At 60.1% G+C, this 57,671-nt stretch carries 46 protein-coding genes (2 of these 46 only partly in view); 23 read left to right on the top strand and 23 right to left on the bottom strand.

Features of this window, described 5'->3' with window-relative positions; genetic code table 11:
• From ACSQ87_RS17630 to ACSQ87_RS17620, 3 genes are all read left to right on the top strand, one after another.
• On the top strand, positions 1 to 515 hold the 3' end of the coding sequence (locus ACSQ87_RS17630; RefSeq protein ID WP_436273939.1) for an efflux transporter outer membrane subunit. 967 nt of this gene lie to the left of the window's left edge; only the last 515 of its 1,482 coding nucleotides appear in the window; its start codon lies off the left edge, out of view; it ends in the stop codon at positions 513 to 515.
• A 325-nt stretch (positions 516 to 840) separates the two neighbouring features.
• Positions 841 to 2,922 carry a bifunctional diguanylate cyclase/phosphodiesterase gene (locus tag ACSQ87_RS17625; RefSeq protein WP_223430355.1) on the top strand — a complete coding sequence of 694 codons (2,082 nt, stop codon included), beginning with the start codon at positions 841 to 843 and terminating at the stop codon, positions 2,920 to 2,922.
• A gap of 93 nt (positions 2,923 to 3,015) precedes the next feature.
• Complete coding sequence (locus tag ACSQ87_RS17620; RefSeq protein WP_150657905.1) at positions 3,016 to 3,762, top strand: SDR family oxidoreductase; 747 nt, start codon at positions 3,016 to 3,018, stop codon at positions 3,760 to 3,762.
• A gap of 36 nt (positions 3,763 to 3,798) precedes the next feature.
• Here ACSQ87_RS17620 and mapR read toward each other — a convergent pair whose 3' ends face one another.
• The 3 genes from mapR to ACSQ87_RS17605 form a co-directional block, all read right to left on the bottom strand.
• Positions 3,799 to 5,208 (bottom strand): GntR family transcriptional regulator MpaR, encoded by a 1,410-nt coding sequence (gene mapR / locus ACSQ87_RS17615; protein WP_436273938.1) that lies wholly within the window; start codon positions 5,206 to 5,208, stop codon positions 3,799 to 3,801.
• 184 nt (positions 5,209 to 5,392) lie between these two features.
• Complete coding sequence (gene ccoG, locus ACSQ87_RS17610; RefSeq protein WP_436273937.1) at positions 5,393 to 6,838, bottom strand: cytochrome c oxidase accessory protein CcoG; 1,446 nt, start codon at positions 6,836 to 6,838, stop codon at positions 5,393 to 5,395.
• Between the two features lie 195 nt (positions 6,839 to 7,033).
• Positions 7,034 to 7,267: a DUF3203 family protein gene (locus ACSQ87_RS17605; protein ID WP_149627920.1), complete on the bottom strand. Its 234-nt coding sequence runs from the start codon at positions 7,265 to 7,267 to the stop codon at positions 7,034 to 7,036.
• Between the two features lie 122 nt (positions 7,268 to 7,389).
• Here ACSQ87_RS17605 and ACSQ87_RS17600 point away from each other — a divergent pair, with 122 nt between their 5' ends.
• The gene (locus ACSQ87_RS17600) at positions 7,390 to 7,887 is read left to right on the top strand and encodes an MgtC/SapB family protein (protein ID WP_223430357.1); all 498 of its coding nucleotides are present in this window, start codon (positions 7,390 to 7,392) and stop codon (positions 7,885 to 7,887) included.
• Here the strand turns inward: ACSQ87_RS17600 and ACSQ87_RS17595 are convergent.
• Positions 7,838 to 8,047 carry a hypothetical protein gene (locus tag ACSQ87_RS17595; protein WP_436273936.1) on the bottom strand — a complete coding sequence of 70 codons (210 nt, stop codon included), beginning with the start codon at positions 8,045 to 8,047 and terminating at the stop codon, positions 7,838 to 7,840. The genes ACSQ87_RS17600 and ACSQ87_RS17595 overlap by 50 nt on opposite strands.
• A gap of 230 nt (positions 8,048 to 8,277) precedes the next feature.
• On the opposite strand from ACSQ87_RS17595, the gene ACSQ87_RS17590 reads away from it, so the two are divergent.
• From ACSQ87_RS17590 to glgB, 3 genes are all read left to right on the top strand, one after another.
• Complete coding sequence (locus tag ACSQ87_RS17590) at positions 8,278 to 10,275, top strand: alpha-1,4-glucan--maltose-1-phosphate maltosyltransferase (RefSeq protein ID WP_436273935.1); 1,998 nt, start codon at positions 8,278 to 8,280, stop codon at positions 10,273 to 10,275.
• A 182-nt stretch (positions 10,276 to 10,457) separates the two neighbouring features.
• Positions 10,458 to 13,799 (top strand): maltose alpha-D-glucosyltransferase, encoded by a 3,342-nt coding sequence (gene treS, locus ACSQ87_RS17585; RefSeq protein ID WP_436273934.1) that lies wholly within the window; start codon positions 10,458 to 10,460, stop codon positions 13,797 to 13,799.
• Between the two features lie 2 nt (positions 13,800 to 13,801).
• Entirely contained in the window at positions 13,802 to 16,033 is a 2,232-nt protein-coding gene (gene glgB / locus ACSQ87_RS17580; RefSeq protein ID WP_436273933.1) for a 1,4-alpha-glucan branching protein GlgB, read from the top strand.
• Between the two features lie 150 nt (positions 16,034 to 16,183).
• On the opposite strand, the gene ACSQ87_RS17575 is transcribed toward glgB, so the two are convergent.
• From ACSQ87_RS17575 to glgA, 9 genes are all read right to left on the bottom strand, one after another.
• On the bottom strand, positions 16,184 to 17,251 hold the full coding sequence (locus ACSQ87_RS17575) for an autotransporter domain-containing protein (RefSeq protein ID WP_223430362.1): 1,068 nt from the start codon (positions 17,249 to 17,251) through the stop codon (positions 16,184 to 16,186).
• A 427-nt stretch (positions 17,252 to 17,678) separates the two neighbouring features.
• Entirely contained in the window at positions 17,679 to 18,479 is an 801-nt protein-coding gene (locus ACSQ87_RS17570; RefSeq protein ID WP_436273932.1) for an endonuclease/exonuclease/phosphatase family protein, read from the bottom strand.
• A gap of 280 nt (positions 18,480 to 18,759) precedes the next feature.
• Positions 18,760 to 19,518 carry a PIG-L deacetylase family protein gene (locus tag ACSQ87_RS17565; RefSeq protein ID WP_223430364.1) on the bottom strand — a complete coding sequence of 253 codons (759 nt, stop codon included), beginning with the start codon at positions 19,516 to 19,518 and terminating at the stop codon, positions 18,760 to 18,762.
• Between the two features lie 145 nt (positions 19,519 to 19,663).
• Complete coding sequence (glgX, locus tag ACSQ87_RS17560; protein ID WP_223430365.1) at positions 19,664 to 21,823, bottom strand: glycogen debranching protein GlgX; 2,160 nt, start codon at positions 21,821 to 21,823, stop codon at positions 19,664 to 19,666.
• A 114-nt stretch (positions 21,824 to 21,937) separates the two neighbouring features.
• Positions 21,938 to 22,252, bottom strand: a complete 315-nt coding sequence (locus ACSQ87_RS17555) for a DUF2934 domain-containing protein (RefSeq protein WP_223430366.1) — start codon at positions 22,250 to 22,252, stop codon at positions 21,938 to 21,940.
• A 21-nt stretch (positions 22,253 to 22,273) separates the two neighbouring features.
• Positions 22,274 to 25,060, bottom strand: a complete 2,787-nt coding sequence (locus ACSQ87_RS17550) for a malto-oligosyltrehalose synthase (RefSeq protein WP_436273931.1) — start codon at positions 25,058 to 25,060, stop codon at positions 22,274 to 22,276.
• Positions 25,057 to 27,135, bottom strand: a complete 2,079-nt coding sequence (malQ, locus tag ACSQ87_RS17545) for a 4-alpha-glucanotransferase (RefSeq protein ID WP_436273930.1) — start codon at positions 27,133 to 27,135, stop codon at positions 25,057 to 25,059. The genes ACSQ87_RS17550 and malQ overlap by 4 nt, the downstream gene beginning before the upstream one ends.
• Positions 27,132 to 28,931 (bottom strand): malto-oligosyltrehalose trehalohydrolase, encoded by a 1,800-nt coding sequence (gene treZ, locus ACSQ87_RS17540; RefSeq protein WP_436273929.1) that lies wholly within the window; start codon positions 28,929 to 28,931, stop codon positions 27,132 to 27,134. Before treZ ends, malQ begins: the two co-directional genes overlap by 4 nt.
• A 13-nt stretch (positions 28,932 to 28,944) precedes the next feature.
• Positions 28,945 to 30,531, bottom strand: a complete 1,587-nt coding sequence (gene glgA / locus ACSQ87_RS17535; protein WP_436273928.1) for a glycogen synthase GlgA — start codon at positions 30,529 to 30,531, stop codon at positions 28,945 to 28,947.
• A 561-nt stretch (positions 30,532 to 31,092) separates the two neighbouring features.
• On the opposite strand from glgA, the gene ACSQ87_RS17530 reads away from it, so the two are divergent.
• Together ACSQ87_RS17530 and nudC are read left to right on the top strand one after the other, a co-directional pair.
• Positions 31,093 to 31,905 carry a crotonase/enoyl-CoA hydratase family protein gene (locus ACSQ87_RS17530; protein ID WP_056745926.1) on the top strand — a complete coding sequence of 271 codons (813 nt, stop codon included), beginning with the start codon at positions 31,093 to 31,095 and terminating at the stop codon, positions 31,903 to 31,905.
• 6 nt (positions 31,906 to 31,911) lie between these two features.
• A complete protein-coding gene (gene nudC / locus ACSQ87_RS17525) occupies positions 31,912 to 32,742 on the top strand; it encodes an NAD(+) diphosphatase (protein ID WP_436273927.1) in 831 nt (276 codons plus the stop codon).
• Here nudC and ACSQ87_RS17520 read toward each other — a convergent pair.
• The gene (locus ACSQ87_RS17520) at positions 32,710 to 33,489 is read right to left on the bottom strand and encodes a TSUP family transporter (protein ID WP_436273926.1); all 780 of its coding nucleotides are present in this window, start codon (positions 33,487 to 33,489) and stop codon (positions 32,710 to 32,712) included. The two genes, nudC and ACSQ87_RS17520, sit on opposite strands and share 33 nt — an antisense overlap.
• 191 nt (positions 33,490 to 33,680) lie before the next feature.
• Positions 33,681 to 34,919 (bottom strand): acyl-CoA dehydrogenase family protein, encoded by a 1,239-nt coding sequence (locus ACSQ87_RS17515; RefSeq protein WP_436273925.1) that lies wholly within the window; start codon positions 34,917 to 34,919, stop codon positions 33,681 to 33,683.
• 348 nt (positions 34,920 to 35,267) lie between these two features.
• Between ACSQ87_RS17515 and sfnG the strand changes: the two genes are divergently transcribed.
• Positions 35,268 to 36,362 (top strand): dimethylsulfone monooxygenase SfnG, encoded by a 1,095-nt coding sequence (gene sfnG, locus ACSQ87_RS17510; protein WP_436273924.1) that lies wholly within the window; start codon positions 35,268 to 35,270, stop codon positions 36,360 to 36,362.
• 120 nt (positions 36,363 to 36,482) lie between these two features.
• Here the strand turns inward: sfnG and ACSQ87_RS17505 are convergent, their stop codons facing one another.
• Together ACSQ87_RS17505 and ACSQ87_RS17500 are read right to left on the bottom strand one after the other, a co-directional pair.
• Positions 36,483 to 36,959 (bottom strand): DUF1348 family protein, encoded by a 477-nt coding sequence (locus ACSQ87_RS17505; protein ID WP_010460010.1) that lies wholly within the window; start codon positions 36,957 to 36,959, stop codon positions 36,483 to 36,485.
• 56 nt (positions 36,960 to 37,015) lie between these two features.
• Positions 37,016 to 37,579 carry a TetR/AcrR family transcriptional regulator gene (locus tag ACSQ87_RS17500; protein ID WP_008152706.1) on the bottom strand — a complete coding sequence of 188 codons (564 nt, stop codon included), beginning with the start codon at positions 37,577 to 37,579 and terminating at the stop codon, positions 37,016 to 37,018.
• 217 nt (positions 37,580 to 37,796) lie between these two features.
• On the opposite strand from ACSQ87_RS17500, the gene pssA reads away from it, so the two are divergent.
• Entirely contained in the window at positions 37,797 to 39,140 is a 1,344-nt protein-coding gene (pssA, locus tag ACSQ87_RS17495; RefSeq protein ID WP_436273923.1) for a CDP-diacylglycerol--serine O-phosphatidyltransferase, read from the top strand.
• Between the two features lie 141 nt (positions 39,141 to 39,281).
• Here pssA and efeO (ACSQ87_RS17490) read toward each other — a convergent pair whose 3' ends face one another.
• The 4 genes from efeO (ACSQ87_RS17490) to efeU are packed head-to-tail and all read right to left on the bottom strand — an operon-like array spanning position 39,282 to position 43,506.
• Positions 39,282 to 40,106 carry an iron uptake system protein EfeO gene (efeO, locus tag ACSQ87_RS17490; RefSeq protein WP_436273922.1) on the bottom strand — a complete coding sequence of 275 codons (825 nt, stop codon included), beginning with the start codon at positions 40,104 to 40,106 and terminating at the stop codon, positions 39,282 to 39,284.
• Between the two features lie 25 nt (positions 40,107 to 40,131).
• On the bottom strand, positions 40,132 to 41,442 hold the full coding sequence (gene efeB / locus ACSQ87_RS17485; RefSeq protein ID WP_223430377.1) for an iron uptake transporter deferrochelatase/peroxidase subunit: 1,311 nt from the start codon (positions 41,440 to 41,442) through the stop codon (positions 40,132 to 40,134).
• A gap of 16 nt (positions 41,443 to 41,458) precedes the next feature.
• Positions 41,459 to 42,658, bottom strand: coding sequence for an iron uptake system protein EfeO (gene efeO, locus ACSQ87_RS17480; protein ID WP_436273921.1), 1,200 nt, complete (start codon positions 42,656 to 42,658; stop codon positions 41,459 to 41,461).
• A gap of 8 nt (positions 42,659 to 42,666) precedes the next feature.
• Positions 42,667 to 43,506 carry an iron uptake transporter permease EfeU gene (efeU, locus tag ACSQ87_RS17475; protein ID WP_436273920.1) on the bottom strand — a complete coding sequence of 280 codons (840 nt, stop codon included), beginning with the start codon at positions 43,504 to 43,506 and terminating at the stop codon, positions 42,667 to 42,669.
• 267 nt (positions 43,507 to 43,773) lie between these two features.
• Between efeU and ACSQ87_RS17470 the strand changes: the two genes are divergently transcribed.
• From ACSQ87_RS17470 to ACSQ87_RS17445, 6 genes are all read left to right on the top strand, one after another.
• Entirely contained in the window at positions 43,774 to 44,790 is a 1,017-nt protein-coding gene (locus ACSQ87_RS17470) for an AraC family transcriptional regulator (RefSeq protein WP_436273919.1), read from the top strand.
• Between the two features lie 248 nt (positions 44,791 to 45,038).
• Positions 45,039 to 46,703: an AMP-binding protein gene (locus tag ACSQ87_RS17465; RefSeq protein ID WP_436273918.1), complete on the top strand. Its 1,665-nt coding sequence runs from the start codon at positions 45,039 to 45,041 to the stop codon at positions 46,701 to 46,703.
• 16 nt (positions 46,704 to 46,719) lie between these two features.
• Positions 46,720 to 47,481: an SDR family NAD(P)-dependent oxidoreductase gene (locus ACSQ87_RS17460; protein ID WP_134421544.1), complete on the top strand. Its 762-nt coding sequence runs from the start codon at positions 46,720 to 46,722 to the stop codon at positions 47,479 to 47,481.
• Between the two features lie 12 nt (positions 47,482 to 47,493).
• Positions 47,494 to 48,687, top strand: coding sequence for an acetyl-CoA C-acyltransferase (locus ACSQ87_RS17455; RefSeq protein ID WP_436273917.1), 1,194 nt, complete (start codon positions 47,494 to 47,496; stop codon positions 48,685 to 48,687).
• A 168-nt stretch (positions 48,688 to 48,855) separates the two neighbouring features.
• Positions 48,856 to 49,983, top strand: a complete 1,128-nt coding sequence (locus ACSQ87_RS17450) for an acyl-CoA dehydrogenase (RefSeq protein WP_046046988.1) — start codon at positions 48,856 to 48,858, stop codon at positions 49,981 to 49,983.
• Positions 49,984 to 49,997: 14 nt separating this feature from the next.
• A complete protein-coding gene (locus ACSQ87_RS17445; RefSeq protein WP_223430383.1) occupies positions 49,998 to 50,771 on the top strand; it encodes an enoyl-CoA hydratase in 774 nt (257 codons plus the stop codon).
• A 218-nt stretch (positions 50,772 to 50,989) separates the two neighbouring features.
• Here ACSQ87_RS17445 and ACSQ87_RS17440 read toward each other — a convergent pair whose 3' ends face one another.
• Positions 50,990 to 52,141, bottom strand: a complete 1,152-nt coding sequence (locus tag ACSQ87_RS17440; protein ID WP_436273916.1) for an acyl-CoA dehydrogenase family protein — start codon at positions 52,139 to 52,141, stop codon at positions 50,990 to 50,992.
• Between the two features lie 3 nt (positions 52,142 to 52,144).
• A complete protein-coding gene (locus tag ACSQ87_RS17435; RefSeq protein ID WP_436273915.1) occupies positions 52,145 to 53,251 on the bottom strand; it encodes an enoyl-CoA hydratase/isomerase family protein in 1,107 nt (368 codons plus the stop codon).
• 541 nt (positions 53,252 to 53,792) lie between these two features.
• On the opposite strand from ACSQ87_RS17435, the gene ACSQ87_RS17430 reads away from it, so the two are divergent.
• From ACSQ87_RS17430 to ctlX, 6 genes are all read left to right on the top strand, one after another.
• Positions 53,793 to 54,575: a transporter substrate-binding domain-containing protein gene (locus ACSQ87_RS17430; protein ID WP_436273914.1), complete on the top strand. Its 783-nt coding sequence runs from the start codon at positions 53,793 to 53,795 to the stop codon at positions 54,573 to 54,575.
• 76 nt (positions 54,576 to 54,651) lie between these two features.
• Positions 54,652 to 55,377, top strand: a complete 726-nt coding sequence (locus tag ACSQ87_RS17425) for an ABC transporter permease (RefSeq protein ID WP_033054762.1) — start codon at positions 54,652 to 54,654, stop codon at positions 55,375 to 55,377.
• Positions 55,374 to 56,084, top strand: a complete 711-nt coding sequence (locus ACSQ87_RS17420) for an ABC transporter permease (RefSeq protein ID WP_436273913.1) — start codon at positions 55,374 to 55,376, stop codon at positions 56,082 to 56,084. The genes ACSQ87_RS17425 and ACSQ87_RS17420 overlap by 4 nt, the downstream gene beginning before the upstream one ends.
• A 56-nt stretch (positions 56,085 to 56,140) precedes the next feature.
• Positions 56,141 to 56,902 carry an ABC transporter ATP-binding protein gene (locus tag ACSQ87_RS17415; protein ID WP_008155281.1) on the top strand — a complete coding sequence of 254 codons (762 nt, stop codon included), beginning with the start codon at positions 56,141 to 56,143 and terminating at the stop codon, positions 56,900 to 56,902.
• A gap of 12 nt (positions 56,903 to 56,914) precedes the next feature.
• Complete coding sequence (locus ACSQ87_RS17410; RefSeq protein WP_007974731.1) at positions 56,915 to 57,394, top strand: Lrp/AsnC family transcriptional regulator; 480 nt, start codon at positions 56,915 to 56,917, stop codon at positions 57,392 to 57,394.
• Between the two features lie 182 nt (positions 57,395 to 57,576).
• A protein-coding gene (gene ctlX, locus ACSQ87_RS17405) for a citrulline utilization hydrolase CtlX (RefSeq protein ID WP_436273912.1) crosses the window boundary here: on the top strand, positions 57,577 to 57,671 show its 5' portion. Its footprint extends 844 nt past the window's final position; the window shows 95 of its 939 coding nt (coding positions 1–95); it begins with the start codon at positions 57,577 to 57,579; its stop codon lies beyond the right edge, outside the window.

Below are 57,671 nucleotides of genomic sequence, written 5' to 3'. Positions count from 1 at the left end.
GTGTGGCCAAAGCGGCCTTTTACCCGGACTTCACCCTGAGTCTGAACGGTGGCTATAGCAGCAGCACCTATGCCAACTGGATCAGCGTGCCGAACCGCTTCTGGTCGGTCGGACCGCAATTGGCCATGACTTTGTTCGACGGCGGCCAGCGCTCCGCGGAAGTTGACCGCAGCGAAGCAGCCTACGACGAAACCGTGGCCAAGTACCGCCAGACCGTGCTCGATGGCTTCCGTGAAGTGGAAAACTACCTGGTGCAGCTCAAGGTCCTGGAAGACGAAGCGGGCGTGCGCCAGGAAGCCCTGGACGCGGCGCGAGAGTCCTTGCGCCTGACCCAGAACCAGTACAAGGCCGGAGTAATCGCTTATCTGGGCGTAGTGGTCGTTCAGGCCACAGCGTTGAACAATGAACGCAGCGTGCTGAGCCTGTTGCAGAGCCGGTTGATTGCCAGTGTGCAGTTGATCGCGGCGCTGGGCGGTGGCTGGGATGGGGCGTTGCAAGTGAGCGAAAAAGAGTAGGCGCCCATTCTCTGACGGCAACTCGATACTCCGTAGCAGCTGTCGAGCCTGCGAGGCTGCGTTCGGCTGCGTAGCAGTCGTAAAACCTGTACGCATGGTCTTCTTGAAACACCGCACTGTCTGATTTCGCGACTGCTGCGCAGCCGAACGCAGCCTCGCAGGCTCGGCAGCGCTGCTACGGGTGGTAGCGGCCGTTGCGAGGTGTCAAACAAGCGTTTCATCGACTTGATGGCCCTTTGCTTATTTTGTCAGTGCGTTCTTTTGCGCAATCAGTACAATCGCCCGATTTGCCCCCCGAGCACGGAGGGCTGTCACGAGTAGTCTCATGCTTATCGGTAGCTATTCCCCCACGCTGGTTGTCATCTCGCTTTTTGTGGCGATTCTCGCCTCCTATACCGCGCTCGACCTGACCGAACGCATCGCCACGGCCAAGGGCCGGGCCGTGCATTTATGGACGGCGGGCGGCGCCTTTGCCATGGGGGTTGGCGTGTGGTCGATGCATTTTATCGGCATGCTCGCGTTCAATTTGCCCATCGACCTCGGTTACGACGTCGGTATCACATTGCTGTCACTGTTGATTGGCATCCTGTCCTGCGGCTTTGCCCTGTGGCTGGTCAGCCAGCCAAAATTGCCAGCCTGGCAATTGGCATTCGGCGCACTGGTCATGGGTTCCGGGATCAGCGCGATGCACTACACCGGCATGGCCGCCATGCGCATGCAGCCGGGTATCGATTACGATCCGACGCTGTTCGGCGCATCGCTGCTGATCGCCGTAGTCGCCTCGGGCGCCGCGTTATGGATCGCGTTCCGCCTGCGCCAGCACACACCTTATGTTGGGCTGATCCGTGGCGGTGCGGCGGTGATCATGGGCTTCGCGATCGTCGGCATGCACTACACCGGCATGGCGGCGGCGCGTTTCCCGGATGGCAGCTTCTGTGGCGCGGCCGTCAGCGGCCTGAACGGCAAGGGCCTGGACAATCTGGTGCTGATCACCACCCTGGCGGTGTTGAGCCTTGCCTTGTTGACCTCGATCCTCGATGCGCGCCTTGAGGCCCGCACCGCAGCGCTTGCCCACTCATTGACCGAGGCCAACCGCGAACTGACTCAACTGGCCCTGCATGACACCCTGACCGGCCTGCCGAATCGCGTGTTGCTGGCTGACCGCATCGATCAGGCAATGTCCATGGTGCAGGAACAGGGCGGTTGTTTCGCGCTGATGTTCATCGATCTGGACGGTTTCAAACCAGTCAACGATGCCTTCGGTCACCATATGGGCGATCTGTTGTTGCGTGAGGTCGGCTTGCGCTTGCGTGAGGATTTGCGCAGCCACGACACCCTGGCACGAATCGGCGGTGATGAGTTCGTATTGCTGGTGCAACTCGGCGAGCAGAATGACGCATTGAACCTGGCGGCCCGTCAGGTCGGGCTGATCGGGCGTTCGTTCCGGGTCGGCGAACATGAGTTGCAGATTTCCGCCAGCGTCGGCATCGCGATATATCCGGGCAACGGTGAAACCGCCGAGGAATTGCTGATGAACGCTGACGCGGCGATGTACCACGCCAAGGGCGCCGGTAAAAACGGCTACAGCTTCTTCGATGCCTCGATGAACAGCAACGCGCGCAAACAGCTGCAGTTATTGCAGGACTTGCGCATCGCCATTGATCAGCAGCAATTCAGTCTTTATTACCAACCCAAGTTCGATGCCAACAATGGCCGGCCGGTCGGTGCCGAGGCGTTGTTGCGCTGGGTGCATCCGACCCAGGGCATGTTGCTGCCGGACAAATTCATCGAACTGGCGGAAAAGACCGGGCTGATCATTCCGATTGGCGAATGGGTGCTCAATGAAGCCTGCCGTCAGATGCGCGAGTGGTACGTGCTCGGGTACACCGACTGGCGCATCGCGGTGAACCTTTCAGCCCTGCAGTTCTGCCACGCGGGACTGGTCCAGAGCGTCGCCACAGCCTTGGCCACTCACCATTTGCCGGCCAACAGCCTGACCCTCGAGATCACGGAAACCACCGCCATGAGCGATGCCGATGCGAGCATGACGGTGCTTCAGGAGCTTTCGACAATGGGTGTCGACCTGTCGATCGACGACTTTGGCACCGGCTATTCGAGCTTGATGTACCTCAAGCGCCTGCCGGCCAACGAACTGAAGATCGACCGGGGTTTTGTCCGCGATCTGGAGCGTGACAGCGATGACGCCGCCATCGTTTCCGCCATCGTCGCCCTCGGCCAGGCACTGGGGTTGCGGATCGTCGCCGAAGGGGTGGAGACCGACTCGCAGCAAGACTTCCTGACGCAACTCGGTTGTGATTCGCTGCAGGGCTATCTGCTCGGGCACCCGCTGCCGGCCGAACGCTTCATGGTGGATATTCTGCGTGCAGAGCAATTGGCGGTGAGTTGAGAACAATGTGATTGATGTGAGCCCATGCAAAAGCCAGCGATGACGGTTATTCTTGGCCCCGACTGCTAACGCTTGGAATGGGGGAAATTTCGCATGGACAAAGTCATTGTCATCACTGGCGGCAGCCGCGGTATCGGCGCCGCCACAGCCGTGTTGGCCGCCGAACAAGGCTATCGGATCTGCATCAACTACCTGGCCGACGAATCGGCTGCGCAACGTGTCCTGGAGCAAGTCCGCGCCCTCGGCGCCCAAGCCATCGCGGTGCGCGCTGACGTCAGCATCGAAGATGAAGTGATCGCGCTGTTCCACCGCGTGGACACTGAGTTGGGCCGGGTCACGGCACTGGTGAATAATGCCGGCACCGTCGGGCACAAGTCGCGGATCGATGAAATGTCTGAATTCCGTATTCTCAAAATCCTCAGAACCAACGTCCTGGCGCCGATCCTCTGCGCCAAACACGCGATCCTGCGCATGTCGCCCAAGCATGGCGGGCAGGGTGGCAGCATCGTTAACGTGTCCTCGGTGGCCTCACGCTTGGGCGCGCCCGGCGAGTACGTCGACTACGCCGCCTCCAAAGGTGCGCTGGATACGTTCACCATCGGCCTGTCCAAGGAAGTGGCCGGCGAAGGCATCCGCGTCAACGCCGTGCGCCCCGGTTACATTTATACCGATTTCCACGCATTGAGCGGCGACCCGGATCGGGTCAGTAAGCTAGAGTCGGCGATTCCGATGGCTCGGGGCGGGCGGCCGGATGAAGTAGCTGAGGCGATTGTGTGGTTGCTGTCGGACAAGGCTTCTTATGCGACCGGGACATTCGTTGACCTCGGCGGCGGGCGTTAACACTGATCGTTCCCACGCGAGCGTGGGAACGATCATTCAGAACGACCGCACAATCCGGCCCAACGTCTCCATCGCCTTCTCGGTAGTCTCATCCCAGGGGCTGCCGTAATTCAGTCGAATGCAATTCCTGAAGCGCTGGGTCGGTGAAAAGATCGGTCCAGGCGCAATGCTGATCCCTTGCGCCAACGCCATCTGAAACAACTTCAGTGAATCCATCTGCGGTGGCAGTTCCAGCCACAGGAAGTAACCGCCGGCCGGTTGGCTGACGCGAGTCTGCGCCGGGAAGTAGCGCGCGATAGCGGCGAGCATGGCGCTTTGCTGTTCTTCCAGGGCGTACCGCAGTTTTCGCAAGTGCCGGTCATAGCCGCCGTGTTGCAGGTAATCGGCAATGGCCGCCTGAGCCGGCATCGACGCGCACAGCGACGTCATGAGTTTCAGCCGTTCGATCTTCTGCGCATAGCGCCCGGCGGCGACCCAACCGATGCGGTAGCCGGGAGCCAGGCTTTTGGCGAACGAGCCGCAATGCATCACCAGCCCTTCGGTATCAAAAGCCTTGGCCGGTTTCGGCGCCTGTTGGCCGTAATACAGCTCTGCGTAGACATCGTCCTCGATCAACGGCACCTGATGGCTGCGCAATAGCTCAACCAGTTCCTGTTTCTTCGCCTCGGGCATCGTCGCGCCCATCGGGTTCTGGAAACTGGTCATGCACCAGACAGCCTTGATCGGGTGCCGTGCCAGGGTTTGCGCGAGTACGCCAAGGTCGATGCCATCGCGCGGATGCACAGGGATTTCCACGGCTTTGAGCTTCAGCCGCTCCAGGATTTGCAGGCAGGCGTAGAACGCCGGGGCTTCGATGGCCACCAGATCGCCGGGCTCGGTGACCGCTTGCAGGCACAGGTTCAACGCTTCCAGCGCGCCGTTGGTGATCAGCAGTTCTTCCATGGGCAGCATCAGCCCGCCGACCATGTAGCGCAGGGCGATTTGTCGACGCAGTTGCGGGTTGCCCGGCGACATGTCGGTGACGACCATGCGCGGGTCCATCTCGCGGGCGGCGCTGGCCAGAGAGCGGGACAGGCGCTGCAGCGGGAACAAGGTCGGGCTGGGGAAGGCCGAGCCGAAGGGCACGGTGTTCGGGTCCTTGATCGAATCGAGAACCGAGAACACCAATTCGCTGACATCGACTTCGGTGGACTCGTTGACCTGACTGCTGATCACCGGCTCCGAGAACGGGCTCGGCGCGTGTGCGTTGACGAAGTAGCCAGAACGCGGGCGAGCGCGGATCAGGCCGCGGCGTTCGAGCAGGTAGTAGGCCTGGAACACCGTGGACGGACTGACCCCGTAGGTCTGACTGGCATAGCGCACGGAAGGGACGCGCTGGCCGGGGCCGAGGACACCGGAGCGGATCAGTTCAGCGATGTCGTCGGCGAATTTTTCGTAGCGTTTCATCGGGTGCCCGGTTTGAAGTTATTCAGTGGGTGCGCTGTTGTGGCGAGGGAGCTTGTCGGATCGCCGCACCGTCCCGCTCGGCTGCGTAGCAGTCGTAAATTTTTAGGGGCGCTTCGCACCCCAGCGGGAGCAAGCTCCCTCGCCACAGAGGACCGCATCTGACAAAGGACTGCATCTTAAAGGCTCAACGGTTCATCGGCGCAACAAACCGGCTCTTCGCCACGCTATAAATCTGCGGCTCATCGCTGTCGACAATCTTGAAGCTGATCGTCTGCGAACTGCTGCTTGGCCGTTCCGTGGTCATCGCCACCGACACCGGCACATCCACAATCTCACCGGGTGCCAGACTCAGTTCGGTCTTGCCTTGCAACTGGAAGCCTTCGCCATCGACCAGGGTCAGACGATAGTCCTGACGTTGCTGGGTCTTGTTGATGACTTTCAGGCTGTAGATGTTTTCGATCTGCCCCTGACTGTTCTCGCGGAACAGGCCACGGTCCTTGCTCACGTCCAGCGACACCATTGGCCGCTCAACCAGCGCCAGGGCAAGCGCACTGATCATCACCAGCAACACCGCGGTGTAGCCGATCAAACGCGGCCGCAGCAAATGAGTCTTGCCACCCTGCAATTGATGCTCCGAGGTGTAGCTGATCAGCCCGCGGGCGTAGCCCATTTTGTCCATGATCGAATCACAGGCGTCGATACACGCGGCGCAACCGATGCATTCCATCTGCAAGCCGTCGCGGATGTCGATGCCGGTCGGGCAGACCTGCACGCACACCTGGCAGTCGATGCAATCACCGAGGCCGACGTCAGCCGGTGCCACGTCACGTTTGCGCGGGCCACGGTTTTCGCCACGGGCCACGTCGTAGGAGATGGTCAGGGTGTCTTTGTCGAACATGACGCTCTGGAACCTTGCATACGGACACATGTGCATGCACACCGCTTCACGCAGCCAACCGGCGTTGATGTAAGTCGCGCCGGTAAAGAACAGTACCCAGAACAGGCTGACGCCGCCCATCTGCAAGGTCAGCAGTTCTTCGGCCAGCGGCCGGATCGGGGTGAAATAGCCGACAAAGGTCAGGCCGGTCAACAAACTGATGGCCAGCCACAAGGTGTGCTTGGCCGAGCGGCGGATCAGTTTGTTCAGGCCCCAGGGTGCGGCTTGCAGCTTGATCCGCTGGTTGCGTTCGCCTTCGGTGAGCTTCTCGCACCACATGAAGATCCAGGTCCAGGAACTCTGTGGGCAGGTGTAACCGCACCAGACTCGCCCGGCGAACACGGTGATCGCGAACAGGCCGAACGCAGCAATGATCAGCAGCGCCGACAGCAGGATGAAATCCTGCGGCCAGAAGGTTGCGCCGAAGATGTGGAATTTGCTTTCGGAAAGGTCCCAGAGCACCGCCTGGCGGCCGCCCCAGTTCAACCACACCGTGCCGAAGAACAGCAAAAACAGAAACCCCGCGCCGCTCATGCGCAGGGTGCGGAATAAACCGGTGAAGCTGCGGGTGTGGATCAGGTTGTCGCTGGACTTGGCCTTCATCTTTGGACGCGAAGGCTCATAGCTCTGCACTGAAGGGTTCTGTACTAAAGGGGCGGTTTCTACGGTTCGGACGGGGATTCTATCGCTCATGGTCTTTCGCTCATCAGCCTCCATCAGGCCTGAGCACTATGAGCGGCGATCTGTTTGCATAACAGACTCACCTAATGCAATAAAAAGCGGATCAGATTGGCCTTGATCTGCTGCCTGCGACAAGTTGATGCACCCGCAGCAGCGGGACGCAGACGCCTATATCAAGCGTCTGCGGGTGTTGTTGATACGGGTCAGTCAAATCACCGAATCACTGTCGGTGGCCTTCAAATGCTTACGCCCGTCGACTGCGCCTGCTACGGTCAATGCGTCGGCTTCTGCTTCGGTAATGTAGAAGCGCTGGCCATCGAGCTCCACCGCCGACATGGCTTTTTCCGAGTCGGTAATGATGGTGACGTCGGGACACAAACGAATTTCTTCGCCGTTCTCGGTAATGAAGAAGCAGGTCTGGTTTTCGATGCGCACAGTCATGGAGGTGTCCTTTTTTCTGCGGGTTCTAAAGTGTTAGGGCGCAGCCGAGGATCATCGTTCTGTGCAACCGATTAATGGTCGGCGCTGTCCACCCTGAAACGACCCTTAACAAGGACAACACCATGAACGCCTGGTGGCATGAGGTTTGGGTGACCCTGCAAGCGGAGTTCGCCGACATTGGCGACGCTTCACAACTGACGCGCATTACCGTGCGTTTGCTGATGGCAGCAGTGTTGGGCGGGATTCTCGGCTTCGAACGCGAGCACAAGGGCAAGGCCGCCGGGGTGCGCACCCACATGCTGGTAGCCCTCGGCGCCGCGCTGTTCGTGCTGGTGCCGCAAATGTCCGGCTCACAGGCCGATGCCATGAGCCGGGTGGTGCAGGGTGTGATCGCGGGGATCGGCTTTCTTGGCGCGGGGACTATTCTGAAAAACAACGAGGGCGACGAGGGGCACGTCAAAGGCCTGACCACCGCTGCCGGGTTGTGGATGACCGCCGCCATTGGCGTCTCGGCCGGGTTGGGGCGAGAAGCGACGGCGGTACTCAGTACGTTGCTGGCGTTGGCGATTCTCAGTGTGATGCCCAAGATCGTGAAAATGCTTGAACGCGATCCGCCGTAGGTGTGACAACCACCGGCGGCATGGTACTCGGCGGGTCTTCGCGCGGTGGCGGGGTAGTTCCGGGCGGGTCTTGCTCAGGCACAGGTTCAGGCTCGGTCGGCGGAATGGTCGGGCTGTCGATGTTTGGATCAGGTGTTTCGGCAGGGATCGGAATGCTCATAACTTCAGCCTCCAGTGGCACATGGCGTAAGTCGTGCTTAAGTGTGTTGACCACTGTGTAAAGGAATTGACTCCGCCGAAGGCCCAGGCAATTTCTCGTGAACTTTTACCGGCGCCTGTCGCTCGGAACCTAAGTGAGTTCATTCCGGGGCGGACGATCCTGCGGGATGGCTATCCTGTTACAAGCCACAGACACAAGAGCGTCCATGGGGCGTAAAGGAGAGATGCTCGATGACTGCTGAAAAACCCACAGAGCTGAACTACAACCCTCATATGCCGCTGTCGCAGGCTTTACTGCTACCGCGCATCGCCATCGAAAACACCATGCCGACCCTCGATGGCGGGCAGTTCGCCGTCAAAGCCGTGGTGAGTCAGGACGTGGTGGTGACCAGCAAAGTGTTTGCCGACGGTCACGACAAATTGGCCGTGCGAGTGCGCTGGCACGCCGAGGGTGAGGAAACCTGGCAAAGCGAAGTCATGGCCGACCTGGGCAATAACGGTTGGCAGGGTCAGTTCCGGGTCGCGCGCCAGGGCCGTTATGTGTTTTGCATCGAAGCCTGGATCGATCAGTTCGCCAGCTTCTGTTATGACCTGGAGAAAAAACACGCAGCCAGAGTGCCGATCAGCCTGGAACTGCAGGAAGGGCGGACTCAAGTCCAGCAAGCCGCCGAACGCACGGAAGGACAGCTAAGCGAGCAACTGGCGGCGCTGCACCATGAATTGTCGGGTCTGCTCGAAATCGAGCAGGTCGAGCTGTTTCTGCACCAGCGTAGCGCCGAGCTGATGACGCAAGCCGATCATCGTGCCTATTTGAGCATCAGCCCCGAATACCCACTCGACGTCGAACGGGACCTGGCGCAGTTCGCCAGTTGGTATGAATTGTTTCCGCGTTCGATCACTGACGATCCGGCCCGTCATGGCACCTTCAAGGATGTGCATTCGCGACTGCCGATGATCCAGGACATGGGCTTCGATGTGCTGTACTTCCCACCGATCCACCCGATCGGCCGCAGTTACCGCAAGGGCCCGAACAACTCCCTGACCGCCGGGCCGGACGATCCGGGCAGTCCGTATGCCATCGGCAGCGAAGAGGGCGGGCATGAAGCCATTCATGCGGAGCTGGGCACGCGCGAAGACTTCCGTCGACTTGTCGCGGCCGCCGCTGACCATGGACTGGAAATCGCCCTCGACTTCGCGATTCAGTGTTCCCAGGACCACCCGTGGCTGCAGCAGCATCCGGGCTGGTTCAACTGGCGGCCGGACGGCACGATCAAATACGCCGAGAACCCGCCGAAGAAATACCAGGACATCGTCAACGTCGATTTCTATGCCACCGATGCGATTCCGAGTCTGTGGGTCGAGTTGCGCGACGTCGTGGTGGGTTGGGTCGAGGAGGGCGTGAAGCTGTTTCGCGTCGACAACCCTCACACCAAACCGCTGCCGTTCTGGCAGTGGCTGATCGCTGATGTGCGGGCGCTGTACCCCGAGGTGATCTTCCTGGCCGAAGCGTTCACCACCCCGGCGATGATGGCGCGGTTGGGCAAGGTCGGTTACTCCCAGAGCTACACCTACTTCACCTGGCGCAACAACAAGTCCGAGCTGGCCACTTACTTCACCGAACTCAACGAATCGCCGTGGAGCGAATGCTTCCGGCCGAACTTCTTCGTTAACACGCCCGACATCAACCCGGCGTTTTTGCATGAGTCGGGGCGTGCCGGATTTCTGATCCGCGCCGCGCTGGCGACCATGGGCTCCGGTCTGTGGGGCATGTATTCAGGCTTCGAACTGTGCGAAGCGGCACCGGTGCCGGGCAAGGAGGAATACCTCAATTCCGAGAAATACGAAATCCGCCCACGGGACTTCAACGCGCCGGGCAACATCATTGCCGAGATCGCCCAGCTCAACCGCATCCGCCGGCAGAACCCGGCGCTGCAGACGCATCTGGGTCTGAAGGTCTACAACGCCTGGAACGACAACATTCTGTATTTCGGCAAACGCAGCGCCGATGGCAGCAATTTCATTCTGGTGGCGGTGAGCCTTGATCCGCATAACGTCCAGGAAGCGAATTTCGAACTGCCGCTGTGGGAAATGGGCTTGCCCGACGACGCCAGCACCCAGGGCGAAGACTTGATGAGCGGTCATCGCTGGACCTGGCACGGCAAATACCAATTCATGCGGATCGACCCGGCGCATCAACCGTTCGGGATCTGGCGGATCACAACCTCTTGAAGACACCGCGCTTCCCTGTGGCGAGGGAGCTTGCTCCCGCTGAGGCGCGTAGCGGCCCTGTTTCTTCAGGTACACCTGATTCACAGGTTTTGCGACTGCTTCGCAGCCGAGCGGGAGCAAGCTCCCTCGCCACAGGTAGGCGTTCGGCTCAAGGGCTTCACTGAATTCAACAGGAGTTTCAAATGGCGAAGAAACCCAAGGCAGCCACCTTTATCAAGGACCCGCTCTGGTACAAGGATGCAGTGATCTACCAGGTTCACGTTAAGTCTTTTTTCGACTCCAACAATGACGGGATCGGCGACTTTCCCGGTCTTATCGCCAAACTCGATTACATTGCCGATCTGGGCGTCAACACCATCTGGCTATTGCCGTTCTATCCCTCGCCACGGCGCGATGACGGCTACGACATTGCCGAATACCGTGGCGTGCATTCCGACTACGGCACCATGGCCGACGCCAAGCGGTTCATCTCTGAAGCCCACAAACGTGGCCTGCGGGTGATTACTGAACTGGTCATCAACCACACCTCTGACCAGCACGCCTGGTTCCAGCGTGCGCGCAAGGCCAAGCCCGGTTCGGCGGCGCGGGACTTTTACGTCTGGTCTGATGACGATCAAAAATACGACGGCACCCGCATCATCTTTCTCGACACCGAAAAATCCAACTGGACCTGGGACCCGGTGGCCGGCCAATACTTCTGGCATCGCTTCTATTCCCATCAGCCAGACCTGAATTTCGATACCCCGCAAGTCATGAAAGCCGTGCTGTCGGTGATGCGCTACTGGCTGGACATGGGTATCGACGGTCTGCGTCTGGACGCGATTCCGTACCTGATCGAACGCGACGGCACCAACAACGAAAACCTGCCCGAGACCCACGACGTCCTCAAGCAGATCCGTGCCGAAATCGACGCCAATTATCCGGACCGCATGCTGCTGGCCGAGGCCAACCAATGGCCGGAAGACACCCAGCTGTACTTCGGTGACACCGATGCCAAAGGCCTGAACGGCGACGAATGCCACATGGCGTTCCACTTCCCGCTGATGCCGCGCATGTACATGGCGCTGGCCCAGGAAGACCGTTTCCCGATCACCGACATTCTGCGTCAGACCCCGGAGATCCCGGCCAACTGTCAGTGGGCGATTTTCCTGCGCAACCACGATGAGCTGACCCTGGAAATGGTCACCGACAAGGAACGCGATTACCTGTGGAATTACTACGCGGCCGACCGTCGGGCGCGGATAAACCTGGGGATTCGCCGCCGCTTGGCGCCGTTAATGGAGCGCGATCGTCGTCGCGTGGAACTGCTCAACAGTTTGCTGCTGTCGATGCCCGGCACGCCGACCCTGTATTACGGCGATGAAATCGGCATGGGCGACAACATCTACCTCGGAGACCGTGACGGTGTGCGCACGCCGATGCAGTGGTCGATTGACCGTAACGGCGGTTTCTCCCGCGCCGACCCTGCCAGCCTGGTGCTGCCGCCGATCATGGACCCGCAATACGGTTACCTGTCGGTCAACGTTGAAACCCAGGCCGGCGACCCACATTCGCTGCTGAACTGGACCCGGCGCATGCTCGCCGTGCGTAAGCAATCCAAGGCCTTCGGTCGCGGCACGCTGAAAATGCTCTCGCCGACTAACCGGCGGATTCTGGCCTACACCCGGGAATTCACCGGGCCGGACGGCAAGCACGAAATCATCTTGTGCGTGGCCAACGTGTCCCGTAGCGCGCAAGCAGCGGAACTGGACCTGTCGGCCTACGTCGGCATGGTGCCGGTGGAGATGCTCGGCGGTAACGCCTTCCCGCCTATTGGTCAGTTGAATTTCCTGCTGACCCTGGCGCCTTACGGCTTCTATTGGTTCGTCCTGGCGGCGGAAAACCAGATGCCGAGCTGGCACGTGGAACCGGCGCAAAGCCTGCCGGACTTCACCACGCTGGTGCTGAAAAAACGCATGGAAGAACTGCTCGAAGCGCCCTCCCGCGGCACGCTGGAGCAGGGGATCTTGCCGAGCTGGCTACAGAATCGCCGCTGGTTCGCCGGCAAGGACGGGGCCATCGAACAGGTCAACATCGCTTACGGCGTGCGCTTTGGCGATCCGCTGCACCCCGTGCTGTTGAGTGAAATCGACGTCACCAGTGGCGGCCAGACCAGTCGCTATCAGTTGCCGTTCGGTTTTATCTCTGAAGATCAGGTCGGTGCCGCGTTGCCTCAGCAACTGGCCTTGTCTCGGGTCCGGCGCGTGCGTCAGGTCGGCTTGATCACCGATGCCTTCAGCCTCGACACCTTTGTGCATGCGGTATTGCAGGGCATGCAAAGTAATACCGTATTGCCATCCAGTGCGGGCGATATCTGCTTTGAGCCGACATGGGAACTGGCGAAACTCGGGCTGACCGGGGAATCGGAAGTGCGTTACCTGTCCGCCGAACAGTCCAACAGTTCGGTGGTGATCGGCAACAGCCTGGTGCTCAAACTGATCCGCAAGGTCGCGTCTGGCGTGCACCCGGAACTGGAAATGAGCGCGTTCCTGACTCACGCCGGTTTCCGCAATATCTCGCCGCTGCTGGGTTCGGTGGTTCGCCGTGATCCGGCGGGTGAGGAAAGTCTGTTGATGATTGCCCAAGGCTATTTGAGCAATCAGGGCGACGCCTGGGAATGGACCCAGAACAACCTCGAACGGGCACTGCGCGACGAGCTGGCCGATGCCATGTCCGAGCAGGAGCAACACTACAACGCCTTGGGCGAACTGAGAGACTTCGCCGGCATGCTCGGTCAGCGTCTGGGCGAAATGCATCAGGTGCTGGCGGCGCCCAGCGACAACCCGGACTTCACCCCGAAGATCACCACCCAGAAAGATGCCCTGGCCTGCGCCAAGGACGTGGCGGCGCAATTGGAATACGCGCTGAAGTTGCTCAAACAGCATCAAAGCGAATTGAACCCGGCAGACAAAGCCTTGGTCACTCGTTTACTGGACAACAAAAAAGCCATCCTCAGTCATGTTCAGGAGCTGGGTAAAAAAGCCGTTGGTGGTCTGCGCATTCGCGTCCACGGCGACTTGCACCTGGGCCAGGTGCTGGTGATCAAGGGCGACGCCTACTTGATCGACTTCGAAGGCGAGCCGGCGCGGCCTCTGCACGAACGACGGGGCAAACACAGCCCGTACAAAGATGTCAGTGGCGTATTGCGTTCTTTTGACTACGCTGCGGCGATGGCGATTTACGTACACAACGTCGATAACACGGCCGATGCCCGAGCCGCTCGTCAACGTGTCGCTGATCGCTATTTAAATGAAGCAAGACAAGCATTTGTCGACGCTTATCGGCTGGCGGCAGCTAGTCTTGCTCATGCATGGCAAGATCCGGAAGGCGAGGACGCCGCATTGGCGTTGTTCGGCCTGGAGAAGGCAGCGTATGAAGTAGCCTATGAGGCAGAAAATCGCCCCACATGGTTGCCCGTGCCGTTGCACGGTTTGTATGGGTTATTGAGTGGGCTTAAACCCTTTTCCGATCTTGGTGGAGAGTAGTCATGAGTTTCTCGAACAAGGAACAGGGTCACGCTAAAGAAGCGTTGCTGCCCAGATCGCGGGACATGGACGCATTGGTACGCGCCGAACATCACGACCCCTTTGCAATTCTTGGCCCCCACGGCGATGGTCATGGTGGGCAATTCATTCGGGCCTATTTGCCGGACGCCTTGAGCGTGCAGGTACTGGCCAAGGACTCCGGGGAGGAACTCGGCAACCTTGAGGCCACCCAGACACCGGGCCTGTTCGTCGGGCACTTCGATCGGGCGCAGCCTTATCTGCTGCGGACCCGGTGGGCCGGCGGCGAACAGGTTTCCGAAGACCCTTACAGCTTTGGTCCGTTGCTCGGCGAGATGGACTTGTACCTGTTCGCCGAAGGCAATCACCGCGATCTCAGCGCTTGCCTGGGCGCGCAGCTGAAAACGGTCGACGGTGTCGATGGCGTGCGTTTCGCCGTGTGGGCACCGAACGCCAAAAGGGTGTCGGTGGTGGGTGACTTCAACAACTGGGACGGTCGCCGGCACCCGATGCGCCTGCGTCATCCGACCGGTGTATGGGAAATCTTCGTCCCGCGCATGCAAGCGGGGGAAACGTACAAGTACGAAATCCTCGGCACCCACGGCATTCTGCCGCTCAAGGCCGACCCGATGGCGCTGGCCACCTCGCTGCCGCCGGATACCGCGTCAAAAGTCGCTTCGCCGCTGAACATCGATTGGCAGGATCAGGAGTGGATGCAATCGCGGGGCGACCGTCATCGGGTGAGTGCGCCGCTGTCGATCTACGAATTGCATGCCGGGTCCTGGCAATGTGAGTTGGACGATTTGGGAGAAGTTGCGCGCCTGTACACCTGGCATGAGTTGGCCGAGCGGCTGATTCCTTACGTGAAGGATCTGGGTTTTACCCACATCGAGCTGATGCCGATCATGGAACACCCGTTCGGTGGCTCCTGGGGCTATCAGCTGCTGTCGCAATTCGCCCCGAGCGCCCGCTACGGGTCGCCGGATGACTTCGCCGCGTTCGTCAATGCCTGCCACCAGGCTGATATCGGCGTGATCCTCGATTGGGTGCCGGCACATTTCCCGACCGATATTCACGGCCTGGCGCAATTCGATGGCACCGCGCTGTACGAATACGGCAACCCGCAGGAAGGCTTCCATCAGGACTGGGACACGCTGATCTACAACCTGGGTCGCACCGAAGTGCATGGCTACATGCTGGCCTCGGCGCTGCACTGGCTCAAACATTTCCACGTCGACGGCCTGCGGGTCGATGCCGTGGCTTCGATGCTGTATCGCGATTACTCGCGCAAGGCCGGCGAATGGGTGCCAAACCGTCACGGTGGTCGGGAAAACCTCGAAGCCATCGACTTCCTGCGCCATCTCAACGACGTGATCGATCTCGAAGCCCCCGGCGCGCTGGTGATTGCCGAAGAGTCCACCGCATGGCCGGGTGTCAGTCAGGGCACGCAACAGGGCGGGCTGGGCTTCGACTACAAGTGGAACATGGGCTGGATGCACGATTCGCTGCATTACATCCAGCAGGACCCGGTGTACCGCGCTCATCATCACAACGAACTGAGTTTCGGCCTGGTGTATGCCTGGTCCGAGCGCTTTATCCTGCCGATCTCCCACGATGAAGTGGTACACGGCAAGCACTCGCTGATCGACAAGATGCCCGGCGATCGCTGGCAGAAATTCGCCAACCTGCGCGCCTATCTCAGTTTCATGTGGGCACATCCGGGCAAGAAGCTGTTGTTCATGGGCTGCGAGTTTGGTCAGTGGCGTGAGTGGAACCACGATCAGCAACTCGACTGGTACTTGCTGCAGTACTCGGAACACAAAGGTGTGCAGAAACTCGTCGGCGATCTCAATCGGCTGTATCGCGAAGAGCCGGCGCTGCATGATCAGGACGACGCGCCGCAAGGCTTCCAGTGGTTGATTGGTGATGATGCAATCAACAGCGTCTACGCCTTCATGCGCTGGAGCAGGGAGGGTCGGCCGGTGTTGGTGGTGGCTAACTTCACGCCGGTGCCGCGTGAGGGTTATCGCATCGGCGTACCGTTTGAAGGGCGCTGGACCGAGGTGATCAACAGCGATGCGGCCACTTACGCCGGTTCGAACTATGGCAACAGCGGCGGGGCATTTTCCGAGGAAGAGCCGAGCCATGGCCAGGCACTCTCGTTGGTATTGAACCTGCCGCCGCTGGCGGTGTTGATGCTGCGTCCGGAGGGTTGATCTAACACCGAGTCGCTCCTTTCGCGAGCAAGTCGAATCGTCGCACCGCCGCTCCCACATTTGGATTGATGTCGTACACAAAACCAATGTGGGAGCGGGCTTGCTCGCGAAGGGGCCAGCCCGAACAATCAATTTCTTGAACTGAAACACTCACCACCGCATCCGCACACCCAAACTCCCAATCAACCCGTTCAAATCATTTTCATCCACACTGCTGCTGTAGTCGGCGCTGACGTAAAAACTCACGGCGGGTGTCACTCTGGCAACCAAGCCCAAACCCACTTCGACGGTCGATGAATAGCGGCTGCTGCTGATCTTCTCGACCTGATCGAGGTTCACGGTATCGCTGGTGTACACCGTGTGCCACACGTTGGTTCGCACATAGGGTTCGACCCCCATGCCGTTGATGTCGTAACTACCTTTCAACCGTGCACCGACCCGGCCGCTCCAGGACGTCAGATCGCTGGACGAGGCATTGCCTGAGCCTGCATACGGGGTGTCCAGGGTAATGCGTTGATTGATTAATTGCGCCTGGGGTTCAACTACCCAGTTATCGCTCAGACCAATGGGAAAACCACCTTCTACCGACAGCGTCACCGCGCTGCCCTCGGTCACTTGTCGGGCGCCCTGGTCATTGCGGCTAAAGCCGTTGACCCGGCCGCCGCTGGCCGTCAAGTCCACGTGCCAGCCCTGGGGCCCGGTCAGGCTCCAGTAAGCGCCGAGGCTCTGGCCTTCGAGGTTGAGGGTGTCGTGGCTGGGGTCAGCAAGGGCGCGACCGGTCAGCAGCCCGTTGCTGTCGCCTTGTAACTGAGTCATTCCGCCGACCAGTCCGACCCGCTGGGTATGACCGCTACCGCTTTGCAGAGTCAGGATCGCCGGACCTTTGAATTCGCTACTGCCAGGGATAGCAAACCCCTGAGCCAGAACATCGGTTTGCGCCTGCCGCGAAGCCTGTCCATACATCTGATCCCAAGCCGAAGGCGCAGCGTCCTCGATGGTCAGGTGTGAACTTCGTGTATCCGAGGCAGTGCTGAAGTGGCCGGGGGTGGTGAAAGTGACGGCGGGTAAGGTCATGAGCGGAACATCCTGACGGTACCAAGGCGTGGTTGCATCCTCTGCCGGCCCTGCCTGTACCTCCATGGACGAGCACAGAAGGAGTGAACTCGAGACAGCACAAAAAGTGACTTTGATCTCTTGTGGGGTGAATGAAGTTTTCATGGAGGTCTACCTTGCAATCGCATGCCGAATCTCGCTCTGGCGTCTCTCCTACCCCGAATGAGGGGCGACCGAATGTAGTGGGGCAAGCCGCTGGCCGCCCGATTTTGCGGGTGTCTTGGGGTTTGCCCCTGGTGTATTTCCGGGGGTAGTAATGTGTAGCTAAGAAGACCGATGCCACTGCGTCAAGAAAATGAACGATGAGCGGTATGGCTAATTTGGTCGATGCAACTAATTGTTTTTTGGCGTTTATCTAAGTTCTTGTTTGTACGAAAAATCATCGCGAAACCCGCGAATCAGAGGCGTTAGTCAGCCGACAGTCGGTCTTCTGGCCGCCTCTGTTCAAGCAGTGGCTGACTGATTCTCGCTGTTTGTTACTGTCAATAATGAGGCTGAAACCGAACATTCGTTTCGGCTCGTGGTTGAACCGCTACAGGTGCACTTCCACCGCCAACGGCAAGTGGTCCGACAAATGCGTCCAGGGCTTGTGCCCCAGTATTCGCGGCTCATGACTGCTGGCATTGCGCAGATAAATACGGTCCAGGCGCAGCAGCGGGAAGCGCGCCGGATAGGTTTTCGCCGGGCGACCGTGGTGGCGTTCGAAGGCTTCATGCAGGTAGTCACGACGGGCGAGGGCGGTGTTGCCTTGCAGCTGCCAGTCGTTGAAGTCGCCGGCGATGATTACCGGCGCATCGTCGGGTAACGATTCGAGCAGTTGGCAGAGTAGCTGGAGCTGCAACTGGCGATGGCTTTCCAGCAGACTCAAGTGCACGCAGATCGCGTGAACTTCAGTGTGGCCCGGTACATCCAGAACGCAATGCAGCAGGCCGCGGCGTTCGGGGCCGGTGATCGAGACGTCGAGGTTGCGATGTTCGCGGATCGGGTATTTCGATAACAGGGCGTTGCCGTGGTGACCGTTGGGGTAGACCGCGTTACGGCCGTAGGCGAAGTCGCTCCACATGCTGTCGGCCAGGAACTCGTACTGTGAGGTCAGCGGCCAATCGTTGTAGCGAGTGGAATGGCGGTCGTGTTCACCGACGACTTCCTGCAGGAACACCAGGTCCGCCGACGTACTGCGTACCGCTTCACGCAGTTCCGGGAGAATGAAACGTCGGTTGAGTGCGGTAAAACCCTTGTGGGTGTTGACCGTCAGCACTCTCAGTCGATGAATCGCCGGGGGCGTGTTCAATGGAGATGATTCGACGGCCTGCCACTTGGAATCACTGGTCACGTTCACTCCTCTGAATCTGGACTGGTTATGTATGCGACTGATGCAGTGGCGGGCAGTTCAGAGTGATTCGTCGCAAGCAGCCCTCACACCAAAATGTAGCAGCCTGTAGCAGCTGTCGAGCCTGCGAGGCTGCGTTCGGCTGCGAAGCAGTCGTAAAACCCGGCAACGCGGTGTGTCAGGCAAACTCCATGCTCTGGATAGACGGCTGCTTCGCAGCCGAACGCAGCCTCGCAGGCTCGACAGCTGCTACGGGCTGCTACGGGCTGCTACCAGCGCTACGTCAGACGAATACAATTTCGTAGGGCAACCGTATCCGCTCCAGAAGCACCGGGGGCAGCAGCGGGGCGAGGCCGATGGCCGGTTCGCCGTCGAGCTGGCTGGCATAGGCGTGGGTGGCGTGGCTTTTGCGCGCGACGGTCCAGGTGTCCAGGCGCACCTTGCGCGCGCGATGCCAAGGGATGAGCCCTCGATCACGCGTTGGCCAGTGCCAGGCCCAGACCGGTATTTCGTTGAACGCCGCCCCGACCATTGCTGCAGCCTTGGCGCTGGCCCGACCAACGGCGTCATGGTCGACAATGCCATCCTCGCGCCAGGTGCTGAACACCACATCCCCGGGACGTAAATAACGGGCAATGAATTGAGTCATCTGAAATTCCCGTTCGGCCAGGGCGTTGTCGGTGAAGCCGCCACGAATCCATTTGAGGCTGTGCATCGGCAATCCGAGCCGGCGCAAGGCTTCTAGGCTTTCCTGGGGGCGGAACACGCTCAAGCGTTTCTCCGACCATTGTTGCGAGCCCGGATGGCTGGCGCTGCCGTCGGTAATCGAGATCAATTGCAGGGGATGACCCAGGGCGCTGAGCAGCTGCAGCAGGCCGCCGCAGGTCACGACTTCATCGCCGGGATGGGGGGCAATCAACACAGCGCGTGCGCCGGCAGGAACCAGGGTCTGAGTGCTGATGACAGGAATGTTGTCCAGTTGCGGGGCGCTGTTCCAGATTTGTACGGGCGGGCTGCTTTCACTGATGGAGACTGATTTCATGGCTACGTCCTTGTTCACGTTGATAGCAATGTGCGGCGCTCCAAACCCTGGATTGCCGCGAGCAGAGTATTGCTCATGTCACGCTATTCGTCGCCTCGATGTTCCATTCGTTACGTTTTAGGGCTGGAATCCCTCAAGGTTCATTTCACTCTTCTTCCTCACGCTGCAATTCGAACAGCAGCAGCGAACGGCCCGTGACCGAATATTCGTGACCGAACTCGAAGCGTTCCTGACCCCGAATCGACGGTTGATTGGTATCGATCATGCAGGTCCAGAAACCGCCGTCAGGCACTTCTGGAAGCAGGAAATTGACGATGTCGTGATGCGCGTTGACCACCAGCAGCAGGGTGGCGTCCGCGCCCTTGCGGCGAATACCGGTTTCCTGGGCGCGGCCATCCATCAGCATGCCGAGGCAGCGGCCATGGCCTTCCTCCCATTGTTCGTTGGACATTTCGCTGCCATCCGGCGCCAGCCAGGTGACGTCCTTGACGCCAATGTCCTCGTTGTAATTGCCCACCAGGAACCGACCGCGACGCAGGATCGGGTAGGCCAGGCGTAACTTGATCAGGCGTTTAACGAACTTGAGCAGGGCTTTGCCGTCTTCGCTCAGGTCCCAATTGACCCAGCCGATCTCGCTGTCCTGGCAATAGGCGTTGTTGTTGCCTTCCTGGGTGCGGGCGAATTCGTCGCCAGCCACCAGCATCGGCGTGCCTTGGGACAGCAGCAGCGTGGCGAAGAAATTGCGCATCTGCCGCTGACGCAGCGCATTGATCTCGGGATCGTCGGTCGGGCCTTCGACGCCGTGGTTCCAGGACAGGTTGTTGTTGCTGCCGTCCTGATTGTTCTCGTCGTTGGCTTCGTTGTGTTTGTCGTTGTACGACACCAGGTCGTTAAGGGTGAAACCGTCGTGGGCGGTGACGAAATTCACCGAGGCATACGGCCGCCGGCCACGCTGATTGAACATCTCGCCGGAGGCGGTCATGCGACTGGCGAAGTCCGCCAGTTGGCCGTCGTCGCCTTTCCAGAACGCACGCACGGTGTCGCGGAACTTGTCATTCCACTCGACCCAGCCGGGCGGAAAGTTACCGACCTGATAACCACCGGGGCCGCAATCCCAGGCTTCTGCAATCATCTTCACCTGACGCAGCACCGGGTCCTGACGGCAGGCCACCAGGAAGCTGTGACGTTCGTCGAAGCCATCGTGGTAACGCCCGAGAATGGTCGCCAGGTCGAAGCGGAAACCGTCGACGTGCATTTCCGAGGCCCAGTATCGCAGGGAGTCGGTGACCATTTGCAGCACGCACGGGTGACTCAGGTCCAGGGTGTTGCCGGTGCCGGAATCGTTGATGTAGAAGCGCTTGTCGTCGGGCATCAAACGGTAGTAGGAGGCGTTGTCGATGCCGCGCATGGACAGGGTCGGGCCTTGTTCATTGCCCTCGGCGGTGTGGTTGTAGACCACGTCGAGGATCACTTCAAGATTGGCTTCGTGCAGGTGCGCAACCATCTCCTTGAACTCGGCGATCTTGCCGCTGGCCAGGTAACGCGGGTCGGGGGCGAAGAACGCGAGGCTGTTGTAGCCCCAGTAATTGGTCATGCCTTTGTGCAACAGATGCTGGTCGTTGACGAAGGCATGAATCGGCAGCAATTCCACCGTCGACACCCCAAGCTTGCGGATGTGTTCAAGCACGTCATCGACCATCAACCCGGCGAAGGTGCCGCGCACGTTATCGGGGACGGAGGGGTGACGCATGCTGAAACCACGCACGTGAGTCTCATAAATGATGGTCTTGTCCCACGGCACGCTGACCCGATGGTCGTGTCCCCAGGTGTGGGCCGGGTCGATCACCTTGCACTTGGGCACGAACGGCGCGCTGTCGCGTTTATCGAAACTGAGGTCGGCCTCGGGGTGGCCGATGGTGTAGCCGAACAGGGCTTCTGACCATTTCAACTGGCCGACCAGTTGTTTGGCGTAGGGGTCGATCAGCAGTTTGTTGTGGTTGAAGCGATGACCGTTCGCCGGGTCGTACGGGCCATAGACACGGTAGCCGTAGATCATCCCAGGATGCGCGTCGGGCAGGTAGCCGTGGTAGATCTCGTCGGTGTATTCCGGCAGTTCGATGCGTTCCAGTTCGACCTCGCCGGCATCATCGAAAATGCACAGCTCGACCTTCGTGGCGTTGGCGGAAAACAAGGCGAAGTTGACCCCCAGGCCATCCCAGGTCGCGCCCAGCGGGAAGGGCAAGCCTTCACGGATTCGCGAGGCCTCGACCTGAGGTTCTGGCGCGGCTTTCTTCGGACTGGTCATAGGTGCTCCTGCAAAGGGGGGACAGTTCTTGGCTCTGGTTTTTTTTGAGGGCGAGCGAGCCCTCGGTGGCGAGAAAACTCGCCACGAGGTCAATCAGGACACAGGTGAGAGGCGTCAGACAGCGGGCGGTTTACGCGCTGCTCGAGGCTTTTTCTCGTTGGCTTTTTCGCCCGGCGGGATGACCTTGGAGGCAGCGGCGGGCTTGGCTTTGGTTTTTGGCTCCGCTGCCTTGCCATTGGCTTTGCTGGCCGGGGCCTTGGCGGCGGCTTTGCTGCCAGCGGCTTTGGGCGATTTACTCGGTGCCAGGGCTTCGGCTTCAGCCAGTTTGCGAGCCATCTCCCAGTGGCGGGCTTCCTGACCCTCGGGTTTTCCTTCCGATTCCCAGATCTGATAGGCGAATTCGCGGATGCGTTTATCGTTTGTGCTCATCGCAATGCTCCTGAACTGAACTCAAGTGTGGGTAGTTTGGATAAAAAGATTGATCGGGAAATCCACTAGCGCGTCGCTGATGTTCAGCTCCCTTTGGTGTGTGACTGTTGTGCTTGAAAAAAGTCCCTTCAAATTTTCATCAGGGGCGGTGAACGGTAATTTGACCCGTGTATCGCCCCACAGCGGCGCGTCAATCCGGGGGTCGGCACTGTTTTTCAGCAGTTCGGCGCAGCGTATCGGTACGATCACGATGGCGCGTTTTCCTTCCAGCGAGCGAGCAAATGCGAGCACCCGGTGAGCCTGGCTGCCGACGACTTCAAGGGCTTGATACGTCCCTCGCCGAAACAGCTCGGTGTGCTCGAGCCGTAGGTTCAATACTTGTGCGATCAGCGCTTGTTTAATGCGCCCGTCCCGCCAATTAGCCAACAATTTGGGCAGTTCCAATGGCGTCTGCATCGACTGCTGTCGGCTGGTGTAATCCACCGGCCGGCGGTTGTCAGGATCGACCAGCGAGAAGTCCCAGTACTCGTTGCCCTGATACAGGTCCGGCACCCCCGGCACGGTCATTCGCAGCAAGGTTTGCGCCAACCCATTGAGGGCGCCGGGGACGGCGATGCTCTTGGCTGCTTTGCCGAGGGCCGCCCGTAACAATTCACCTTCGGGGCTCAGAAGCAGACGTCGCAAGAATTGCTGAACCGCTTGTTCGTAAGCTTCGTTTGGCGCGCTCCAGCTGCTTTGCAACTTGGCTTCGCGCAAGGCTTTCTGTTGCCACTGCCACAGGCGTTGAGTGTAGTTCTCCAAGGCTGCTTGATCGTCACTGCGCATATCGAGCGGCCAGCTGCCGAGGATCGCTTGATAGAGGATCAACTCATCGCCCGCAGTCGGCACCTGGTCGTCGTCGCGCAGGGGGCGGGCGAGGGTTCGCCAGAACGGGACTTCCTCGGCGTACCAGGCACTGCGCTCGCTTAGCACCGCCAGGCGCGCGCGAGTGTCTTCGCCGCGTTTGTGGTCGTGGGTCGCGGTGGCCAGCAAATTGTCGGGGAAGGCTTCGAGACGGTTGATGCAAGCCGCATGGAAATCGGCCACCGGCGCGCTGAACTGCTCGGTGCTGAAGCCCACGTCATTGCGCGACAGCAACGTCGCTGAACGATAGAACGCGGTGTCTTCCACAGCCTTCGCCGCCGCCGGTGACGTCAGTTGCTGAAAACGTACACAGGCATGCTTGAGCACCTTGCGCGGCCGGCCCAACGGGCGTTTGCGCCATGATTCACCGCCCAGCCAGCGGGCCAGGCAATCGAGCACCGGCCAGTCGGCCTCGCCGAGGGTTTGCCTGGCACCGTCCATGGCTTGCTGGAAAAACACATCGTCTTCAGTCGAACGTCCACGCGGGCTGACATAGGTGCGGTACACCGGGAAATGCACGATCAGTTCCTGCAACGCCCGACGAATCGCACCGAGGGTCAGGTCGCGGGTCATCAGGTCATCCCGGGCCACTTGCAACAGCGCCTGGGCGACGCTTTCAAAGTCGCCGGCGAGGGAGCCGTTGAGGATCTGCTGGCGGGCCAGTTGCGCTTCCTGACGGAAATCGGCGGGCCGTTCGCTGTAGCGATTCCACAGTTCGGCCAAAGTGTTGGCGCCTTCGGGCGCGTGTTGCAGCAACGACAACTGATTCATGAACTCGTAACCGGTGGTGCCATCCACCGACCAGTCACGGTGCAGGGTTTCACCTTCGCCGAGGATCTTCTCGACGTAGATCGGCAGGTGCCGATCCGGCGACAGGCTGTCGACCCGCCGCCGCAATTTACGGCAGTAACCCCGAGGGTCGGCGAGGCCGTCGATATGGTCGATGCGCAGACCGTCAACCAGGCCTTCGCCCACCAGTTCGAAGATTTTCGCGTGGGTGGCTTCGAACACGGCCGGACGCTCGACCCGCAGGCCGCCCAGTTCGTTGATATCGAAAAAACGCCGCCAGTTGATGTCATCCGCCGCCGTGCGCCAACTGGCCAGGCGATAGCTTTGCTGTTCAAGCAACAGGTGCAGGCGCTGGAAACCTTCAGGCGTGAGCGAGTCGTAAGCGCTGAGGTTGTGCTGGATGGCCTGGAGAATCGCCGGATCACTGGCCAGTTCACGCAGCTCTGCTTTCAGCGGTATCGCCAGGCTGTGGGCGTCGGTCTGGTAGCTCAAGGTGCTGAAACGGTCTGCCAGCGCCTTGAGCGATTCGGCACTCAGTGGGTCATCGGTCCTGAGCAGTTCGCCGTAATTCGTCGGGCAGATCGGGAAGTGATGCTCATAGTGCTCAACATAAAACGCACCCTTTTGCGCATCGAAGCGCAGGGGCAGGGTGCCGTCCTGCAAGGCGATGCCGTAGTCGCTGCCGAGGAAGGGCAGCAGCAACTGGCCTTCCATCAACGGGTCGGGTGAATGCCACTGGATATCGAAGAATTCGCCGTAAGGACTCAGGCGTCCCCATTCCAGCAAATCCTGCCACCAGGGATTATCGCCACCGCCGACGGCCATGTGGTTGGAGACGATGTCGAGGATCAGCCCCATGTTCAGCTCGCGCAATGCGCTGACCAAACGCCGCAGCGCCGCTTCGCCGCCCAACTCCGGGTTGACCGTGGTCGGGTCCACGACGTCGTAGCCATGCATGGACCCGGCGCGGGAACTCAGTAGCGGTGACGCATAGACATGGCTGATGCCGAGGCTGGCGAAGTACGGCACCAGCGGCACCGCATCGTCCAGCGTGAAGTCTTTATGGAACTGCAGCCGCAGGGTTGCCCGCAGCGGTTGGATAAGCGTTTGCTTCATTGGTCACGCTCGGCCGCCTGAAGCCGCGCACAGGCGAGCAGTTCCAGGCGTCGGGCGGCGTCCGCGTCATCGAGCAAGGCTTCACTGTCGCCGGGCAAGCGTCGGGACCAGTTGGGGTGCGTGTCGGTGGTGCCGGGCAAGTTGGCCTGCTGTTCGATGCCCAGGGCATCTTCCAGCGGCAGCAACACCAGCGGCGCTCGGGTATGGCCGAGGAAACGTATCGCAGCGTCGAGCACCTGATCGGTTTCATGGGACTCTTCGCGAAAGTTCTGCGGGTCCTCGCTCAACACCCGGCGCAGGCCTTCACGCTCGCGTTCGCGGTGGTGGCGCCATTCGATTTCACCCGGGGCGTCGACCAGCCCCAGTCGGGCGTTCCAGTCGATATCACGGCCATGCCACCAGCCATTGAGCGTTGGCAGGTCATGGGTGCTGGTGGTCGCGAGGGCGTTGTCCGGCCAGTCGAGAATCGGTTTGAAGTGCGCGTTGTCCTGTTCGAACAGCAGCACGCGCATGCCGAGGATCGAGCGGGCGATGAGCTTTTCTCGCAGACCGTCAGCCACAGTGCCAAGGTCTTCACCGAGGACGATGGCCTGATGGCGATGGGACTCGAGGGTCAGCAAACGCAGCAGGTCGTCCACCGGGTAATAGAGGTAGGCACCGTCGGCGGGTGATGCGCCATTGGGGATTACCCACAGCCGTTGCAGGCCCATGACGTGATCGATGCGCAGACCACCGGCGTGGGCAAAATTGGCGCGGAGCATTTCGATGAAGGCACGAAAGCCGTTGCGTACCAGACCTTCGGGCGAGAACGCGGAAATCCCCCAGCCCTGACCGGTGCGATTGAGAATGTCCGGTGGTGCACCCACGGTCAGCGAGGCGAGCAATTCGTCCTGACGACTCCAGGCCTGACTGCCACCGCCATCGGCACCCACCGCCAGATCGGCGATCAGGCCAATGCTCATGCCAGCGCTGCGGGCGGCGGTTTGTGCGCGTTCCAGGCAGCGGGTGATCAGCCATTGGCAGAAGGCAAAGAAGCCGATGCGCCCGGCGTTCTCTTCGGCGAATTCGGCCAGGGCCGCGCTGCGCGGGTTTTGCCATTGCTCGGGCCACTGCCGCCAGTCGAGACTTTCACCCTTGGCAGCGCGGGTTTCTTGAATGGCTTCAAAGCGGCAGTGGTTTTCCAGGGCTTCGCCAGCGGCGTGGCGGAAGCTGCTGAAGTCGGCATGCAACGGGTGTTCGCCCTGCACAAACCCTTCGTACAACGCCTGCAACAGGCGATGTTTGGCTTCGGCTGCCACGGGCCAATCAATCAACGGCAAGGCTTCAAGGTGCTTGAGTTCCGCCGCCAGGCCGGTTGCATCAATCGCGGTCCGCATCGCTCGATCACCGAGGATGGCACCTGGTGCGGCGTACAGGCTGTTGAGAAACAAGCGGCTGGACGGCGAATACGGACTGTAACGTTGGGTGTCGCTGCCGAACATCGCATGCAGTGGACTGATTGCCAGCGCTTCAGCGCCGCGTTCGCCGGCCACTCGGGCCAGGTCTTCCAGCGCCTGGGTATCGCCAAAACCGCCGTCGCCCGGACGACGCAGCGAGTACAGCTGCACGCTCAGGCCCCAGACGCGCGGGATCGGGCTGTCGACGGCATCGCCGACGCTGTAGCAGCGTGTCGGTGCCACGGCCAAGGTGAATTGCTGTCCGTCGATGCTGACGTGCTGATAACCGACCGGGATCAGGCCAGGCAGTATCGCCTCGGCATCCAGTTTCAGGTTGAGTCGCGAGCCATCTTCAAGATGGATTTCGCACGGTGTTTCGGGCTCAAAGTAATGCCCCAGGCTGAGGCCGACACCGAAGTCTGCAGTCAGCAGCGGCGGCAGGTGTCGGGTCTGTTGCACCTGCTGCAGTTCCTGCAGGCTGGCGTCGATTTCCTGGGCGCTGCCGGCCGGGTGGCCGAGTCCGGTGAGGACGTTACGCAACACCGATGGAGCGACTTTCTGTGGGCGGCCGTTGGCGTCTATCCAGTCGACAGCCAGGCCAGCTCGGCTGGCCAGTATTTCCAATTGCGCATCGCTCATGGGCGCTCTCCATCCGGGGGTAGCAAAGGGGCTGCGGCCGTGAGACTGACTAGCGCGCAATACGGGGCGAGGGTGCCCTGATCCAACAGACCGGCTGACTGTGGCGGGTATTCGAACAACAACAACGAAGCGTCGGCCTGTGGGGTGTGGACCACAGGCGTGTCGCTGAGGTTCAGGTCAATGCGCAGCTGACTGCCATCGCCCAGTCGCCAGCGCGCCGTTACCGCACCAGCGGCCAGCACCTCGGCGCCCAGTGCTTGAGCGCCGGGCAGGCGAGGAATGATCTGCTGATGGCGGATCTGCAGCAGTTGGCGATACAGATCGTGCATGGCGGATTGTCGGGTTGATGTCAGCTCGGGCCGTGAAGCCTCAAAGGTCTGGCGCGCGTTGGGGTCGGGAATCTGCTCGCGTTTGTGCGGATCAGCAAACGCGCTGAACGCTGCAAACTCGTTACGTCGTCCCTCGCGGACCCGCTCCGCCAGCTCACCGTGATGGCTGGTGAAGAACAGGAACGGTTGCTCGGCGGCGAACTCGTCGCCCATGAACATCAGCGGGATCATCGGTGACAACAGCAGTAATGCCGTGGCTGCCTTGAGCGCATCGGGGTTGGCCAGTTGATGCAGCCGTTCGCCCAAGGCTCGGTTGCCGATCTGGTCGTGGTTTTGCAGAAACAGCACGAAAGCACTGGGCGGCAAGTGACCGCTGGGCTCGCCACGGGTTGTACCGTGACGGGTCACGTGGCCTTGAAACACGAAGCCCTGGCTCAGGCAGCGGGCCAGTTGTTCAGTGGGGTTTTGCGCATAGTCGGCGTAATAGGCGTCGGTTTCGCCGGTTAGCAGCACGTGCAAGGCGTTGTGGCCGTCGTCGTTCCACTGCGCGTCGAAACCTTCTTCGAGCAGGCTGGCCTGGTTGTGTTCGTTTTCCAACGTCAGCCAGACATGTCGCGCCGGATCGGTTTGCTGGCGAACCTTTTGCGCCAGTTCCTGAAGAAAATCAGGGTCTTCGATGGCGTGTACCGCGTCCAGGCGTAAGCCATCGAAGCGGTACTCCAGCAACCACATCAACGCATTGTCGATGAAGAAGTCCCGCACCTCGCGCCGCCGGAAGTCGATCGCCGCACCCCACGGTGTGTGCTTGTCTTCGCGGAAGAAGCCCTTGGCGTAGCGATGCAGATAATTGCCGTCCGGGCCGAAGTGGTTGTAGACCACGTCGAGAATCACCGCCAGGCCATGTCCGTGGGCGGTGTCGATCAGGTGTTTGAGTTGTTCGGGAGTGCCGTAGGAGGCTTGGGGCGCGTAGGGCAGAACCCCGTCGTAACCCCAATTGCGATCACCGGGGAACTGCGCCAGCGGCATCAGTTCGATCGCGCTGATGCCCAGCTCCACGAGGCGCGCCAGGTGCTGCTCGACTTCGCTGAAGCCGCCGAGCGCACCAACGTGCAATTCGTAGATCACCGCCTCATTCCACGGCCGTCCGAGCCAGGCGCTGTGTTGCCATTGATACGCAAGTGGATCGACCACCACGCTGTGACGGTCGATATCACCGGCCTGCGCGCGGGAGGCCGGGTCGGGCACCTCCAGCTCGCCGTCGATGTTGTAGCGGTAACGCGTGCCGGCGGGGCAACGGGTGTTGATCACGAACCAGCCATCTGCCTGGGGCAGGAGTGGCAAGGACTGTCCATCTTCCAGTTCGACACTGACGTAAAACGCATCTGGCGCCCACAAGGCAAAACGCGTGTGTTCTGCGTCCAGCATGATTGCGCCGTGGGGCCAGGTCTCAAGGGTCCGTAACGGCATCTATGAAAACCTCTTAATGTTTGCCCGATTTACCCAGCGCTTTGGTCACCAGTTTTTCGTAGAGTTCGGCGTACGGTTCGACCGCCTTGCACCAGTTGAAAGGCGCGGCCATGGCCCGGCAGCGCATGGCATGGAGCAGGTCGGGGAAGGCAAAAACCTTGAAGGCCCGGCTCAGGGCTTCCTCGTAACTCTCTACCGTGGATTCGTCGAACAGGAAACCGGTCACGCCGTTTTCAATGGTGTCGGCCAAACCACCGGTGTTGCGTGCCACCGGCAACGAACCGAAGCGCTGTGCGTACATCTGGCTCAGGCCGCAAGGCTCGTAACGCGAAGGCATCAGCAGGAAATCACTGCCGGCGAACATGCGACGGGCGTCGGTCTCGTTGAAACCGATGCGCACGCCGATCTGACCTGGAAAACGCACAGCCAACTCGCGCATGGCTTGTTCTTCTTCCGGTTCGCCACGACCGATGATCGCGATTTGCCCGCCAGATTTGACGATGTACTCGGAGACGGCCTCAGTCAGGTCCAGGCCTTTCTGATAGACCAGTCGCGAAACCACGGCGAACAGCGGACCTTCGCTATCGTCCAGGCCAAACAGCTTGCGCACGTGGTCGGCGTTGACCGCTTTGCCTTCCCAGTCGCCAATTTTGAAGGGGCGGAACAGGTGCGGGTCGGTGGCGGCGTCCCAGCTTTCATCGATGCCATTGGGAATACCACTGAGCAGACCTTGCTGGGTCTTGGCGGCAAGAAAACCGTCGAGACCGCAGCCGAAGGCCGGGGTGGTGATTTCCTGGGCATAGGTGGCGCTGACGGTGGTGATGTGGCTCGAATAAGCCATGCCGGCCTTGAGGAACGACATCTTGCCGTAGAACTCCATGCCTTCCTGTTGCAAGGCATGCATGGGAATACCCAGTTCCGGGCACGAGCCAAGGCTGGTCACGCCCTGATAGGCGAGGTTATGAATGGTGAACAGCGTCGGGGTGCGCTGTCCACGCCAGTGCATGTAAGCGGGCGCCAGACCGGCAGGCCAGTCATGGGCGTGCACCAGGTCCGGGCACCAGTGGATTTGTGCGAGGTTGGCGGCGATATCGGCAGCGGCCAGGCCCAGACGGGCGAAACGAATGTGGTTGTCCGGCCAGTCGCGACCGTTGTTGGCACCGTAAGGCGAACCCTCGCGCTCGTAGAGCTCGGGGCAGATCAACACGTAAATGACCAGACCGTCGGGCATGTCCATGCGCCCGATCTTGCAGGGGGGCAACGCGGCGTGACCACCGAGCTCACCAATGATATGAATCGGGTTTTCGCTGTGCAGCACTTGCGGGTAACCGGGGATCAACACGCGCACATCGTGCAAGTGAGCCATGGCTCGCGGCAGCGCTGCGGAAACGTCGCCCAGACCACCGGTTTTCACCAGATCGGCGATCTCCGAGGTGACGAACAGGACTTTCTTCTTGTTGGGATTCTGACTGGCCACCGGTGCCAGCGTCTTGGTGCCGGGGACGCTGATCGATTGGTGACTGGCGGCGCTCACGGCGCTCGTTTCGCCGACCTGCTGATGAGCACGTTCTCCCTGAATATCTAAAGCCGCACTGATCATATGAATCTCCCGTGTTGTTGATCTAATTCTTAGGTCTGGCACAAACGGTGTTTCGTGGCCAATTCCTGTGGCCGGGCGCAAACGCGCTACGCATCGGTGAGCAAGCGCTGCCAATACGATGAAGCAGAATGGCTGTAGAGATCGTTGCAAGGATTGCACCAGTCGCAACGCACCTCCTTTTCAGCTGACCCGTCACGACCGGCAAAAGTTTCGACTTTCTTTCCGCTTTGTGACCGACCGGTTTCGCCCCGCGGAACTGAGTCTAGGCCAGAACTTAGAGCGGGCGAGGCCAGATGGCAAAATTGTTCGACAATCGGTTCAAAGAGGTACGGACGTACCGCCTTTAGGGAGAAACGCACCGACGAAGGGCATGTTTTTTTACCTTTTTGCCTCAAAAAAAAGTCGAGATGTCACATGAATGTGCGAAGCGCGGCAAGGCTCACGCACCGTTGTGGTGCGCTGGCTAAGTCCCGTCTTTGGCCGAACCGCTGCCTTACGGTCCGCCTTGATGCCTTGTTATAGTCCGGGCCTCATTTTCTGCCCGGTAAAAGGATCACTGCCATGTCTCAGTACACTGCATTCACCGTCGAACTGGCCGATAAAATCGCCCATGTGCAGATCAACCGGCCAGAAAAGATCAATTCGATGAATGCCGCGTTCTGGAGCGAGATCATCGAGATTTTCCAGTGGGTCGACGACACCGACGAAGTCCGGGTGGTGGTGCTCAGTGGTGCGGGCAAGCATTTTTCTTCTGGCATCGACCTGATGATGCTGGCTGGCGTGGCCAATGAGCTGGGCAAGGACGTGGGGCGCAACGCGCGCCTGCTGCGCCGCAAGATCCTCGCCCTGCAAGCGTCTTTCAATGCTGTCGACAATTGCCGCAAACCGGTACTGGCGGCGGTTCAGGGTTATTGCCTGGGCGGCGCCATTGATTTGATTGCGGCTTGCGACATGCGTTACGCCGCCGAAGACGCGCAATTCTCGATCAAGGAAATCGACATCGGCATGGCGGCCGACGTTGGCACTTTGCAACGCTTGCCGCGGATCATTGGTGACGGCATGCTGCGTGAACTGGCTTACACTGGTCGCACGTTCGGTGCCGAAGAAGCGCGTGGCATGGGCCTGGTCAATCGCGTTTACAGCGACACCGCCAGCCTGCTCGACGGTGTCATGGGCATTGCCCGTGAGATCGCCAGCAAGTCGCCGATTGCGATTACCGGCACCAAAGAAATGATCAGCTACATGCGCGACCATCGCATCGACGACGGCCTCGAATACGTCGCCACCTGGAACGCCGCCATGCTGCAATCCAACGATTTGCGCGTGGCCATGGCCGCCCATATGAGCAAACAGAAACCCGAATTTCTGGACTGATTAAAAATGACTTCACGCTGGACCACTGCAGTACTGGACACCGATCAGCCCGGCGGCTGGGCGGTGGCGCGCAGCCCCGAAGGCTTTCTGTTCGATGACAATGGCGCGCTGTTCCCCCGCGAATGGCTCAAGCGCCAGGACCTGTCGATCCTTGCTGAACATGGCATCGGTCACCTGGACGGCGAACCGGTCTATTTACTGGAGCTGCGCAGTCACAGCGACGTGCCGGGCTGCAACTGGAAAGGCCTGCGGGCGTTCATGCTCGAAGGCGACCATACGGTTTACAAGGTGCTCGGTTATGCCGCACAAATCGGCACCTGGGCCCGCGAACACCGCTTTTGCGGTAACTGCGGACAGGCGATGACCCAAGTGACCCGGGAACGGGCGATGTATTGCGAACCGTGTGATATACGCAGCTACCCGCGCATTTCGCCGAGCATGATCGTGCTGGTGACCCGGGGCGATGAGGTCCTGCTGGCGCGTTCGCCGCGCTTTGTCACCGGGGTCTACAGCACGTTGGCGGGGTTTGCCGAACCGGGTGAATCGGCCGAAGATTGCCTGATTCGCGAAGTCCGTGAAGAAGTGCAGATCGAGGTCAAGAACATCCAGTACATGGGCAGCCAGTGCTGGCCGTTCCCGCATTCGATGATGCTGGGTTTCCATGCCGAATACGCCGGCGGCGAAATCGTGTGTCAGGAAGACGAGATCGAAGACGCCCAGTGGTTCAACGTTCATGAGCTGCCGCCGTTGCCGGCGTCACGCTCGATTGCCCGTTACTTGATCGACGTCTATGTGGCGCGGCGCTTAGGCCACGCTGAACCAGTGTTGCCAGGCTAGCCGCACGGTCAAGCCCAACACCACGGTGATGAACACAGGGCGAATGAACTTCGCACCGCCGCTGATGGCGGTGCGAGCCCCGAAGAACGCCCCGACCATCACCGACAGGCCCATGCTCAGGCCGATGATCCAGTCCACCTGCCCGGAAAACACGAACACCGACAGTGCCGCAATGTTGCTGACGAAGTTCATGCTGCGCGCCACGCCGCTGGCCTTCACCAGGTCGATGGGGTACATCAGCATCGTGCTGACGGTCCAGAACGCGCCGGTTCCGGGACCGGCCACGCCGTCGTAAAAGCCCAGCCCGAATCCTTGGGTCGATTGCCACTTTTTCTTGATCGGTGCGTCGCTGTCCAGCGGTGCTTTCGGCGTGCCGCCAAACAACAGATAGACGCCGCAGCCGAAAACGATCACCGGGAGCATCTTGTTCAACCATTCCGCCGGCAGGTAGTGAGCGACCACGGCACCGGTCAACGCGCCCACCAGCGTGCCGACAATGGCGTGCATCCACTGCTTGGGATGGAACAGCTTGCGTCGGTAGAAGGTGAAGCTGGCGGTGGCTGAGCCGAACGTCGAACTGAGTTTGTTGGTGCCCAGCACCAGATGCGGCGGCAGGCCTGCGGTCAGCAGCGCCGGGGTGGTCAACAAACCACCGCCGCCGGCAATGGCGTCGATGAAACCGGCAATGAAAGCGACAAGGGCCAGAATGGCCAGGGTGGTGACGTCAACACTGAGTTCGAAAGGCATGGAATCGGCTTATTCGGCGGGATGCAGGACAGGGCTGCGGGGAAGGGCCGATATCTTACGCATATCCACCCTTTGCGGCGACCCGTCCGGCCCCTTCGCGAGCAAGCCCGCTCCCACATTTGGTTTTGTGTACGACATCAATCCAATGTGGGAGCGGGCTTGCTCGCGAAGGTGTCCTCCCAGGCGCTACATCAGTCTGACTTTGGCCCATTGCCGATCTGCCACACAAACGGCGGCTCGGTCCCGTTGATCGCCCAATCCCCGACTATCCGTGCCTTGTAGATCACCGGATTGTGCGACGACACCGTCCGCGCATTGCGCCAGTGCCGGTCCAGCGATTTACCCACCCGAGTATCCGAAGCCCCCAGTGCATTGAACAGCTCTGTGGTCGCTCGCTGTATCAGCTCCGACACCACCACCTGAGCCTTGGCCGATTCGATTTCCGCCGCGACATTTGCCTCTTGTTCCAAGGCGTCATCACCCGAGAATCGCGCCAGATAAGCCCGCTGCGCCGGTTGTGCAGCCTTCAAGGCGCTTGCCTCGGCCGCATACACCAGTGCCGCAATTTCACCGACCACTTGCTGCACCTGCGAATCCTGGCTGACATGCTGCGCATTGCCATGGCTGTAGATGCGTTTGCGTTCACGCACCTGATGAGCCACATCGCGCAACGCCGCACGACCAATCCCCGCCAGGGTCGCCAGCAGCACCAGTTGATAAAAAGCGGTCTGGTATTTGAAGCGGGTGGCGAAGTCGATGATGTTCTCGGCGTCCACGTCAGCATCGATAAACCGTGAAGTACCGCTGCCTGTGGTGCGCTGGCCGAAACCGTCCCAGTCGTCGCTCTGCACGATGCCGGGTTGGCGGGTTCGGACGGCGGCAATCACGTCGCCGCCGGTGTCGCTGCGTTGCGCGTACACATCGATCCAGTCGGAAAACAGGCTGCCGGTGCTGTAGAACTTCTCACCGTTGAGCCGCCACTGATCACCGTGAGGTGAAACTTTGGTGATGACATCGCCAATGGCCACGCTGCCGATTTCGGTCCAGGCATTGCCGGCGATATCACCGTCGACGAAGCGTTTGAACCACAGGTCCCGCGCCGGCCCGGGCGCCGAGTTCAAGCGATCCTCGGCAAAGGCGAAGTGCCCGCGCAAGGCCTGAGGCACGTTGGAATCGGCTTCGGCCAATTCGATCAGCAGCTCAAACAGTTGTGGCACAGAGGCGCCGCCACCGCCGTATTCAACCGGAATCCGTACGGCGCCGAAACCGGCGTCCTTGAGCCACTGAATCGGTTCGTGCGGCAGGCTGCGCGACTGTTCACGCTCAACGGCACCGGCGGCGATGCGTTGGAAAATTGGCCGGAACCTGGCGGCCAGCGCTTCGTAGTCGGTGCCAGTGGACAGCGGATTGATTACCTGGTGTTCGGTCATGGGAAGGCTCCTTGGATCGGCAGTAGAAAGTGTTGCGTCTGCCAGGGGCAATTGCATGGTCCATGCCGAATCTCGCGGGGCAGGATTTACGGGAGGAATGGGATGTCGGCACGCAGTGAATTGTTGCTGTACCAACAGTGCATCAGCAATCTGTCTCAGGCACACCACACTTTGTGGCGAGGGGGTTTACCCCCGTTGGACTGCGCAGCAGTCCCATTTTTTGGGGCCGCTTCGCGACCCAACGGGGGTAAACCCCCTCGCCACAGTGTTCGCCCACTCCAAGATTTCAGCGCTGGCACGGTTGCTGCTCTTGCCTCAGGACTTCCCTAAAGTCCCGAGGACATGCCAATGAGTCAGCAAGCCGTCAAATTTGCCTACTGGGTGCCGAACGTCAGCGGCGGGCTGGTGGTCAGCAAGATCGAGCAACGCACCCACTGGGGCATCGACTACAACCGCAAACTGGCGCAACTGGCTGAAAAGGCGGGGTTTGAATACGCCCTGACGCAGATCCGCTTCACGGCCGGTTACGGCGCTGAGTATCAACACGAATCCGTCGCCTTCAGCCACGCGTTGCTGGCCGCCACCACCCAACTGAAAGTGATCGCCGCGATCCTGCCCGGCCCTTGGCAACCCGCGCTGGCGGCCAAGCAATTGGCAACCATCGACCAACTGACTAACGGCCGGGTGGCGGTGAACATTGTCAGTGGCTGGTTCAAGGGTGAATTCCAGGCGATTGGCGAACACTGGCTGGAACACGACGAGCGTTATCGCCGCTCCGAAGAATTCATCCGCTCGCTGAAGGGTATCTGGAGCCAGGACAACTTTACTTTTCGCGGTGACTTCTACCGCTTCGACAACTACAGCCTCAAACCCAAACCGCTGGGTCAGCCGGAAATCTTCCAGGGTGGCAGTTCCCGCGCGGCTCGGGACATGGCGGCGCGGGTTTCGGACTGGTACTTCACCAACGGCAACACCCCGGAAGGCATCAAGGCCCAGGTCGATGACATCCGCGCCAAGGCGGCGGCCAACAATCATTCGGTGAAAGTGGGCGTGAACGCGTTTGTCATTGCTCGCGACACTGAAGAAGAAGCGCGAGCCGTGCTGGCGCAGATTATCGATCAGGCGGATCCGGAGGCGGTGAATGCGTTTGGCGATGCGGCGAAGCAGGCGGGCAGGGCGTCACCTGAGGGCGAGGGCAACTGGGCCAAGTCGACGTTCGAGGATCTGGTGCAGTACAACGACGGTTTCAAGACCAACCTGATCGGTACGCCGCAGCAGATTGCCGAGCGGATCGTTGCGCTGAAAGCGGTGGGCGTGGATCTGGTGTTGGCGGGGTTTCTGCACTTTCAGGAAGAAGTGGAATATTTCGGCAAGCGGGTATTGCCGTTGGTGCGTGAGCTGGAAGCCAAGACAGCGGTCAAGCCACAGACCGCAGTCGCCTGACCACCACAACCCCCTGTAGGAGTGAGCCTGCTCGCGATGGCGCCAACAAATTCAACATCAATGTTGACTGATAGTCCGCTATCGCGAGCAGGCTCGCTCCCACATTGGATCTCGGTGAAGTTACAGGCCCAGGTCGGACAGACTTGGATGGTCGTCAGGACGACGGCCCAGCGGCCAGTGGAACTTGCGGTCGCTTTCCTTGATCGGCATGTCGTTGATGCAGGCAAACCGATTGGCCATCAAACCGTTCTCGTCGAACTCCCAGTTTTCGTTGCCGTACGAGCGAAACCAGTTGCCCGAGTCGTCGTGCCATTCGTAGGCATAACGCACGGCGATGCGGTTGCCGGTAAAGGCCCAAAGTTCTTTGATCAGGCGGTAATCCAGTTCCTTGGCCCATTTGCGCGTCAGGAAACCTTTGGCTTCTTCGCGGTTGTAGGCAAACTCGGCGCGGTTACGCCATTTGGTGTCCAGGGTGTAGGCCAGCGACACGCGTTCCGGGTCGCGGGAGTTCCAGCCGTCTTCGGCCAGGCGTACTTTTTCAATGGCCGATTCACGGGTGAATGGCGGCAATGGCGGACGAACTTCGGCATTAGACATTAATAGTCTCCCTATCAAAGTAAAGTTCTAGCAAGTTGTCTGGCTTGGTTAAAGTGCTACAGGTCCAATAACTTTCGCGCCATGCATTGCGCATTATCGGCGGCACTGTGATCACCCATGACAAGCGCCACGGTAATGGCACCGTCGATCAGGATCAGCAGCTGTTTGGCCAGCGTCTCCGGGTCTGTGGCGCCATGTTCGGTGCAGAGCTCGCGCACGTAGTCGAGCAGCTTCTGTTTGTGGTCTTTGGCAACCAGCCGAACCGGGTCTTGCGGGTCGCCGGTTTCGCCGCTGGTATTGATGAATGCGCAGCCACGGAAGCCTTCGGAGGCGAACCAGGCCTTGAGTACGGTAAACAGGTTAAGCAGGCGGTCGGCCGGCGTTTCGGCCTGGTCGACTTCGCTTCTGTACCAATGCATCCAGCGCACATCACGGCGTTGCAGGGCCGCGACGGTGAGCTCCTCCTTGTTGGCGAAGTAGCGGTAAATACTCTTTCTGGAGACGCCGGCGGTTTTCACCAGAAGATCCATCCCGGTGGCAGCGATGCCACTTTTGTAGATCAACTTTTCGGTGACATCCAGAATGATGTCGCGTGTGTCGTTGCTGGTTATTTCGTTCATGCGGCAAACAGTAGAACGATCGTTCTCCTTGGTCAAGCGGATATTTTTGTCGTCTGAAAAATCGCCTTCGCGAGCAAGCCCGCTCCCACAGGGGAATGCATTTCAAATGTGGGAGTGGGCTTGCTCGCGATAGGGCTATTACAGTCAGTAACAAGACCCGAACCGATCCATGGTGTAAGCTCTCGGGTTCTTCGGATTCGACCTTTTTGCGAGCCCTATGCCGTCGCTTTTCAAACGCTCTCTGCTGCCCAAACTGCGCAGTTTTCCGCTGACCGCCGATGCCGTCACCATTCTTTCCGGCGCTGCCGAGTTCCGCCGTTGCCTGCTGGAAAAGATCGCCAGCGCCACCCAGCGCATTTATATCGTCGCGCTCTATCTGCAACAGGATGAAGCCGGCCAGGAAATTCTCGATGCCTTGCACGCGGCCAAACTGGCGCGTCCGGAACTGGACGTGGTGGTGGTCGTTGACTGGCTGCGCGCTCAGCGCGGCTTGATCGGCGCCGGCAAGCAGCCGGGCAACTCGGCCTGGTATCAGGAAACAACCCGCACTCATGCCAGTGAAGTGCCGGTGTATGGCGTTCCCGTGCAGACCCGTGAGCTGTTCGGTGTGCTGCATTTGAAAGGCTTCGTGATCGATGATTGTGTGATCTACAGCGGCGCGAGTCTGAACAACGTCTATTTGCACAAGTTCGACAAATACCGCTACGACCGCTATCACGTGCTGCAGAACAGCGCCCTGGCCGATTCGATGCAACACCTGGTCCAGCACGGCCTGATCGCCTCCAAAGCGGTGCATCGTCTCGATTTGCCGAACCTGCCGACCACCCGCAGCCTGCGCAACGACATCGGCGACCTGCGCAGCCGCCTCAAGCACGCGGCGTACGACACCACGACAGGCACCACGCAAAAGGGTGGTTTGTCGGTCAGCCCATTGCTCGGTGTCGGCAAGAACAACCCGTTGAGCCGGGTGATTTGCGAGTTGATCGCCAGCGCTCAGCATCAACTGACCATCTGCACGCCGTACTTCAACCTGCCGCTGCCTGTGACCCGGGAAATCAACCGGGCACTGGCGCGAGGCGTGAAGATCGACATCATCGTCGGCGACAAGACGGCCAACGACTTCTACATCCCGCCGAGCGAACCGTTCAAGGTGATTTCGGCGCTGCCTTATCTTTACGAGATCAGCCTGCGGCGTTTCGCCAAGCGTCATCATCGCAGCGTCGACAGCGGCCAGTTGAACCTGCATCTGTGGCGTGACGGCGACAACACCTATCACCTCAAGGGGATGTGGATCGATCAGCGCTACACCTTGCTGACCGGCAACAACCTCAACCCGCGGGCATTCCGACTCGACCTGGAAAACGCCTTGCTGATTGATGATCCGAAAGGCGAACTGCTGGAGCCGCGTCGTAAAGAGCTGGCAGAGATTTTCGAGAATACCCGACGGATCGAGCGTTATCAGGAACTGGAAACGCTGCTGGAATACCCGGCGGGGGTGGCCAAGTTTCTCAAGCGCGTGAGTCGTGTGCGGATCGAGCGGTTGTTGTACCGGATTCTGTAGCACGCCAGGGCAAATGTGTTGCCTTTCAAAACGCCTTCGCGAGCAAGCCCGCTCCCACATTAAACCGCATTCGTCTGAACAACGCGGTCAACTGTGGGAGCGGGCTTGCTCGCGAAAGGGCCCGCTCAAACACTACAAATCTCAGTTCAACCCCAACTTCCCACGCAACGTCGACAAATCCTCTGCCAGTGTATTCACCGGCCCGACCAGTGCCTTGCGGTCGTTCTCCTTCACCTTGTCATACGTCTCGAAACCACCGTCCTTGGTTTTGTACTTGGCCAGCGTCTTGTTCACCGTAGCGAAGTTCTTGTCGACTTTGGCAATGAAGGCCGCGTCCTGCTTTTCGATCTGCGGACGGAACAAATCGACGATTTTCTTCGCGCCGTCGATGTTGCCCTGGAAGTCATAAAGGTCGGTGTGGCTGTAGCGATCTTCTTCACCGGAGATCTTGGTCGCAGCAACTTCTTCAAGCAGCGCCGCAGCGCCGCCCACCACTTTTTCTGGCGGGAAGGTCAGGCCGGCGACGCGGGTTTGCAGGTCTTTCACGTCTTTGTTCAAGCCATCGGCCAGTTCGCCAAGGCCCTGGGTGCTGTTTTCCGAAAACAGTGAGTATTCGATACGGTGGAAACCGGTGAAGTCGGAGGCGCCCACGCCTTTTTCGTGGTCATCGACGCGAGAGTCGATGGACGCATCCAGGTCACTGAACAACTCGGCAATCGGCTCGATCGACTCGTAATAGACGCGGGTCGGGGCGTAGAGCTTTCTGGCGGTCGCCAGGTCGCCTTTTTTCACGGCGTCGGTGAACTGTTGGGTGTGGCTGGCCAGCTCATCGAGCTGTTCCGTCACATAAATCTTGTAGTCCGAGATCGGCCCCACCAACTCCAGCGGCGCCGTCGCCGCGAAAGCCGAAAGCGGGGTGTTGAGCAAACCAAGGGTCAGCAGTAACGCGAGGGGCGACTTTTTCATAGGGCGGTTCCGTGGTGGGGATGGGTTATGCGGTTGCTTTTGGCGGAAGAGTTGGTTGCGTGGCGTCAAGCAGGGAACGGCCGATAAAATCCTTGTCGCCCGTCACCCCGGGCAGGGTGAAGAAATACCCGCCGCCAACCGGTTTGAGGTATTCCTCGAGCGGCTCGCCGTTGAGTCGGGTTTGCACGGTGATGAAGCCTTTTTGCAGATCCGCCTGATAGCAGATGAACAGCAGACCCATGTCCAGCTGACCGTTCTTGTTCACGCCGTTGGAGTAGTTGAACGGCCGGCGCAGGATCAGGTTGGCCTGGGTCGCGGCGGTGCGCGGGTTGGCCAGGCGGATATGCGCGTCAAGCTTGGTCAGCTTGCCTTCAGGGTCTTTGGCATAGTCCGGGACCTGGGTTTCGTGCTCGCCGCCCATCGGCGCGCCGGTGCTCTTGACCCGGCCGAGAATGCTTTCCTGTTCCTGCAGCGGCGTGCGGTCCCAACGTTCGACGAAGTTGCGGATGATCCGCACCGCTTGATAGCTGCCATTGGCCGCCCAGGCCGGTTCGTCAGTGCCGGACTGGACCCAGACGATGCTGTCCATGGCCTTGGCATCGTTGGAATTCGGGTTGGCTGAGCCGTCACGAAAACCGAGAAAGTTGCGTGCACTTTGCGCTGGCACACCGGGTTTGGCCGGGGCTTGCGGCGGCACGCTGCCTTCCTGTTTCCAGCGCACCAGGAGCAAGTCCGGCAGGTTTTTCACGATGTCGCGCAGGGCGTGGATGTTGGTGTCGGTGGTGTTGGAGCAGAACTGCAAACTGAGGTCGCCGTGGCAGCAATCGGCTTCCAGGGCATCGTTGGGGAAACCGACCATGCGGATCAGCCGCTTGGGTTTGGCGGCGGCCAGGCCGAAGCGCTCATCGAACAACGACTCGCCCACCGACACGGTGATGGTCAAGTTGTCCGGTGTGACTACCGGGCCAAGAATTCCCGAATCCACCGGCGGCAGTTTCGGATTGACCTGCGTGACCGGGCCGCCCTTCATCAGGAAGGCGATGCGCTCGTTGAGGGTGCGAAACAACCGCTCCAGGTCTTCGCGGTCGCTGGCCAATACATCAAACGACACCAACATGCCGCAGGCCGGGCGCAAGGTGACGATGCCGGTCTGGTGCTTGCCGTGGAACGCGTGGCGGTCTTCGGTCTTGTCGCTGCTCGGCGCTTCGGTCACTTGTGCCGGGCTGGCGGCCATGGCCGGGCAACTGAGTGCGGTGCCGGCCAATGCCACGCCAGCGGCGCCCATGCCCATCAATACCCGGCGACGCTGAAGGTTGAATTGCTCTGAATCGTTCATCGGTTTGTTCTTCTGCTTACAGGCCGGAAAGGCCAAGGGCGGGATCGATTCCATCGAGTGCATCGGCCAGAGCCTTGGCCTTGTCGGCGATCTGTTGGCGCTGCTCGGCACTGACGCTGTCGTAGCTCGCATAGCCTTCCTTGACCTTGAAACCATTGAGCTCGGCGTCGAGGGCAGTGACGGCGCTGTCGATCTTCGGCAGCAGTTCGGCGGCGGATTTGTTCAGCAATGGACGCAACAGGTCGACGACTTTGCGGGTGGCGTCGAGGTTGGCGGCAAACCCGTTCAGGTCGGTGTGGCTGTAGCGTTCTTCTTCACCACTGCTGGCGCGTACGTCGGCCATGCTGTTGAGATTGCGCACCAGAATGCTCACCAGTTGTTCAGGCGGCAGCGACTGGGCCAGCAATTGTTGTTTGAGCGTGGTGACGTCGGTGATCAGACGCTGGGCAACGGGCGTCAGACCGTCGAGATTGCGTTGCTGGAACAGTGCGTATTCGATCCGGTGGAAACCGGTGAAGCCCGGATCCTGCTCGCGTTTCTCGAAGTAATCGGCACGGGCATTGATCGTGTTGTCCAGCTCCGCCAGACGCTGGGCGGCCGGGGCGATCCGTTGATACGCGGCGCGGGCTGGCACATACAAGGCTTGCGCCTGAGTGAGGTCGCCGGCTTCGATAGCGTGTTCAAGGGCGGTGACGGCTTTGATCAGCGCGCTGCTCTGAGTGCTCAGGTAAACGCGGAATTCCGACAGTGGGCCAACAAAGGCCACCATCGACGGTTTGGCTTTGGCCGCAGCGTCTGAAGCGGCCGTCGGGCTGACGTGCAAGGTGCCGCGTGGATTGCTCAGCAGGCCGCACGTGATCGCATAGTCACCGGGCAACAGGTTGGCATTGATCACCTGGCTCAGGCCGGGGGCGATGTTTTCCCGCTCTTCGACCACCAGCACACCGTCGAGAATTTCCCATTCAACGGCCCGGTCCGAGCGATTGACGATGCGGAAACTGGCGCGACCGGCCGGGACGCTCAGTGCATTCGGCTCGCAGCTGTGCGGGTGGATAGTCACCAGCACTTCGTCATGGTTGGCCTGACGCTTGGCGGCGGCCACTTTCGAGGCGTAGTAGAACAGGCCACCGGCGGCGATCATCACGATCACCGAACCGGCCACCGCCCAGCGCAAGGCACGGGGAGGGGAGGCCTGAGGAGAGGCTTGATTTGGCATGGGTGCCCTTACTGACTGGATACGGAAGAAGGTTGTTTAGCTGGTGCCGGTGCCGGGAGAAAAAACACAACCAGCGCCACCACCAGATAAATCAGATACGCCCCGAGGGTGCTGACGGTCGGCGCGTCCTGGTAACCGAACATGCCGGCCAGCACTGCGCCCAGCGGGCCATCCATCGGCAGCGTTGCGCTGAAGTCGAAGAGCACCGTTTGCAGGTGATTCCAGACCCCGGCTTCATGCAGCGCTTGCACCGAGTTGGCGAGGATCCCGGCGGCCACCACCAGAATGAACAACCCGGTCCAGCGGAAGAACGCGCCGAGGTTCAGGCGCATGCTGCCGGTGTAGATCAGGAAACCGACGATGATCGCCAGGATCAGGCCGAGCAGAGCACCAATCGGCGCCGCCGGGCCTTCGCTCTGCTGGAACACCGCGAGCAGAAAGAACACCGTTTCCAGACCTTCTCGGGCGACCGCGAAAAACACCATGGCGATCAGCGCCGTGACCTGGTGTCTGGAGCCAGTCAGCGCCTGATCGAGTGAAGCGTGCAGTGAATGTTTGATTGAACGCGCGACTTTGCGCATCCAGAACACCATGGAACTGAGAATGCCCACGGCGACCAGGCCGACTACCCCTTCAAACAGTTCCTGTTGCTTTTGCGGGAACTCGGCACTGACCAGTTCCAGGCCACCGCCCACCAGCAGGGCCAGGGCCGCGGCGAGGAAAACGCCAATCCACACTGCCGGCATCCACTGGCCGCGGCCGGTCTGCTTGAGGTAGCTGGCGATGATGCCAACGATCAGCGCGGCTTCAATGCCTTCGCGCAACATGATCAGAAAAGGAACGAGCATTCAGCACCGGGGCGTCATTAGATAGGGTGCTAATTTGTAACATAATGACACTTATTCCCAAATGGCAATCATTGGCATTTACCTGAACCTAACCTGAACAACTTTGCACATCACACCATCCCCTGTGGGAGCGGGCTTGCTCGCGAAGGGGCCGTGTCAGTCAGCATTGATGTTGAATGACACACAGCATTCGCGAGCAAGCCCGCTCCCACAGGGTTCTGCGCTAAGATGCCGGCACTCAAACAAGAACAAGGCTTGCCTCGGTCAATGTCGGAAAAAGACACCATCTCCATTCAACTGGTGCGTGAAGCGCTGTTGCAAAGTTGCGCCCCCGGAGCGACCACCGACGAGGTGTTGAACAAGGTCGGCATCGATCCGGCGCTGCTGGAAACCACCACCGCCCGCGTACCGGCCACTGCTTACGCAAGGCTGTGGCGCTTGTTGGCCCGGCGCCGGGACGATGAGTTTTTTGGCATGGACCCGCGCAAACTCAAATCAGGCAGCCTGGAGTTTCTCTGTCGCTGCTCCATGGTCCAGCCGAGTTTGGCTGCCGGCCTGACCTCGGGTTTGAGCTTTCTGTCGTTGATGCTCGAACACCTGCCTGCACAGTTGGTTCGTCAGCAAAGCCTGGCGGAAATCGTCCTGCTCGAAGACGACCAGGACCCGCGCCGCGCCTTCACGTATTTCACTTACTGGATGATCGTTCACGGCGTCGCCTGCTGGCTGGCGGGGCGGCGTATTCCAATCCTGGCCATCGAGTTGCGCTGCCCGACACCGGACTTCTGCGATGACTATCAGGTGATGTTCTCCGAGAACCTGCGTTTCGACCGGCCGCGTACGCGGATGATTTTCTCGGCCGAGTGCCTGGATTTGCCGATCAAGCGCAGCCCGGAAGAACTCAAGCGTTTCCTCGCCCATGCGCCGGCCAATATTCTGGTCAAGTACCGTGACCCGGAGAGTCTGGCCAGCCGGATCAAGCACGATTTGCGGCAACTGCCCGCCGAACACTGGCCGGAAACCGAACCCCTGGCACAACAGCTGTGCATGTCGGCTTCCACCCTGCGTCGGCGCCTGGCCGAAGAGGGCCAGACTTACCAGGGGCTCAAGGACAGCGTGCGCAAGGAATTGGCGATTGTTTGGCTGGCAGAACCCTCTATCAGCTTTGCCGAGATCGCCACGCGTTTGGGTTTTGCCGACGCCAGTTCGTTCTACAAGGCGTTTCGCAAGTGGTCGGGGTCAAATCCCGGGCATTACCGCAGTTTGATTCTCAACGAAGCTGACTGATCCGAAGCCCGTGGTGTCCGGGCTGACGCTATCGCGAGCAGGCTCGCTCCCACATTTGGAATGCGTTCCACTGTGGGAGTGAGCCTGCTCGCGATGGGGCCCTTACAGACGCCATATCTCTCAAACTTGGCCAAACCAGTCACGCAACTTGATAGCTTTGACCATTGTCCCGCGCCCCGCGCAGAGCGAGTATTTCCCTGTTATTCAAGGTTCCCCCAGCCTAATAAAAATACAAAGGGATTCTGGCAATGCGCGATTATTTGTCTGCTACATCACAGTTCAATTATCAGCACACCGTCGACGCCGCACTCGCGGGCGATTTGACTGCCCTCAACGCCTGTGTCGAGTGTTGCGACCGGCATGCCTTGCCGGGGCGCATCGCGCTGTTCTGGGAAGGCCGCGATGGCGCCAGCGCGACCTACACCTTCAGCGACTTGCAGGACAAAGCGGCGCGTTTCGCCAATTTCCTCCTGGCCCAAGGCGTGAAAAAAGGCGACAAGGTTGCCGGTCTCCTGCCACGTAACATCGAATTGCTGATTACCGTCTTCGCCACCTGGCGCATCGGCGCGGTCTACCAGCCGCTGTTCACGGCATTCGGCCCGAAAGCCATCGAACACCGCCTCAGCTCCTCTGGCGCCAAAGTGGTGGTCACCGACGCCGGCAATCGCTCTAAACTCTCTGAAGTCGCCGACTGCCCGACCATCGTCACCGTCGCCGGCCCCAAAGGCCAAGGCATCGTCCGCGGCGATTACAGCTTCTGGGCCGAACTGGCCAATTATTCTCCTGTGTGCGAACCGGTCCTGCTGACCGGTGAAGACCCGTTCCTGCTGATGTTCACCTCGGGCACCACCGGTCCGTCGAAAGCGCTGTCCGTACCGCTCAAGGCCATCGTCGCCTTCCAGAGTTACACCCGTGACGCCGTGGACTTGCGCCCCGAAGACGCCTTCTGGAACGTCGCCGATCCGGGTTGGGCCTATGGCATCTATTTCGGTGTCACAGGTCCCATGGCCATGGGGCATCCGATCACCTTTTACGATGGCCCGTTCACCCTCGAAAGCACCTGCCGGGTGATCAACAAATACGGGATCACCAACCTCACCGGTTCGCCGACGGCCTATCGTCTGTTGATCGCGGGTGGCGACGAATTCGCCAAGTCGATCAAGGGCAAACTGCGCATCGTCAGCAGCGCCGGCGAGCCGCTGAATCCGGAAGTGATTCGCTGGTTCGCCGACAACCTCGGCGTTGTCATTCACGACCATTACGGCCAGACCGAACTGGGCATGGTCCTGTGCAATCACCATGGCCTCGAGCATCCGATCCACATGGGCGCCGCCGGTTTCGCCTCGCCGGGCCACCGCATCGTGGTGCTGGATGACGAGTACAAAGAACTCGGCGTCGGCCAGCCGGGCATTCTGGCCATCGATCGTACCCAGTCGCCGATGTGCTGGTTCGCCGGTTACGAAGGCGCACCGACCAAGGCCTTCGTCGGCAACTATTACCTGAGCGGCGACACCGTCGAGTGGAACCCGGACGGCAGCATCAGCTTCGTCGGCCGCAGCGACGACGTGATCACCACCTCCGGTTATCGCGTCGGTCCGTTCGACGTGGAAAGCGCGTTGATCGAACACCCGGCCGTGGTCGAAGCGGCCGTGGTCGGCAAGCCCGATCCGGAACGCACTGAACTGGTCAAAGCCTTTGTCGTGCTCAGCGCGCAATACCGCGCTGCACCGGAACTGGCCGAAGAATTGCGCCAACACGTGCGCAAACGACTGGCCGCGCACTCGTACCCCCGCGAAATCGAATTTGTCAGCGAATTGCCGAAAACCCCTAGCGGCAAATTGCAGCGCTTTATCTTGCGCAATCAGGAAATCGCCAAGGCTCAAGAGGCCGCCGCGAAGAACGTTTCAGCTTGAATCCAAGGAAACAATGATGCAGATCGAAAACAAGGTTTTTCTCGTCACCGGCGGTGCGTCGGGCCTCGGTGCGGCCACGGCTGAAATGCTGGTCGCGGCGGGCGCCAAAGTTATGTTGGTGGATATGAACGCCGAAGCCGTTGCGGCCCAGGCTGAACGTCTCGGCGCGCAAAGCGTGGTGGCGGACATCAGCAACGAAGCCGCGGCGCAAGCCGCTGTGCAGGCGACGGTCAAAGCCTTCGGTGGCCTGAATGGTCTGGTCAACTGCGCCGGTATCGTGCGCGGTGAGAAGATCCTCGGCAAGAACGGCCCACACGTGTTGGCCAATTTCAGCCAGGTGATCAACGTCAACCTGATCGGCAGTTTCAACATGCTGCGCCTGGCCGCTGCGGCGATTGCCGAAACCGAAGCAGATGCTGACGGCGAGCGCGGTGTGATCATCAACACCGCCTCGGCTGCAGCTTACGACGGCCAGATCGGCCAGGCCGCGTATGCCGCCTCCAAAGGCGCGATCGTCAGCCTGACCTTACCCGCCGCTCGTGAACTGGCGCGCTTCGGCATCCGCGTGATGACCATCGCCCCGGGCATTTTCGAAACACCGATGATGGCCGGCATGACCCCGGAAGTCCGCGCGTCCCTGGCGGCTGGCGTGCCGTTTCCGCCGCGCCTGGGCAAACCAGGCGAGTATGCCGGGCTGGTCAGGCATATCATTGAAAACAGCATGCTCAATGGCGAGGTGATCCGTCTCGACGGTGCCTTGCGCATGGCCGCCAAGTAAGGAGGATTTGTCATGACTATTTCCAACGATCCCATTGTTATCGTCAGCGCCGTCCGCACCCCGATGGGCGGTTTCCAGGGCGAACTGAAAAGCCTGACCGCGCCGCAACTCGGTGCTGCGGCGATTCGCGCTGCTGTCGAGCGTGCCGGTGTGGCGTCAGACTCGGTTGAAGAAGTGCTGTTCGGTTGCGTCCTTTCCGCCGGCCTCGGCCAGGCCCCGGCGCGCCAGGCCGCATTGGGCGCCGGGCTGGATAAATCAACCCGCTGCACCACCCTGAACAAGATGTGCGGTTCGGGCATGGAAGCGGCCATTCTGGCCCACGACATGCTGGTGGCCGGCAGCGCCGATGTGGTTGTCGCCGGCGGCATGGAAAGCATGTCCAACGCGCCGTATCTGCAGGACCGCGCCCGTAGCGGCTACCGCATGGGCCACGGTCGGGTACTTGACCATATGTTCCTCGACGGCCTGGAAGACGCCTACGACAAGGGCCGCTTGATGGGCACCTACGCCGAGGATTGCGCTGAAACCAACGGTTTCACCCGTGAAGCCCAGGACGCGTTTGCCATTGCCTCGACCACCCGCGCGCAGCAGGCGATCAAGGACGGCAGCTTCAAAGACGAGATCGTGCCGCTCACCGTGACCGTCGGTAAAGAGCAGGTGCTGATCAGCAACGACGAACAGCCACCGAAAGCCAAACTGGACAAGATCGCGTCCTTGAAACCGGCGTTCCGCGACGGCGGCACGGTGACCGCGGCGAACTCCAGCTCCATTTCCGATGGTGCTGCGGCACTGGTGTTGATGCGCCGTTCCGAAGCTGAAAAGCGCGGCCTGAAACCGCTGGCAGTGATTCACGGCCACGCCGCGTTTGCCGACACCCCGGGCCTGTTCCCGGTGGCACCGGTGGGCGCGATCGAGAAGCTGATGAAGAAAACCGGCTGGTCGCTGGACGAAGTCGATCTGGTCGAAGTCAACGAAGCCTTCGCCGTGGTCAGTCTGGTGACCATGACCAAACTGGAAATCCCCCACGAGAAGATCAACGTTCACGGCGGCGCTTGCGCCCTCGGTCACCCGATCGGTGCGTCTGGCGCGCGGATCCTCGTGACCTTGCTCTCGGCCCTGCGCCAGAAAGGCCTGAAACGCGGCGTTGCAGCGATCTGCATCGGCGGCGGCGAAGCCACGGCCATGGCCGTTGAATGCCTCTACTAAGGCTGCCACCAATCCCTGTGGGAGCGGGTTTTGTGGCGAGGGGGCTTGCCCCCGTTCGAGTGCGCAGCGCTCGCAGATTCTTGGGGCCGCTGCGCGGCCCAACGGGGGCAAGCCCCCTCGCCACAAAGCTCCCACAGGTTTTGCGTTCAACCCAATTAAGGACTAGTCATGATTCCCAATGACGAACAACTTCAGATCAGCGAAGCGGCCCGGCAGTTTGCCCAGGAACGGCTGAAACCGTTCGCCGCCGAGTGGGACCGCGAGCATCGCTTCCCCAAGGAAGCCATCGGCGAGATGGCGGAACTGGGCTTCTTCGGCATGTTGGTGCCGGAAGAGTGGGGCGGTTGCGACACCGGTTACCTGGCCTACGCCATGGCCCTGGAAGAAATCGCGGCCGGCGACGGCGCCTGCTCGACCATCATGAGCGTGCACAACTCGGTGGGTTGCGTGCCGATTCTCAAGTACGGCAACGACGACCAGAAAGAGCGATTCCTCAAACCTTTGGCCAGCGGCTCGATGCTCGGGGCTTTTGCCCTGACCGAACCGCAGGCCGGCTCCGACGCCAGCGGCTTGAAAACCCGTGCGCGTCTGGAAGGCGATCATTACGTGTTGAATGGCTGCAAGCAGTTCATCACGTCCGGGCAGAATGCCGGAGTGGTGATCGTGTTTGCCGTGACCGACCCAAGTGCCGGCAAGCGTGGCATCACGGCGCTGATCGTGCCCACCGATTCGCCGGGCTACAAAGTCGCGCGGGTCGAAGACAAGCTCGGTCAGCACGCGTCCGACACCTGCCAAATTCTGTTTGAGGACGTGAAGGTGCCAGTCGCCAACCGATTGGGCGAGGAGGGCGAAGGCTACCGAATCGCCCTGGCTAACCTCGAGGGCGGCCGTGTCGGCATCGCTTCGCAATCGGTGGGCATGGCCCGCGCCGCGTTCGAAGCGGCCCGCGACTACGCCCGCGAGCGTGAAAGCTTCGGCAAACCGATCATCGAGCATCAAGCGGTCGCGTTCCGCCTGGCAGACATGGCGACCCAAATCGCCGTCGCCCGGCAAATGGTGCATTACGCGGCGGCGCTGCGTGACAGCGGCAAACCGGCCTTGGTCGAAGCGTCCATGGCCAAACTGTTCGCCTCGGAAATGGCCGAGAAAGTCTGTTCCTCGGCGTTGCAAACCCTCGGCGGTTACGGTTACTTGAACGATTTCCCGCTGGAGCGGATCTACCGCGACGTGCGGGTTTGCCAGATCTACGAAGGCACCAGCGATATTCAGCGCATGGTCATTTCGCGCAATCTTTGAGAAGGAAAACACTTGTGAGCTACGAAACGATTTTGTTGGAAACCCACGGTCGCGTTGGCCTGATTACTCTCAACCGTCCGCAAGCGCTGAACGCGTTGAACGCGCAAATTGTCAGCGAGCTGAACAGCGCACTCGATGGCCTGGAAGCCGATTCGAACATCGGCTGCATCGTGCTGACTGGCTCGAAAAAAGCGTTCGCGGCCGGCGCCGACATCAAGGAAATGGCCGAGCTGACCTATCCGCAGATCTACCTTGACGACCTGTTCAGCGACAGCGATCGCGTGGCTAACCGCCGCAAGCCGATCATTGCCGCCGTCAACGGTTTCGCCTTGGGCGGTGGTTGTGAACTGGCGCTGATGTGCGACTTCATCCTGGCCGGCGATAACGCCAAATTCGGTCAGCCGGAAATCAACCTCGGCGTACTGCCAGGCATGGGCGGCACCCAGCGCCTGACCCGCGCGGTGGGCAAGGCCAAGGCCATGGAAATGTGCCTCAGCGGTCGCTTGATCGATGCGGTGGAAGCGGAGCGTTGCGGGATTGTGGCGCGGATTGTTCCGGCAGATGAGTTGCTGGAAGAAGCGTTGAAAGTCGCGGCGCTGATTGCCAGGAAGTCGCTGCCGATTGCAATGATGATCAAGGAAAGCGTCAACCGCGCGTTTGAAGTGAGCCTGTCGGAAGGTGTGCGCTTTGAACGTCGGGTGTTCCATGCGGCGTTTGCGACGCAGGATCAGAAGGAGGGGATGGCGGCGTTTATTGCCAAGCGTGAGGCGGAGTTCAAGGGGAAGTGATATTGCGGGGTGGCCTTTAGATCCACCCCTCACCCCAGCCCTCTCCCCATAGGGGAGAGGGGGGAAAGGGAGCACATCTCCATGCTTTTCAAATCCTGAGTTCGACTCGGTATTTGAGGTCGCAGAATTTCTACAAAACAACTCGGTCAGTCCCCTCGCCCCTCTGGGGAGAGGGTTAGGGTGAGGGGTGGATCTAAAGGCCACCCCATTCCCAAACATCACACCAAATAGTTCTTAAGCTCCCGAGCAATCACCATCCGCTGTATCTCGCTCGACCCTTCATATATCTGCGTAATCCGCGCATCCCGGTAGTAACGCTCCACCGGGTAATCCTCCAGATACCCATACCCGCCATGAATCTGCATCGCCGACGAACACACTTTCTCGGCCATCTCCGACGCAAACAACTTCGCCTGTGAAGCCTCCGACAGACACGGCTTACCAGCGCTGCGCAACCGCGCGGCATGCAGGATCAGTAGTCGTGCCGCGTTCAACCGGGTGTGCATGTCGGCCAGCATATTGGCGATGCTCTGGTGCTCGATGATCGGCTTGTTGAACTGCACCCGATCCCGCGAGTAGGCCAGCGCCGCTTCAAACGCCGCACGGGCAATGCCCAACGCCTGCGCCGCGATGCCGATGCGGCCGCCTTCAAGGTTCGACAGGGCAATCGCCAGTCCTTTGCCGCGCTCACCCAACAGGTTGGCTTCGGGAATCGTGCAGTTGCTCAGGGTCACCGCGCAGGTATCGGAAGCACGGATGCCCATTTTGTGTTCACTGCGGTCGACGATGAACCCCGCTGTTTCGGTCGGCACAAGGAACGCCGAGATGCCGCGCTTGCCCAGGTCCGGATCGGTCACCGCGAACACGATGGCCAGTTTCGCCCGTTTGCCATTGCTGACGAATTGCTTGGCGCCGTTGATCACCCATTGGCCGTCGCGCAGTTCAGCGCGGGTGCGCAGGTTGTGGGCTTCGGACCCGGCCTGGGGTTCGGTCAGGCAGAAGCAGCCGATGGCCTGACCGCTGGCGAGATCCGGTAGCCACGTCTGTTTCTGTTCTTCAGTGCCGTAGTTGAGGACCGGACCGCAGCCCACGGAGTTGTGAATGCTCATCAGCGCGCCAGTGGCGCCGTCGCCAGCCGAAATCTCTTCCACGGCCAATGCGTAAGCGACGTAGTCGACATAGGTGCCGCCCCATTCCTCGGGCACCACCATGCCCAGCAGACCCAGTTCGCCCATCTTCGCCACCAGACCGTCGTCGATCCAGCCGGCCTTTTCCCAGGCCTGGGCGTGGGGCGCGATTTCGCCGCGGGCAAAGTCCCGGGCCATGTCGCGGATCATGACTTGCTCTTCGCTCAATTCGATATCGTGCATGGCTCAGCTCCCGCTTTGGTCAAAACCCGTGAAGAAACTCGCGACGTACTCGGCGTCCAGCGCCTGCAAGGTCGGCGGGTTCCAGCGCGGTTTCTTGTCTTTGTCGATCAGCAAGGCGCGCACGCCTTCGATCAGGTCGCCGCGCTCGAACCATTGACGGTCCAGGTGCAGCTCAAGGGCGAAGCAGTCTTCCAGACTCAAGTGCCGACCACGACGAAGCATTTCCAGGGTCACGCCCATGGCCAGCGGTGAACGGCTTTCCAGCAGGTCGGCGGTGGTCGTGGCCCACTCGTGGCTGTCGGCGACCGTTACTTCACGCAGTTGCTCAACAATACTCGGCACATCGGGCAGGGCGAAGAAGTGATCGATGGCCGGACGCAACGCGCTCAATGGCGCGTCGGGTAGCTTTTGCACCGCGAGTTTCGCCAACAGACCTTGAAGATCCTTCAACGGTGTTTCGTGCCATTCGAGTTGATCGAGTTGATCGTCCAGGGTGCCCAGCTTGTCGCTTTCCAGGTACCAGTCGGCCAGGCCGCAATAGAGCGCATCGGCCGCACGGATCTGCACGCCGCTGACGCCGAGGTAGATCCCCAGTTCACCGGGAACGCGTGGCAGGAAATGGCTGCCACCGACATCCGGGAAATAACCGATCGCCACTTCCGGCATCGCCAGACGGCTTTTCTCGGTCACCACCCGCAGGTCGGCACCTTGTACCAGGCCCATGCCGCCGCCCAGGACAAAACCGTCCATCAAGGCGAGCACCGGTTTGCGGTAATGGTGAATCGCGAGGTCGAGGGCGTATTCCTCGACGAAGAAATCTTCGTGCAGCGTGTCGCCGTTTTTGAAGCTGTCGTACAGCGAACGGATGTCGCCGCCGGCACAGAACGCCTTCTCGCCAGCACCGCGCAATACCACCGCGTGTACATGCGGATCCAGTGCCCAGGCGTCGAGCTGACGCTGCAGATTGCGCACCATGTCCAGGGTAATGGCGTTGAGTCCGGCGGGGCGATTGAGGGTCAGGTGACCGATGTGGTTGCGAACCTCGGCCAGCACTTCGTTTTGCATGGCATCCATGGAAGAAGTCCGCGGAGAAGAAACCTGAGCAGTCATCACTAACTCCCTGCTTTTATTGTTCTTTATAGAGAAGCTCGCGCGCGAGCGATGCTGGATCGTACCAGTGCAAATTTGTGATGTACAACCGGCATATGTGCAGGGTTAGTTTGCGTTTTTGCCTTAAAGCAAGATCAAAAGATCGCAGCCTTCGGCAGCTCCTACGCAATCAATGTTCATCCGCAATATCACAGTGAGACACGGCTCTGTAGGAGCTGCCGAAGGCTGCGATCTCTTGATCTAGGGCGACCAACGACAGAATCGGCTGTGCAAGCCACTCGTTCAGCGCAGTTGAGCTGTCTGGACGGGGACTTTCGACACCTGCACCGGCCTGGCAATTGGCATTCTGGCGGTCCATTTCAAGCGCTTGCGACGATGCGCCTGGAACGGACTGCACTCCGACGACTGGCTCGGGCCGGTCGAAAACAACAACAAATACGGCTGCGGTGAATACCGCATCGACTCTCTGCCCCTGTCAAAAAGTGTGGTCAGGCGCAGGCGCCAGACCGCGATAAATCCAAATAATCCGGGACTCAAGAAGATGATCAACATCAAATGGCTGACTTTGCCGGCAATCGCGTTGCTGTGCTGCACCACCGGCGCCAGTGCCAAGGAATGGAAAGAGCTGCGATTCGGCGTCAACCCGAGTTACCCGCCTTTTGAGTCCACCACCGCCGATGGCGGCGTGCAGGGCTTTGGCGTGGATTTGGGCAACGCGATCTGCGCCGAATTGAAGGTGAAATGCGTGTGGGTCAGCAATGACTTCGACGGGCTGATCCCGGCGCTCAAGGCAGGTAAGTTCGATGCCATCGAATCGTCGATGACGGTGACCGATGCACGTAAAAAACAGATCGACTTCACCGATCGCCTGTATGCAGGGCCGACCGCCATCGTCACTCGCAAGGATTCCGGGCTGTTGCCCACCGCCGAGTCGCTGCAGGGCAAGACCATCGGTTACATGCAGGGCACGATTCAGGAAACCTACGCCAAGGCCAAACTGGCACCCGGCGGCGTGAAACTGCGGGCTTATCAGAATCAGGATCAGGTCTACGCTGACCTGGTATTTGGACGTCTCGACGCCTCCATCCAGGACAAGATGCAGGCGCAAATGAGCTTTTTGACTTCCCCCCAAGGCGCAGACTTCAAGAACAGTGAAGGCATCAGTGACCCGTTGGTCCCATCCGACATCGCCATCGGCGTGCGCAAGGACAACGAAGAACTCAAAGGCATGCTCAATGCCGCCATCAAAGCCCTGCATGACAAGGGTATCTACGCGCAGATCCAGCAGAAACACTTCGGCGATCTGGACCTCTACAACTACTGATCCTCGCGCCCCGAAGGCTGCGTCCTGGTAACAGGCGCAGCGCTTGAGCGCGGGCGCCTCAAGACAGGTGACTGACGTGAACTCCTTCCTGAATCTGATCGGGGTCGATCTCTCGGCCCTGCAAGGCTATGGCCCTTTGTTGCTGCACGGCACCTGGGTCACGCTGAAATTGTCAGCGCTCTCGCTGCTGGTGAGCATGGCGCTGGGCCTGCTCGGCGCGGCGGCGAAACTGTCGCCGCTGAAGCTGTTGAATCTGCCGGCGACCTTCTACACGACGCTGATTCGCGGTGTGCCGGACCTGGTGCTGATGCTGTTGATTTTCTACAGCCTGCAAGGCTGGCTGAGCAGCCTGACCGAGGCAATGGACTGGCCCTACATGGAAATCGACCCGTTCGTGGCCGGCGTCATCACCCTCGGGTTTATCTACGGCGCGTATTTCACCGAGACCTTTCGCGGGGCGATTCTGAGTGTGCCGCGCGGCCAGCAGGAAGCCGCTGCGTGCTTTGGTCTGAACCGCTGGCAGCGGTTTCGCTTTGTGGTGTTTCCGCAGATGATGCGTTTCGCCTTGCCGAGCCTTGGCAATAACTGGCTGGTACTGCTCAAGGCCACGGCGCTGGTGTCGATCATCGGTTTGTCGGACTTGGTCAAGGTTGCGCAGGAAGCCGGCAAAAGCACCTTCAACATGCTCGATTTCCTGCTGCTGGCAGCGGCGCTGTATTTGCTGATCACCAGCGCTTCGAACTACGTTTTGCGCGTGCTGGAACGGCGCTATAACCAGGGTGTGCGGGGGATGGCACGATGATCGAGTTGATTGCCGAATACTGGAAACCCTTTCTGTTCAGCGACGGCTACAGCCTCACCGGGTTGGCCATGACGTTGTGGCTGCTGGTGGCGAGCATTGTGATGGGGTTCTTCCTGTCGTTGCCATTGGCGATCATGCGCACCTCGCGCTGGGGCCTGTTGCGCTGGCCGGTTCAGCTGTTCACCTATGTATTTCGCGGTACGCCGCTGTATATCCAGTTGCTGATTTGCTACAGCGGGATCTACGGCATCGCGGTGGTGCGCTCGCAACCGCTGCTCGAAGCATTTTTTCGCGATGCGATGAATTGCACCTTGCTCGCGTTCACGCTCAACACTTGCGCGTACACCGTGGAAATCTTTGCCGGGGCGATTCGCAGCATTCCCTACGGTGAAATCGAGGCCGCCCATGCGTATGGCTTGAGTGGCTGGCGCCTGTACCTGCGGCTGATTCTGCCTTCGGCGTTGCGCCGGGCACTGCCGTATTACAGCAACGAAGTGATCCTGATGTTGCACGCGACTTCAGTGGCGTTCACCGCCACCATTCCGGACATCCTCAAAATCGCCCGGGACGCCAACGCCGCGACCTTCATGACTTTCCAGGCCTTCGGCATTGCCGGCCTGCTGTACCTCGCGCTGTCGTTCGGCCTGGTCGCAGCCTTCCGGTTGGCAGAGAAGCGCTGGCTGAGTTTTCTCGGTCCGACTCACTGAATCCCATTTTCTATCCAGAGCGGTGCCGCCAGGCGCGCCGCTCCAGGAGTGCTGACATGTACAAACTCACGGTTGAAAATCTGTATAAACGTTTTGGTGACAACGAAGTGCTCAAGGGCGTCTCGTTGAATGCACGGGCAGGCGATGTGGTGAGCATGATCGGCGCCAGCGGTTCGGGTAAAAGCACGATGCTGCGCTGCATCAATTTTCTGGAGCGCGCGGACGAAGGCGCCATTGAACTGGACGGCGAGCGCGTCATTACGCGCCCGGGTGCCGGTGGCATGCGCGTCGCTCATCCGGCGCAATTGCAGCGTTTGCGCACGCGCCTGGCGATGGTGTTCCAGCATTTCAATTTGTGGAGCCATCTGACGGTGCTGGAGAACATCGTGCTGGCGCCGTGTCGGGTGCTGGGAATCAGCCGCAAGGCCGCCGAAGAAAGTGCGCGGGCCTATCTGGACAAGGTCGGTCTGCCGCAACGAGTGGCCGATCAATACCCGGCGTTTCTGTCCGGCGGACAGCAACAGCGGGTGGCAATCGCGCGTGCCCTGGCAGTGGAACCGGAGATTCTGTTGTTCGACGAGCCGACCTCGGCACTCGATCCGGAACTGGTGGGTGAGGTGCTGAAGGTAATTCAGGCACTGGCCGAAGAAGGCCGTACCATGTTGATGGTGACCCACGAAATGGGGTTTGCCCGGCAGGTTTCCAGCCAGGTGTTGTTCTTGCATCAGGGCAAGGTCGAGGAGCAGGGTGACGCTACGATCCTCGACCAGCCAAAAAGTGAACGTTTGCAGCAATTTCTATCGGGTCGTTTGAAGTGAGGCAAGACGTACATGGCGGATATCCGCGATCTGTCGATCGTGCTTGATCGTATCGATCAGGCAATCATCGAAGTGCTGCGCCACGAAGGGCGCATCACTTATCAAAAGCTTTCCGAGCGCGTACACCTCACGCCCAGGCCGTGCCTGGAACGGGTGCGCAAGCTCGAACAGCTCGGGGTCATTCGTGGGTATGGCGCGATTCTCGATGAAAAGAAACTGACACCAGGCTTGTCGTTACTGGTGTTGGTTGCGTTGTCCAACCAGAGTGGGCGGGCGGCGCAAAAGGCGTTCGAAGCCAAGGTCCGCGCCTGTCCGCAGGTGCTGGAATGTCGGTTGATCAGCGGTGCGTTCGACTACAGCTTGCGCATGCGTTGCCGGGACATGGAGCATTATCGGGTGCTGACCGAAGTATGGTTCGATGATCCGGATTTGCACATCGACAAGTTGGTCAGCCATCCGGAACTGGCGATGGTCAAGACCACGATGGAATAGGTTTGGCAGAGCAAAAAAATCGCAGCTTCGGGCTGCGATTTTTTTGTCTGGTCGCCGCCGAATCGGCTGGGCCACACACGTTTTTCAGCCGTTTTCATCACGCCGCAGCCACTTATCAACCGGGTTTTTTAGCCTGCGACACAGACAATGAGTACCTCTTAACCCTCATTGAATCTGTGCCCATGCAAACCACCAATACTGTTTTGATGATTCGCCCGACACGTTTCTCCTTCAATCAGGACACGGCGGCGAACAACCGATTCCAGCAGCCGGCCGA

It is taken from the genome of Pseudomonas sp. LjRoot277 (assembly GCF_964253845.1).
Taxonomy (GTDB): Bacteria; Pseudomonadota; Gammaproteobacteria; order Pseudomonadales; family Pseudomonadaceae; genus Aquipseudomonas.
Note: the sequence above shows the minus strand (reverse complement) of the source record. Positions and strands in the feature narration are given on the sequence as shown.

Excerpts from the sequence above, each read along its gene's own strand:
- ACSQ87_RS17625 (WP_223430355.1), top strand. The coding sequence starts at position 841 with ATGCTTATCGGTAGCTATTCCCCCACGCTGGTTGTCATCTCGCTTTTT.
- ACSQ87_RS17620 (WP_150657905.1), top strand. The coding sequence starts at position 3,016 with ATGGACAAAGTCATTGTCATCACTGGCGGCAGCCGCGGTATCGGCGCC.
- mapR (WP_436273938.1), bottom strand. The coding sequence starts at position 5,208 with ATGAAACGCTACGAAAAATTCGCCGACGACATCGCTGAACTGATCCGC.
- ccoG (WP_436273937.1), bottom strand. The coding sequence starts at position 6,838 with ATGAGCGATAGAATCCCCGTCCGAACCGTAGAAACCGCCCCTTTAGTA.
- ACSQ87_RS17605 (WP_149627920.1), bottom strand. The coding sequence starts at position 7,267 with ATGACTGTGCGCATCGAAAACCAGACCTGCTTCTTCATTACCGAGAAC.
- ACSQ87_RS17600 (WP_223430357.1), top strand. The coding sequence starts at position 7,390 with ATGAACGCCTGGTGGCATGAGGTTTGGGTGACCCTGCAAGCGGAGTTC.
- ACSQ87_RS17595 (WP_436273936.1), bottom strand. The coding sequence starts at position 8,047 with ATGAGCATTCCGATCCCTGCCGAAACACCTGATCCAAACATCGACAGC.
- ACSQ87_RS17590 (WP_436273935.1), top strand. The coding sequence starts at position 8,278 with ATGACTGCTGAAAAACCCACAGAGCTGAACTACAACCCTCATATGCCG.
- treS (WP_436273934.1), top strand. The coding sequence starts at position 10,458 with ATGGCGAAGAAACCCAAGGCAGCCACCTTTATCAAGGACCCGCTCTGG.
- glgB (WP_436273933.1), top strand. The coding sequence starts at position 13,802 with ATGAGTTTCTCGAACAAGGAACAGGGTCACGCTAAAGAAGCGTTGCTG.
- ACSQ87_RS17575 (WP_223430362.1), bottom strand. The coding sequence starts at position 17,251 with ATGAAAACTTCATTCACCCCACAAGAGATCAAAGTCACTTTTTGTGCT.
- ACSQ87_RS17565 (WP_223430364.1), bottom strand. The coding sequence starts at position 19,518 with ATGAAATCAGTCTCCATCAGTGAAAGCAGCCCGCCCGTACAAATCTGG.
- glgX (WP_223430365.1), bottom strand. The coding sequence starts at position 21,823 with ATGACCAGTCCGAAGAAAGCCGCGCCAGAACCTCAGGTCGAGGCCTCG.
- ACSQ87_RS17555 (WP_223430366.1), bottom strand. The coding sequence starts at position 22,252 with ATGAGCACAAACGATAAACGCATCCGCGAATTCGCCTATCAGATCTGG.
- ACSQ87_RS17550 (WP_436273931.1), bottom strand. The coding sequence starts at position 25,060 with ATGAAGCAAACGCTTATCCAACCGCTGCGGGCAACCCTGCGGCTGCAG.
- malQ (WP_436273930.1), bottom strand. The coding sequence starts at position 27,135 with ATGAGCGATGCGCAATTGGAAATACTGGCCAGCCGAGCTGGCCTGGCT.
- treZ (WP_436273929.1), bottom strand. The coding sequence starts at position 28,931 with ATGCCGTTACGGACCCTTGAGACCTGGCCCCACGGCGCAATCATGCTG.
- glgA (WP_436273928.1), bottom strand. The coding sequence starts at position 30,531 with ATGATCAGTGCGGCTTTAGATATTCAGGGAGAACGTGCTCATCAGCAG.
- ACSQ87_RS17530 (WP_056745926.1), top strand. The coding sequence starts at position 31,093 with ATGTCTCAGTACACTGCATTCACCGTCGAACTGGCCGATAAAATCGCC.
- nudC (WP_436273927.1), top strand. The coding sequence starts at position 31,912 with ATGACTTCACGCTGGACCACTGCAGTACTGGACACCGATCAGCCCGGC.
- ACSQ87_RS17520 (WP_436273926.1), bottom strand. The coding sequence starts at position 33,489 with ATGCCTTTCGAACTCAGTGTTGACGTCACCACCCTGGCCATTCTGGCC.
- ACSQ87_RS17515 (WP_436273925.1), bottom strand. The coding sequence starts at position 34,919 with ATGACCGAACACCAGGTAATCAATCCGCTGTCCACTGGCACCGACTAC.
- sfnG (WP_436273924.1), top strand. The coding sequence starts at position 35,268 with ATGAGTCAGCAAGCCGTCAAATTTGCCTACTGGGTGCCGAACGTCAGC.
- ACSQ87_RS17505 (WP_010460010.1), bottom strand. The coding sequence starts at position 36,959 with ATGTCTAATGCCGAAGTTCGTCCGCCATTGCCGCCATTCACCCGTGAA.
- ACSQ87_RS17500 (WP_008152706.1), bottom strand. The coding sequence starts at position 37,579 with ATGAACGAAATAACCAGCAACGACACACGCGACATCATTCTGGATGTC.
- pssA (WP_436273923.1), top strand. The coding sequence starts at position 37,797 with ATGCCGTCGCTTTTCAAACGCTCTCTGCTGCCCAAACTGCGCAGTTTT.
- efeO (WP_436273922.1), bottom strand. The coding sequence starts at position 40,106 with ATGAAAAAGTCGCCCCTCGCGTTACTGCTGACCCTTGGTTTGCTCAAC.
- efeB (WP_223430377.1), bottom strand. The coding sequence starts at position 41,442 with ATGAACGATTCAGAGCAATTCAACCTTCAGCGTCGCCGGGTATTGATG.
- efeO (WP_436273921.1), bottom strand. The coding sequence starts at position 42,658 with ATGCCAAATCAAGCCTCTCCTCAGGCCTCCCCTCCCCGTGCCTTGCGC.
- efeU (WP_436273920.1), bottom strand. The coding sequence starts at position 43,506 with ATGCTCGTTCCTTTTCTGATCATGTTGCGCGAAGGCATTGAAGCCGCG.
- ACSQ87_RS17470 (WP_436273919.1), top strand. The coding sequence starts at position 43,774 with ATGTCGGAAAAAGACACCATCTCCATTCAACTGGTGCGTGAAGCGCTG.
- ACSQ87_RS17465 (WP_436273918.1), top strand. The coding sequence starts at position 45,039 with ATGCGCGATTATTTGTCTGCTACATCACAGTTCAATTATCAGCACACC.
- ACSQ87_RS17460 (WP_134421544.1), top strand. The coding sequence starts at position 46,720 with ATGCAGATCGAAAACAAGGTTTTTCTCGTCACCGGCGGTGCGTCGGGC.
- ACSQ87_RS17455 (WP_436273917.1), top strand. The coding sequence starts at position 47,494 with ATGACTATTTCCAACGATCCCATTGTTATCGTCAGCGCCGTCCGCACC.
- ACSQ87_RS17450 (WP_046046988.1), top strand. The coding sequence starts at position 48,856 with ATGATTCCCAATGACGAACAACTTCAGATCAGCGAAGCGGCCCGGCAG.
- ACSQ87_RS17440 (WP_436273916.1), bottom strand. The coding sequence starts at position 52,141 with ATGCACGATATCGAATTGAGCGAAGAGCAAGTCATGATCCGCGACATG.
- ACSQ87_RS17435 (WP_436273915.1), bottom strand. The coding sequence starts at position 53,251 with ATGACTGCTCAGGTTTCTTCTCCGCGGACTTCTTCCATGGATGCCATG.
- ACSQ87_RS17430 (WP_436273914.1), top strand. The coding sequence starts at position 53,793 with ATGATCAACATCAAATGGCTGACTTTGCCGGCAATCGCGTTGCTGTGC.
- ACSQ87_RS17420 (WP_436273913.1), top strand. The coding sequence starts at position 55,374 with ATGATCGAGTTGATTGCCGAATACTGGAAACCCTTTCTGTTCAGCGAC.
- ACSQ87_RS17415 (WP_008155281.1), top strand. The coding sequence starts at position 56,141 with ATGTACAAACTCACGGTTGAAAATCTGTATAAACGTTTTGGTGACAAC.
- ACSQ87_RS17410 (WP_007974731.1), top strand. The coding sequence starts at position 56,915 with ATGGCGGATATCCGCGATCTGTCGATCGTGCTTGATCGTATCGATCAG.